Source organism: Saccharopolyspora soli (genome assembly GCF_022678645.1).
GTDB classification, from domain to species: Bacteria; Actinomycetota; Actinomycetes; order Mycobacteriales; family Pseudonocardiaceae; genus Saccharopolyspora; species Saccharopolyspora soli.
In genome coordinates, this window is the sequence record NZ_JALBWV010000062.1 from 1 (window position 1) to 50,961 (window position 50,961).

General features: G+C 67.9%; 50 protein-coding genes and 1 pseudogene. 30 read left to right on the forward strand and 21 right to left on the reverse strand.

Going from position 1 to position 50,961, the window contains the following annotated elements; translation table 11 throughout:
* The first annotated feature begins 295 nt into the window (after positions 1 to 295).
* The gene (locus MOQ72_RS34340) at positions 296 to 1,177 is read left to right on the forward strand and encodes a LysR family transcriptional regulator (protein ID WP_242189992.1); all 882 of its coding nucleotides are present in this window, start codon (positions 296 to 298) and stop codon (positions 1,175 to 1,177) included.
* 114 nt (positions 1,178 to 1,291) lie between these two features.
* Here the strand turns inward: MOQ72_RS34340 and MOQ72_RS34345 are convergent, their stop codons facing one another.
* Positions 1,292 to 1,699 (reverse strand): carboxymuconolactone decarboxylase family protein, encoded by a 408-nt coding sequence (locus MOQ72_RS34345; protein WP_242189993.1) that lies wholly within the window; start codon positions 1,697 to 1,699, stop codon positions 1,292 to 1,294.
* An 8-nt stretch (positions 1,700 to 1,707) separates the two neighbouring features.
* Entirely contained in the window at positions 1,708 to 2,766 is a 1,059-nt protein-coding gene (locus tag MOQ72_RS34350; protein ID WP_242189994.1) for an aldo/keto reductase, read from the reverse strand.
* 158 nt (positions 2,767 to 2,924) lie between these two features.
* On the opposite strand from MOQ72_RS34350, the gene MOQ72_RS34355 reads away from it, so the two are divergent.
* Entirely contained in the window at positions 2,925 to 3,587 is a 663-nt protein-coding gene (locus tag MOQ72_RS34355) for a TetR/AcrR family transcriptional regulator (protein ID WP_242189995.1), read from the forward strand.
* Between the two features lie 119 nt (positions 3,588 to 3,706).
* Here MOQ72_RS34355 and MOQ72_RS34360 read toward each other — a convergent pair whose 3' ends face one another.
* The 3 genes and pseudogenes from MOQ72_RS34360 to MOQ72_RS34370 form a co-directional block, all read right to left on the reverse strand.
* Positions 3,707 to 5,371 carry an MDR family MFS transporter gene (locus tag MOQ72_RS34360; protein WP_242189996.1) on the reverse strand — a complete coding sequence of 555 codons (1,665 nt, stop codon included), beginning with the start codon at positions 5,369 to 5,371 and terminating at the stop codon, positions 3,707 to 3,709.
* Positions 5,368 to 5,973, reverse strand: coding sequence for a TetR/AcrR family transcriptional regulator (locus tag MOQ72_RS34365; protein WP_242189997.1), 606 nt, complete (start codon positions 5,971 to 5,973; stop codon positions 5,368 to 5,370). The genes MOQ72_RS34360 and MOQ72_RS34365 overlap by 4 nt, the downstream gene beginning before the upstream one ends.
* A 950-nt stretch (positions 5,974 to 6,923) precedes the next feature.
* A pseudogene (locus MOQ72_RS34370) lies at positions 6,924 to 7,351 on the reverse strand (SDR family oxidoreductase).
* A 580-nt stretch (positions 7,352 to 7,931) separates the two neighbouring features.
* Here MOQ72_RS34370 and MOQ72_RS34375 point away from each other — a divergent pair.
* A complete protein-coding gene (locus MOQ72_RS34375; RefSeq protein ID WP_242189998.1) occupies positions 7,932 to 12,875 on the forward strand; it encodes an AAA family ATPase in 4,944 nt (1,647 codons plus the stop codon).
* Positions 12,876 to 12,934: 59 nt separating this feature from the next.
* Here the strand turns inward: MOQ72_RS34375 and MOQ72_RS34380 are convergent, their stop codons facing one another.
* Positions 12,935 to 13,324, reverse strand: coding sequence for a response regulator (locus tag MOQ72_RS34380; RefSeq protein WP_242189999.1), 390 nt, complete (start codon positions 13,322 to 13,324; stop codon positions 12,935 to 12,937).
* 226 nt (positions 13,325 to 13,550) lie between these two features.
* On the opposite strand from MOQ72_RS34380, the gene MOQ72_RS34385 reads away from it, so the two are divergent.
* The 4 genes from MOQ72_RS34385 to MOQ72_RS34400 all read left to right on the forward strand — a co-directional run bounded on the left by MOQ72_RS34385 (position 13,551) and on the right by MOQ72_RS34400 (position 16,791).
* On the forward strand, positions 13,551 to 14,210 hold the full coding sequence (locus MOQ72_RS34385; protein ID WP_242190000.1) for a response regulator: 660 nt from the start codon (positions 13,551 to 13,553) through the stop codon (positions 14,208 to 14,210).
* A 353-nt stretch (positions 14,211 to 14,563) separates the two neighbouring features.
* Positions 14,564 to 15,346 carry an SDR family oxidoreductase gene (locus MOQ72_RS34390; RefSeq protein WP_242190001.1) on the forward strand — a complete coding sequence of 261 codons (783 nt, stop codon included), beginning with the start codon at positions 14,564 to 14,566 and terminating at the stop codon, positions 15,344 to 15,346.
* Positions 15,347 to 15,364: 18 nt separating this feature from the next.
* Positions 15,365 to 16,270, forward strand: a complete 906-nt coding sequence (locus tag MOQ72_RS34395) for an SDR family NAD(P)-dependent oxidoreductase (RefSeq protein ID WP_242190002.1) — start codon at positions 15,365 to 15,367, stop codon at positions 16,268 to 16,270.
* A gap of 125 nt (positions 16,271 to 16,395) precedes the next feature.
* Positions 16,396 to 16,791, forward strand: a complete 396-nt coding sequence (locus MOQ72_RS34400; RefSeq protein ID WP_242190003.1) for a GYD domain-containing protein — start codon at positions 16,396 to 16,398, stop codon at positions 16,789 to 16,791.
* 32 nt (positions 16,792 to 16,823) lie between these two features.
* Here the strand turns inward: MOQ72_RS34400 and MOQ72_RS34405 are convergent, their stop codons facing one another.
* Positions 16,824 to 18,110 (reverse strand): glycoside hydrolase family 125 protein, encoded by a 1,287-nt coding sequence (locus tag MOQ72_RS34405; protein ID WP_242190004.1) that lies wholly within the window; start codon positions 18,108 to 18,110, stop codon positions 16,824 to 16,826.
* A 221-nt stretch (positions 18,111 to 18,331) separates the two neighbouring features.
* On the opposite strand from MOQ72_RS34405, the gene MOQ72_RS34410 reads away from it, so the two are divergent.
* Positions 18,332 to 18,802 carry a substrate-binding domain-containing protein gene (locus MOQ72_RS34410; RefSeq protein ID WP_308198033.1) on the forward strand — a complete coding sequence of 157 codons (471 nt, stop codon included), beginning with the start codon at positions 18,332 to 18,334 and terminating at the stop codon, positions 18,800 to 18,802.
* A 526-nt stretch (positions 18,803 to 19,328) separates the two neighbouring features.
* Positions 19,329 to 19,874, forward strand: coding sequence for a cupin domain-containing protein (locus MOQ72_RS34415; protein WP_242190006.1), 546 nt, complete (start codon positions 19,329 to 19,331; stop codon positions 19,872 to 19,874).
* A gap of 19 nt (positions 19,875 to 19,893) precedes the next feature.
* On the opposite strand, the gene MOQ72_RS34420 is transcribed toward MOQ72_RS34415, so the two are convergent.
* On the reverse strand, positions 19,894 to 20,562 hold the full coding sequence (locus MOQ72_RS34420) for a TetR/AcrR family transcriptional regulator (protein ID WP_242190007.1): 669 nt from the start codon (positions 20,560 to 20,562) through the stop codon (positions 19,894 to 19,896).
* Between the two features lie 178 nt (positions 20,563 to 20,740).
* Between MOQ72_RS34420 and MOQ72_RS34425 the strand changes: the two genes are divergently transcribed.
* Together MOQ72_RS34425 and MOQ72_RS34430 are read left to right on the forward strand one after the other, a co-directional pair.
* The gene (locus tag MOQ72_RS34425; RefSeq protein ID WP_242190008.1) at positions 20,741 to 21,250 is read left to right on the forward strand and encodes a DUF4863 family protein; all 510 of its coding nucleotides are present in this window, start codon (positions 20,741 to 20,743) and stop codon (positions 21,248 to 21,250) included.
* Between the two features lie 23 nt (positions 21,251 to 21,273).
* Positions 21,274 to 21,945, forward strand: a complete 672-nt coding sequence (locus tag MOQ72_RS34430) for a nitroreductase family protein (RefSeq protein ID WP_242190009.1) — start codon at positions 21,274 to 21,276, stop codon at positions 21,943 to 21,945.
* A gap of 192 nt (positions 21,946 to 22,137) precedes the next feature.
* Here the strand turns inward: MOQ72_RS34430 and MOQ72_RS34435 are convergent, their stop codons facing one another.
* Both MOQ72_RS34435 and MOQ72_RS34440 read right to left on the reverse strand, forming a co-directional pair.
* Positions 22,138 to 22,806 carry a nitroreductase family protein gene (locus tag MOQ72_RS34435; RefSeq protein ID WP_242190010.1) on the reverse strand — a complete coding sequence of 223 codons (669 nt, stop codon included), beginning with the start codon at positions 22,804 to 22,806 and terminating at the stop codon, positions 22,138 to 22,140.
* A 448-nt stretch (positions 22,807 to 23,254) separates the two neighbouring features.
* Positions 23,255 to 23,641 carry a DUF5997 family protein gene (locus MOQ72_RS34440; protein ID WP_242190011.1) on the reverse strand — a complete coding sequence of 129 codons (387 nt, stop codon included), beginning with the start codon at positions 23,639 to 23,641 and terminating at the stop codon, positions 23,255 to 23,257.
* A 60-nt stretch (positions 23,642 to 23,701) separates the two neighbouring features.
* Here MOQ72_RS34440 and MOQ72_RS34445 point away from each other — a divergent pair, with 60 nt between their 5' ends.
* Together MOQ72_RS34445 and MOQ72_RS34450 are read left to right on the forward strand one after the other, a co-directional pair.
* Entirely contained in the window at positions 23,702 to 24,445 is a 744-nt protein-coding gene (locus tag MOQ72_RS34445; RefSeq protein WP_242190012.1) for a LysR family transcriptional regulator substrate-binding protein, read from the forward strand.
* A 159-nt stretch (positions 24,446 to 24,604) separates the two neighbouring features.
* On the forward strand, positions 24,605 to 25,576 hold the full coding sequence (locus MOQ72_RS34450) for a hypothetical protein (protein WP_242190013.1): 972 nt from the start codon (positions 24,605 to 24,607) through the stop codon (positions 25,574 to 25,576).
* Positions 25,577 to 25,641: 65 nt separating this feature from the next.
* On the opposite strand, the gene MOQ72_RS34455 is transcribed toward MOQ72_RS34450, so the two are convergent.
* Complete coding sequence (locus MOQ72_RS34455; protein WP_242190014.1) at positions 25,642 to 27,156, reverse strand: serine hydrolase domain-containing protein; 1,515 nt, start codon at positions 27,154 to 27,156, stop codon at positions 25,642 to 25,644.
* A gap of 340 nt (positions 27,157 to 27,496) precedes the next feature.
* On the opposite strand from MOQ72_RS34455, the gene MOQ72_RS34460 reads away from it, so the two are divergent.
* From MOQ72_RS34460 to MOQ72_RS34480, 5 genes are all read left to right on the forward strand, one after another.
* A complete protein-coding gene (locus MOQ72_RS34460; protein WP_242190015.1) occupies positions 27,497 to 28,462 on the forward strand; it encodes an aldo/keto reductase in 966 nt (321 codons plus the stop codon).
* 99 nt (positions 28,463 to 28,561) lie between these two features.
* On the forward strand, positions 28,562 to 30,694 hold the full coding sequence (locus tag MOQ72_RS45390; protein ID WP_242190016.1) for a tetratricopeptide repeat protein: 2,133 nt from the start codon (positions 28,562 to 28,564) through the stop codon (positions 30,692 to 30,694).
* 85 nt (positions 30,695 to 30,779) lie between these two features.
* Positions 30,780 to 30,959 carry a ribbon-helix-helix domain-containing protein gene (locus MOQ72_RS34470; protein WP_242190017.1) on the forward strand — a complete coding sequence of 60 codons (180 nt, stop codon included), beginning with the start codon at positions 30,780 to 30,782 and terminating at the stop codon, positions 30,957 to 30,959.
* A 1-nt stretch (position 30,960) separates the two neighbouring features.
* Positions 30,961 to 31,305, forward strand: coding sequence for a VOC family protein (locus MOQ72_RS34475; RefSeq protein ID WP_242190018.1), 345 nt, complete (start codon positions 30,961 to 30,963; stop codon positions 31,303 to 31,305).
* A 17-nt stretch (positions 31,306 to 31,322) separates the two neighbouring features.
* A complete protein-coding gene (locus MOQ72_RS34480; RefSeq protein ID WP_242190019.1) occupies positions 31,323 to 32,180 on the forward strand; it encodes a class I SAM-dependent methyltransferase in 858 nt (285 codons plus the stop codon).
* Here the strand turns inward: MOQ72_RS34480 and MOQ72_RS34485 are convergent, their stop codons facing one another.
* From MOQ72_RS34485 to MOQ72_RS34495, 3 genes are all read right to left on the reverse strand, one after another.
* Positions 32,181 to 33,527 (reverse strand): sugar porter family MFS transporter, encoded by a 1,347-nt coding sequence (locus MOQ72_RS34485; protein WP_242190020.1) that lies wholly within the window; start codon positions 33,525 to 33,527, stop codon positions 32,181 to 32,183.
* A 195-nt stretch (positions 33,528 to 33,722) separates the two neighbouring features.
* Positions 33,723 to 34,739 (reverse strand): LacI family DNA-binding transcriptional regulator, encoded by a 1,017-nt coding sequence (locus tag MOQ72_RS34490; protein WP_242190021.1) that lies wholly within the window; start codon positions 34,737 to 34,739, stop codon positions 33,723 to 33,725.
* 221 nt (positions 34,740 to 34,960) lie between these two features.
* On the reverse strand, positions 34,961 to 35,968 hold the full coding sequence (locus MOQ72_RS34495) for a LacI family DNA-binding transcriptional regulator (RefSeq protein ID WP_242190022.1): 1,008 nt from the start codon (positions 35,966 to 35,968) through the stop codon (positions 34,961 to 34,963).
* Positions 35,969 to 36,414: 446 nt separating this feature from the next.
* Between MOQ72_RS34495 and MOQ72_RS34500 the strand changes: the two genes are divergently transcribed.
* From MOQ72_RS34500 to MOQ72_RS34515, 4 genes are all read left to right on the forward strand, one after another.
* Positions 36,415 to 36,630, forward strand: coding sequence for a hypothetical protein (locus tag MOQ72_RS34500; RefSeq protein WP_242190023.1), 216 nt, complete (start codon positions 36,415 to 36,417; stop codon positions 36,628 to 36,630).
* Between the two features lie 188 nt (positions 36,631 to 36,818).
* Positions 36,819 to 37,562, forward strand: a complete 744-nt coding sequence (locus MOQ72_RS34505) for a cupin domain-containing protein (protein ID WP_242190024.1) — start codon at positions 36,819 to 36,821, stop codon at positions 37,560 to 37,562.
* Complete coding sequence (locus MOQ72_RS34510) at positions 37,559 to 38,647, forward strand: Gfo/Idh/MocA family protein (protein WP_242190025.1); 1,089 nt, start codon at positions 37,559 to 37,561, stop codon at positions 38,645 to 38,647. The genes MOQ72_RS34505 and MOQ72_RS34510 overlap by 4 nt, the downstream gene beginning before the upstream one ends.
* 29 nt (positions 38,648 to 38,676) lie before the next feature.
* Positions 38,677 to 39,684 (forward strand): DUF6807 domain-containing protein, encoded by a 1,008-nt coding sequence (locus tag MOQ72_RS34515; RefSeq protein ID WP_242190026.1) that lies wholly within the window; start codon positions 38,677 to 38,679, stop codon positions 39,682 to 39,684.
* Positions 39,685 to 40,113: 429 nt separating this feature from the next.
* Here the strand turns inward: MOQ72_RS34515 and MOQ72_RS45395 are convergent, their stop codons facing one another.
* From MOQ72_RS45395 to MOQ72_RS34545, 6 genes are all read right to left on the reverse strand, one after another.
* Positions 40,114 to 40,779, reverse strand: a complete 666-nt coding sequence (locus MOQ72_RS45395; protein WP_242190027.1) for a helix-turn-helix transcriptional regulator — start codon at positions 40,777 to 40,779, stop codon at positions 40,114 to 40,116.
* Positions 40,780 to 41,208: 429 nt separating this feature from the next.
* A complete protein-coding gene (locus tag MOQ72_RS34525; RefSeq protein ID WP_242190028.1) occupies positions 41,209 to 41,787 on the reverse strand; it encodes a GNAT family N-acetyltransferase in 579 nt (192 codons plus the stop codon).
* Positions 41,788 to 41,916: 129 nt separating this feature from the next.
* Complete coding sequence (locus MOQ72_RS34530; protein ID WP_242190029.1) at positions 41,917 to 42,567, reverse strand: class I SAM-dependent methyltransferase; 651 nt, start codon at positions 42,565 to 42,567, stop codon at positions 41,917 to 41,919.
* 111 nt (positions 42,568 to 42,678) lie between these two features.
* Complete coding sequence (locus MOQ72_RS34535; protein ID WP_242190030.1) at positions 42,679 to 43,299, reverse strand: alpha/beta hydrolase; 621 nt, start codon at positions 43,297 to 43,299, stop codon at positions 42,679 to 42,681.
* The gene (locus MOQ72_RS34540; protein ID WP_242190031.1) at positions 43,296 to 44,273 is read right to left on the reverse strand and encodes a ring-cleaving dioxygenase; all 978 of its coding nucleotides are present in this window, start codon (positions 44,271 to 44,273) and stop codon (positions 43,296 to 43,298) included. The genes MOQ72_RS34535 and MOQ72_RS34540 overlap by 4 nt, the downstream gene beginning before the upstream one ends.
* 39 nt (positions 44,274 to 44,312) lie before the next feature.
* Positions 44,313 to 44,870, reverse strand: a complete 558-nt coding sequence (locus MOQ72_RS34545) for a YceI family protein (RefSeq protein WP_242190032.1) — start codon at positions 44,868 to 44,870, stop codon at positions 44,313 to 44,315.
* A gap of 144 nt (positions 44,871 to 45,014) precedes the next feature.
* On the opposite strand from MOQ72_RS34545, the gene MOQ72_RS34550 reads away from it, so the two are divergent.
* Together MOQ72_RS34550 and MOQ72_RS34555 are read left to right on the forward strand one after the other, a co-directional pair.
* Positions 45,015 to 45,419: a MarR family winged helix-turn-helix transcriptional regulator gene (locus MOQ72_RS34550; RefSeq protein ID WP_242190041.1), complete on the forward strand. Its 405-nt coding sequence runs from the start codon at positions 45,015 to 45,017 to the stop codon at positions 45,417 to 45,419.
* A 147-nt stretch (positions 45,420 to 45,566) separates the two neighbouring features.
* Complete coding sequence (locus MOQ72_RS34555) at positions 45,567 to 46,109, forward strand: VIT1/CCC1 transporter family protein (RefSeq protein ID WP_242190033.1); 543 nt, start codon at positions 45,567 to 45,569, stop codon at positions 46,107 to 46,109.
* A gap of 21 nt (positions 46,110 to 46,130) precedes the next feature.
* Here MOQ72_RS34555 and MOQ72_RS34560 read toward each other — a convergent pair whose 3' ends face one another.
* Positions 46,131 to 47,120: a MarR family winged helix-turn-helix transcriptional regulator gene (locus MOQ72_RS34560; protein WP_242190034.1), complete on the reverse strand. Its 990-nt coding sequence runs from the start codon at positions 47,118 to 47,120 to the stop codon at positions 46,131 to 46,133.
* 119 nt (positions 47,121 to 47,239) lie between these two features.
* Here MOQ72_RS34560 and MOQ72_RS34565 point away from each other — a divergent pair, with 119 nt between their 5' ends.
* The 6 genes from MOQ72_RS34565 to MOQ72_RS34590 all read left to right on the forward strand — a co-directional run bounded on the left by MOQ72_RS34565 (position 47,240) and on the right by MOQ72_RS34590 (position 50,884).
* Positions 47,240 to 47,455 (forward strand): hypothetical protein, encoded by a 216-nt coding sequence (locus MOQ72_RS34565; protein WP_242190035.1) that lies wholly within the window; start codon positions 47,240 to 47,242, stop codon positions 47,453 to 47,455.
* A 4-nt stretch (positions 47,456 to 47,459) separates the two neighbouring features.
* The gene (locus MOQ72_RS34570; RefSeq protein ID WP_242190036.1) at positions 47,460 to 48,647 is read left to right on the forward strand and encodes an FAD-dependent monooxygenase; all 1,188 of its coding nucleotides are present in this window, start codon (positions 47,460 to 47,462) and stop codon (positions 48,645 to 48,647) included.
* Between the two features lie 27 nt (positions 48,648 to 48,674).
* On the forward strand, positions 48,675 to 48,911 hold the full coding sequence (locus MOQ72_RS34575; protein WP_242190037.1) for a hypothetical protein: 237 nt from the start codon (positions 48,675 to 48,677) through the stop codon (positions 48,909 to 48,911).
* Between the two features lie 74 nt (positions 48,912 to 48,985).
* Positions 48,986 to 50,167, forward strand: a complete 1,182-nt coding sequence (locus MOQ72_RS34580; protein ID WP_242190038.1) for a cytochrome P450 — start codon at positions 48,986 to 48,988, stop codon at positions 50,165 to 50,167.
* Between the two features lie 10 nt (positions 50,168 to 50,177).
* A complete protein-coding gene (locus MOQ72_RS34585) occupies positions 50,178 to 50,381 on the forward strand; it encodes a ferredoxin (RefSeq protein ID WP_242190039.1) in 204 nt (67 codons plus the stop codon).
* Entirely contained in the window at positions 50,378 to 50,884 is a 507-nt protein-coding gene (locus tag MOQ72_RS34590) for an oxidoreductase C-terminal domain-containing protein (RefSeq protein ID WP_242190040.1), read from the forward strand. The genes MOQ72_RS34585 and MOQ72_RS34590 overlap by 4 nt, the downstream gene beginning before the upstream one ends.
* The last annotated feature ends 77 nt before the right edge of the window (positions 50,885 to 50,961 follow it).

Genomic DNA, 50,961 nt, shown 5'->3' on the forward strand with positions numbered 1-50,961 from the left:
TTCGTGTTGTTTTCGCTTTTTTTTTCTCTCTCCCCCGCGGGCCCCCCCTCCCCCCCCCCCCCCCCCCCCCCCCCCCCCCCCCCCCCCCACCGCGGTGACCGAATGGAACGACATCGTTGGAAGAATTGCCCTTCTGCGACCTGCATGCGACCACGCGCGCTTCTCGTCGATGGCGCAGCCGCGAAGATCAGCGTGCCTGAACTGGCTTTTGGCAAAGTCAACACCGGACGTGCCGCGCTGTCCAAGACATGTGTAGCATCACATCGATAGATAGGGGCTATTGGTTGGTGGGCTCGTGGAACGGCGTCAGCTGGAGTACTTCGTCGCGATCGTCGACCACGGGGGCTACAACAAGGCGGCGCAGGAATTGAACGTCGCCCAGCCGTCGATGTCCCGCGCCATCAGCAATCTGGAGCGCGAGCTCGGGGTCGCGCTGTTCCACCGCGTCGGACGCAACGTCACGCTCAGCAGCGCTGGTGCGCTGCTGGTGGAGGAAGCGAGGTTGGTGCTGCGCGGTTTCGGGGCGATGCAGGCGACCGCGCGATCGATAGCAAACGGCGCGACGGGTCAGGTCGACGTGGCCGTGACCTCGTCGTCCGCACTGGAACCCGTCACCAGCGTCGTGGCGACGCTGCGTGATCAGTATCCCGGAATCGTGGTGTCCACCACGCCAGCGGTGTCCGCCGCCGAGGTGGTGGCGATGGTCCGCAGTGGCGTCTGCGAAGTCGGTATCTGCGGGCACAACACGAATCCCGCGGGGAAGGGCATCGTGGCGCACCACCTCCGGGACGAAGAAATCCTGTTGGTGCTGCCGCCAGGCGAGCCGCTTCCCGCGGATCCGCGGGTCACCCATGATGCGCTGCGGGGCCGAGCATTCGTGGTGAGCAAACCGTCGACCGCCGTGCGGGCGCTGTTCGACCGGCTCGCCGCGACGGTCGGCGGGATGACGATCGCGGCCGAGGTCGGTGACCGCAGCGCGATACTCCCCTTGGTGCTGCGCGGTGTCGGAGCGGCGCTGATGCCGGACAGCTGGACCGACCTGGCACGTCGCTCGGGTGCCGATCTTCGCCTGCTGTCCCCGCCGGAATTGGTCCCGCAGTGGTTGGTCCACCGTGACGGGCCGACCACTCCGGCGGGCCGGGTCTTCATCGATCGGACCCTCGCCGACCACGAATGACCGATTGTTGTCCATGAGGGACAGCGGTGGTCGCCGGGGCTGTGGCGACCAGGAAGGGCCGCCCAGAAGATGACCCTTCCCCTGGGGGACAGTCAGGAAGAGTGCTTCACCTGCTCAGACGGGCCCGTGGGACTCCTGGAAGACCTGCCGGGCGATCTGGTAGCTGTCGAAGGCACGGGCGGCGCCCGCGTATGCCTCGATGTGGATGAACGCCTCGACGATCTCTTCCGGGGTGACTCCGTTGTTGAGCGCGATGCGGAGTTGCCCGCGCAGTGGTTCGAGCGTGCCGAGGGTGGCGGCGATCGTCACGGAGATTAGGGCGCGGGTACGCGTGTCTAAGACGTCGGTACGTGGCCAGGCGTCACCGAAGGTGTGCAGCGTGGCAAGGCGTTTGAAGTCCGCGCCGTTGGCGGGCTCACCCGGAGAGGGTTCCAGGATCTGTTCGAGGCTCGTGCCGAGCAGCCGTGCGGCGGTGTCGAGTGCGGCCGCGTAGCCCGATTCGTTGTTTTCGTTGTCATTCATGGGGTTCTCTAGTCGCTTGTCGTCTCGGTGTTGGCCGCAGGAGCTTGTTGCTGGGGGCGGACGTCGAGAGTGCCGTACTGCCCGCCGCGCACCAGCGCGGGATCGAACAGGTCCGCGAGGAAGGCGATGTCGTCCGCGCTGAGCGGAACGGCCGTGGCGGCGGCGTTCTGGCGTGCGTACGTCGCCCGCTTCGTGCCGGGGATGGGGGCGATGTCGTAGGGCTGGGCGAGCAGCCAGGCCAGGGCGATCTGCCCCGGAGTGTGGCCCCGCTCGTCGGCGAACGCCTTCAGCCGCTCGACGAGGCGGAGGTTCGCCGCGAAGTTCTCTGCCTGGAACTTGGGCAGCGTGGAGCGGAAGTCGTCGCTGGAGAACGAGGTGCCACCGGTGAAGCGACCGGCGAGCGCCGCTCGTCCCAAGGGGCTGTACGGGACGAAGGTTATGCCCAACTCGCGGCAGGTGGGCAGCACCTCCGGCTCCACCTCGCGGGCCCACAGCGAGTACTCGCTCTGCAAGGCCGAGATCGGCGCCACTGCGGCGGCCCGGTGAAGCAGGTCCGGGCCGACCGCGCTGAGCCCGATCGCGCCCACCTTGCCCGCGGTCACCAGGTCGGCCATCGCGCCGACGGTGTCCTCGATCGGCACGGTGGGGTCGAGGCGATGGGCGTAGTAGAGGTCGATGTGGTCGACGCCGAGGCGTCGCAGGCTGCCGTTGCAGGCTTCGGCTACGTACTCGGGGCGTCCGTCGACGACCACGCCGCCCTCCGGGGCGAGCCGCGTGCCGAACTTGGTGGCCAGGACCACCTGGTCGCGCACGTCGCGCACGGCGCGGCCTAGCAGTTCCTCGTTGTGCCCGAAGCTGTTCTGCGGCTGGCCGATAGCCGCGCCAGCCGCACCGTAGATGTCGGAGGTGTCGAAGAAGTCGATACCAGCGTCGATGGCGGCGTGGATCGTGGCGATGGACTCCGCCTCGTCGGCGTCGCCGTAGAACTGGGACATCCCCATGCAGCCCAGGCCGATCGGCCGGATGGAGATGTCGGTGCGTCCGAGGGTGATGCGGGCTTCCCGCATGGTGGTGCTCCTCTGGGGCTCAAGCGGAGATGGTCTTGTCCGGGACGCCGTCCAATACGTGTCCGGTGGACCGTTACAACGGTAGAGGTCCGCCGGACACTTATCAAGTGTCCGGCGGACCGTTAACCTGGAGCCGCTCACCGGCACGAGGAGGTTCGATGGACGACGTGGAGACGCCGACGTTCCAACGGGCCAGACGGCCCGAACAGCGAGAACTGCGCCGACAGGAGATCTTGGACGCCGCCGAGGCGCTGCTGGCCGAGATGTCGGCTGAGGAGATCAGTCTCCGTGAACTCGCGCGCCGACTGGATGTGTCCAAAACCCACGTGGTGCGCTACTTCGAAAGCCGTGAAGGAGTCTTCCTGGAGCTCCTCAACCGGATGCTGCTGTCCTGGCTCGAAGCCCTGCCAACCGAGTGGCCAACACCGCCCTGCGATCCCGACCAGGTCATGCGGGCATGGGCCGACTCCCTCGCCGCCCGGCCGGTCCTGTGCCAGCTGTGGAGTCTGCTGCCAAGCGTCCTGGAACGGAACGTCTCCGCAGACACCGTGCGCGCCTACAAACTCACCGACCTGGAACGCCGCACCACACTGGCGAATCTGATAATCGACCGGGTACCGGCCCTCGGCGCGGACGACGCGCTCACGCTGACGCGTTACGCCGTCGTGGCGCTGGTGGGGCTGTGGCCGTTCTGCAATCCGACCCCGACCGTCGTGGAGGCCACGGCCGACCCCAGGCTCGCGGCCTCCAGGGTGGATTTCGCCGCCATGTACGGCGAAATCCTCCAGACCGCGCTCGCGGGCCTACTCGCCCGCGCATAGCCGCGCCATCGCCTGCCGAGGCATACATCGTTGGCGGAACTGATCTCTCGCTGGGAGGCACGGCCGGTTCACCGTCGACAATGGACAGAGCTCCGTCGTGGCTCTGGCACCGGCGCGGTTCAGCTGGGCTGATCTTCGGGTTCTCCTCGCGGGGTTGCGGCGACACCTACCGAGTTGGTCTCTGGTGTCTTTCGCTTGCGTTGCTCGGCTTCCAGGCGCTCTGCTTCCGCACCGCCGATCGCTTCGCCTCGGGCGACAAGCCCGGCAACGTCCGAGAGCGGGATCTGCTTGAGGATCAGGGCGAGGACGAAGGCGATGCCGATGAACGGCAGGAGGTACCAGAAGACCGGCGCGAGGGCGTCGGCGTAGGCCGCGACCACGCCGTCGCGGAGTGGTTCGGGAAGTTGGTCCAGCGTCTTGGGATCGAGTGTCGCGGTGGCGGTCGAGGCGTCCGACGTCGAGGCACCAGCGTTGGTGAAGACGCCGGTGAGGTTCTCGGTGAGGCGGGTGGTGAAGATCGTGCCGAACACCGCCGTGCCGAGCGCGGCGCCGACCTCGCGGAAGTAGTTGTTGGTGCTCGTCGCGGTGCCGATCATGGCGGCGGGGACCGCGTTCTGCACGACCAGCACGACCACCTGCATGATGAGCCCGAGCCCGGCACCGAAGACGAAGAGGTAGACGCAGATCAGCCAGATCGGGGTGTCGGCGGCGAGCGTCGTCATCAAGACCATCGCGACGGCGGTGATGATCGTGCCGAGGATCGGGAAGATCCGGTACCGGCCGGTTTTGGTGATCGCGGTGCCCGAGGCGATCGACGTGCCTATCAGGCCCACCATCATCGGCAGGAGCAGCAGTCCGGAGACGGCGGCCGAAGTCCCCGACGACATCTGGAGGAACGTCGGCACGAACCCGATGGCGGCGAACATGCCGAGGCCCAGCGCGAGGCCGATCGCGGTGGCGTTCACGAAGATCGGGTTGCGGAACAGGCTCAGCGGGATGACCGGGTCTGCGGCGCGAGCCTCGGTGACGACGAATGCGACTGTCGCCGCGAGCAGGCCGAGGCCCCAGGACCACGTTTCGAGCGCGCCCCAGCCGTGCGCCTCGTCGCCGCCGAAATCGGTGAAGAAGATCAGGCACGTCGTGGCGATCGATAGGAACACGACGCCGAGGACGTCGATCGGCTGGGTCGCCTTCTTGTTCGGCAGGGTCAGCGCCACGAGCGCGATGATGAATGCGGCGACGCCGACTGGGATGTTGATGTAGAACGCCCACTGCCAGGTGAGGTGGTCGACGAAGAATCCGCCGAGCAGCGGACCGCCGACGGCCGACAGGCCGAAGATACCGCCGAGCGGGCCGAGGTACTTGCCGCGTTCCTTCGCTGGGACGATGTCGGCGATGATCGCCTGCGAGAGGATCATGAGCCCGCCGCCGCCGAGGCCCTGCATGGCCCGGAACACCACGAACACCCAGAAGTCGGTGGCGAACGCGCAGCCCACCGAGGCGAGTGTGAACAGCGTGATCGCGACGAGGAACAGCCGACGGCGGCCGAGGACGTCGCCGAACTTGCCGTAGATCGGCATGACGATCGTGGTCGCCAGGAGGTAGGCGGTCGTGATCCACACCTGGTGCTCGACGCCGCCGAGGTCGCCGACGATCGTCGGCATGGCGGTCGCGACGATCGTCTGATCGAGGCTGGACAGCAGCATGCCCGCGATGAGCGCGCTGAAGATGATCCAGATCCGCCGCTGCGTCAGCAGCAGCGGGGTGGGAGAGGTGGACGTCATGATTTCCGTTCGAGGTCGGGATTCGGCGCGAGGATTTCGCGGGCGGCGGCGAGCCGACGGGCGAGTACCTCCGCGAAGGTGTCGGTGTTCGTCAGGGTGAGGAATTCCCGCGCGGCCGCCCCGGTCAGCGCGCGGATGAGCTGCACAGCGGCGGCGGCGCGGAGATCGCCGGAGGCGAGGCCCTCGCGGTGCTCGACTAGTTCCACGTCGGATTGCTCGTCGCGCTGGAACTTCTCGATGATCCGGGTGAACAGCCGCGGCTCGCGTTCGAACGCGGTGAGGACTTCTCGGATGCTCTCGGCGGTGATGTCCGAGCGGTCCCAGCGCTGCACTGCCAGCTCGGCGAGGTCGTCGAGCAGGGTGGGGGAGAGCCCGGTGCTCGCGGGATCACCGCCCGCCAGGAACCGGGTCTTGAGCGTGTCGTCATCCTCTCGTGCGGGAATTCCCAGGACGGCGTCGTCCTTCGAAGCGAAGTAGTTGAAGAAGGTGCGGCGGGAGATGCCGACCTGTTCGCAGACCTCCTCGACGGTGAACCCGGACAGGCCGCGTTCCGCGGTCAGCCTGCGGGCGATCGAGGTCACCTGCGCAGCGGTCGCCGCCATACGTCGACTGCGGATGCTTGTTGCACGATTCATGTCAAAGTGCATTATTGCACCCTCGCTTGAAGAGTGCACCGAACCTGACCGCTCCGGCTCAACGCCCTCCCGGATGGTTGAGACCAGCTCCGCCGGTCGGTGAGGAGCGGTTGGAACGAACGAAGGGCGAGCTCAAGGCGCTGCTGGACCGGGCCGGACAGCGTTGCGACGGCGGCAATGTGCTCAGGCGTTGGGTGGGCGCTCGTCGACCGGCGCATTTCGGCCGCCAGTGCGGAGCGACGCAAATCACAATCATTGACCGAACTGTGATGACTGCCACTCGGAAAAGGTGACCCGGCCGCTTTTGTCGGCATTTGGACCCATTTCCGGGCAGTTGGTCCACGACATCCCGGGACTTTGTGCCCTACGGTGATAATTCAACCCGGAAAAAAATCAGTCGAGCGACCCGAGATTTCCGAATACCGGCAGGCCGATGTGGGAATGCCTTGCTCGTCCAACTGCGTTGGGCAAAGTGCGAGCTCCAATTTCCCCGCTGTCGTGGACGTTCAGAGCTCACATCGATAATTATCTCCACTCGGAGGACGGGGGACGCTGAAATGCGTATGAGTGCACGAGCAATGGTCGCAGGAGTCCTGGCCGCGTCGGTTGCGCTGGGGATCGGAGGAGTCGCGTCGACCGCCACGGCGGCCCCGGTGGGAGCGCCGACGGTACTGCTGGCGGACAACCACGGCAGCCACTCCCACGGACACAACCACGATGGCAAGACCGATAGCAGCGACAGTTCTGGCGGCCACAGCGGGGTGGATGGATAACTCGGCGCGACAGCGGACCTCCAACTACTCGGGACGCGGTTCACGCGAGTAGTCGGTCCGCGTTGGTTTCGTTTTCGCGCATCCCCACATCGAAGACGATGTGGGGATGTCTATTGGGCGGGTGACTGCTGCCGCATCGCGGTCCTACATGATTCCGGCCAAGGTGACGCCACCGTCGATGACCAGCGCCGAACCGGTGATCCAGCCCGATTCCTCGGACAGCAGGAAGGTCACGGCGCGGGCGATGTCCTCCGGTTCGCCCAGCCGCCCCAGGGGATACGATGCGGCGAGTTCGACCGCGAGCTGCGCGGTTTGCTGGATCAGCGCAGCCTTGCTCATTCCAGGGTCCGGGCGATGACGGGGTCCTGGTGTTCCGGGTCGTCGACCCGGCCCGCAACGATCTCGCCCCGCCCCGGCGCACCGAGATCGGCCGCGGCCTTCGCCAGCACTTCCGGGTCCCTCGCGGTGATGCGGACCTGCGCGCCGGGTTCGACGAGTGATCGGGCCACGGCGAATCCGATGCCCCGGCTGCCGCCTGTCTTGGGCGGCAGAGCTTTTTTCCAGCATGGCAGTCACCTTCGGTGATCCCTCGGTATGGGAATTGGTGACCTGACACCAACAAGTTTTCGGCGCCCGGCTATCGACCTCCTATCGTCGTGCTTCCTTGTTCTCATTCACGGGTTTGCGGCGTCTCCGCCGAGTTTTGGGGTGAAGGTTCCGCATCGACCGAATGGTCCGGCTCCGGAACTTCCGCGCCGCCCAACGGCAAAGTCGAGCGCGGTGGCCAGATCGCGGCTGAGAGTTCCGCTACACACTCGCCTGGATCAGCGAGCAACATCGAACAGATTGTTAAGCTGTCCCGCATGCGAGTCATGTTGTCCACCACGTCGCAGCATGGTCGCCTGGTGGCCCGTGGGTTGCGGGACCGAGGAAGCGAGATCCCCGCTCTGATGCCGGTCTTGGCCCGGGTGGACCCGCGATTCAGTTCGACGTCGACCGCAGTCGTGTGAATTTCGTGCCTTTCGTGCCGCTTTCAGCAGGAGTGCGTCGATGCGGGCCTGGCACGCAGTGGCTCGGGCGCCGCTTTCGCCGTGGTAGCCGGAGGAATCCCGCTCGCCGACCGCACTTGAGGTGGTTGCGTGGAGGTGTCGGATGAGGGCAGGCGAGGAGGCTGCCGGGCCGGAGTTCGTCGGCCGGGTACTGCACGAGAGCGAACGCGCGCGGATCACTCGGCTTTTCCTCGCCGGGCGCACTGTTGTCCGAAAGGAGTTGCGGGGACCGGACGCGCCGCAGCGGCGGCGGCATGAGCTGGCGATGCTGGAGCGGTTGCGCGGTGTTCCGGGCACCGCGCAACTGGTGGAGGCGCCGCAATATGCGGAGTCGATCGTGGTGGCGGACGTGGGCGGTACGACGCTGGCGGAGCTGGCGAAGCCGCTGTCGCCTGATGCCCTGATCGAGCTCGGGTTGGAGTTGGCCCAAGCGGTGGCGGAGATGCACCACCGGGGGGTCATGCACCGGAACATCACTCCGGGGAACATCATGCTCTCCCGCGACGGCGGACCATGCTTGATCAACTTCACGCTGGCCTCGTCGTTCGCCGAGATCCGTCCGGAATTCACCCATCACAGCAAGATCGTGGGGACGTTGGCGTACCTGGCGCCGGAGCAGACCGGGCGCATCGCCCGTGTCGTGGACCAGCGCGCGGACCTGTACGCGTTGGGCGCGACCCTGTACGAGCTGGCGACCGGCGCCCCGCCGTTCGGCTCCGGCGACCCGTTGCGCCTCACTCGTGATCACTTGACGCGGGTACCGGTGCCGCCAGCCGAGGTGACCCCGGCCGTCCCGGCGCCGCTGTCCGAAATCATCATGCATCTGCTGGAGAAGGAGCCGGACAACCGGTACCAGACCGCCAAGGGCGTGGTCCACGACCTGCGGCAGTTGCGGGACACCCGGACAGATCCGGAAGCGGGTCCGGTTCGCGTCGGTGAGCATGACGTTCCGCTGCGGCTGCTGCCGCCGTCGCGGCTGGTGGGACGCGATGCCGAGGTGGGGGAGCTGCGGGCGGCGTTCGAGGACGCGCTGGCGGGCCGACGCCGTGGGGTGCTGATCGGCGGCGCGCCGGGAGTGGGCAAGACGGCGTTGGTCGATGAGCTGCGGCCGGTGGTCACCGGCAGCGACGGCTGGTTCGTGGCGGGCAAGTTCGACCCGCACCAGCGGGATCTGGCGTTCGACGGTCTCTACCAGGCGATGCGCGCGTTGGGTCGGCTGTTGTTGGCCGAGCCGGAGGACGAGCTGGCCGTGGTCCGCGAGCGGATCCTGGGGGCGCTCGGCTCGAACGCGGGTCTGGCGACCGCGGTGGTGCCGGAGTTCGCCGCGCTGCTGGCGGTGCCGCCCGATCCAGGGGATGCGCTGACCGCCCAGGCGCGGGTGCAGCGCAGCGGTTTGGAGATCCTGCGGGCGGTCGCGTCGCGGAAGCGGCCGGTGGTGTTGTTCGTCGACGACCTGCAGTGGGCGGGGCGCACCCCACTCGGCGCGGTGGACCTCCTGCTGGGCGACGAGCCGGTCGAGGGTCTGTTGCTGGTCGGTGCGTACCGCGCAGGCGAGGTGGATGCGGGCCATCCGCTGGCCGAGCCGCTGTCCCGATGGCGCGAGCAGGGCCTGGTGCGGCACGTCTGGCTGGACAACTTGCCCGAGCCGGGCCTGGCAGCCGTGGTTGAGGAAATGCTGCACGTGGACCGGGCCGTGGCAGCAGGCTTGGTCGAGGTGATCAATCAGCACACGCTCGGGAATCCGTACGAGACGGTGGAGCTTCTCAACGCGCTGCGCCGGGACGGCCTGCTCAGCGTGACAACCGCCGGATGGAGTTGGGACCCGGCGGCCGTGCGCGCGCACCTGGGGGGGTCTGAGATCGCGGCGCTGCTGGCGGCGCGTGTCGAGGCCATGCCCGCGCCTTCTCGGCAGCTGCTGGAGGCGATGGCATGTCTGGGCGGTCGGGCCGAGCTGAGCGTGCTGCAAACCGCGACCGGTGAGTCGGCGGGCGAAGTGGAACAACGGCTGGCGCCCGTTGTCGATGAGGGCGTCCTGGTGGTGGAGCCCTGGGCGTATCAGGCGGTGCGGTTCCGCCACGACCGCATCCGCGAGGTGATCCTGCGCGGGCTGGATCCGCAGCGGCGAGGTGCGCTGCAGTTGGCCATGGCACGGCGATTGGCGTCCGTACCGGAACTGTTCGCGGTGGCAGCCGAGCAGTACCTGCCGGTAGCCAGCGCGGTCGACGATGCCGCGGAGCGGCGCGTGGTGGTGGCGTTGCTGCGGCGCGCTGCAGATCAGGCCAGCTTGACCGGTGAGCACGTGCTGGTGGACGCGCTGCTGGCCGCCGCGCTGCGGCTGATCGACCCGAGCGACACCGACACGCTGATCCAGGTGCACGCCGATCGCCACACCGCGCTCTACAGCCTGGGGCGTCTGGAAGAGGCGGACGAGGAGTACCGCGTGATCGCCCGGCTGTGCACCAGCGCCGCGCAGCGGGTCGACGCGACCTGCGTGCAGGTGCGCAGCCTGACCCACCGGAACCGGAGCGCCGAGGCGATCGAGCTGGGCCTGGAGTCGTTGCGGGAGTGCGGCATCACCGTCCCGGCAGCGGACCGGCTTCCCGCCGAGCTCGACCGGCAGTTCGACCATCTGCACCGGTGGCTGGACCACACCGACGCCGCGGACGACCTGGCCCGACCAGACCTCACCGATCCCACGCTGCTCGCCACGAGCCGCCTGATCAACGTGGTGCTGTCGGCGGCCTACTTCGTCGCCGACTCCGCGATGGTCGGCTGGCTGAGCCTGGAAGCGATACAGATCTGGCTTGAGCACGGCCCGAGCCCGACCCTGGTCGGCCCGGTCAGCCACATCGGTCTGGCCAGCGTGGCGCTGCGCGACGACTACCTCGCCGGGTACCGGGCGATGCGGCGGGTCCTGCCACTGGGCGAAGCCCGCGGCTGGGAGCCCGAAATCTCGCACGCGCGCTTCGTCTTCGCCCTCGGCGCCTGGGCCTCCGCACCGCTCGAAGACGCCATCCAGGCATTTCGCCGAGCTCGCCGGGGGCTGATCGCAGGCGCCGACCCGGCCAACGCCAGCTACACCTACATCACCTCCATGCCGTTGCTGGTGGACTGCGCACCGTCGCTGGAGAGCTTGCTCGCCGAGGTCGAGGCGGGACTGGCCTTCGCGCGGCACATCGGCAACGAGCAGACCGTCCAGCGGCTCGACGGCTACCGATGGCTGGCGCATGCGCTCCGCGGTGACACCCCGGCCGGGGCGGGGGATGTGTTCCCCTTCGACCGATACGCCGACAATCCGGCGGCGCGTCTCTACGCGCACATCTCCTGGGCGATCGCCGCGGTCGTCTTCGACGACCCGGTCTCCCTGGCACGGCACAGTTCGGCGGCGATGCCGCTGCTGCCGACTGCTGTTGGCCTCTACTCCACTGCGGTGGCCCGCTTGCTGCGCGGCCTGGCCGTGGCTGGACAGGCCCGCACTGCGGTCGGCGACGAACGCGCTGCTGCGTTGTCCGAACTGGACGAATTGATACGGTGGCTGGCCGCCCGCGCCGCGGAGGCCCCCGACAACTTCCTGTACCTGCTGCGGTTGCTGGAGGCCGAACGAGCCTGGGCGGTCGGCAAGTTCCGCGCCGCGGTGGTCGCCTTCGACGCCGCCCGCCGTGCCGCGGCTGCCTGCCAGCGACCCTGGCACCGCGCCGTGATCGCGGAACGCGCAGCCCGCTTCTACCTTGCCCACGGCGTCGAACACGCCGGTCACCACCTGCTCGCCCAAGCCCGTGCGGAGTACGCCGCATGGGGTGCGACCGCGAAGGTCGACCAGCTGGATTGGGCGCACCCGACGCTGCGACCAGAGGCCGTTGCGGCAGCCGGACCCGGCGGCGACCAACCAGCTGATCAACGCGACGCAGTCACGACGGGCACGCTCGACCTGCTCGGCATCCTGTCCGCGTCGCAGGCGCTGAGTTCCGAGACCAGCGTCGAACGTCTGCAAGCGCGCCTCGTGGAAGTGCTCAGCGCGATCGCTGGTGCCACTGGCGTGCAGCTGCTGCTGTGGAGCAGCGACCAGCACGGCTGGCTGCTGCCCGGATCCGCCGACAGCGGCAACGCGCAGATCGCGGGTCCCGGCCACGAACACGCCGTCCCGATATCGGTGCTGCGGTACGTGCAGCGGACGGGTGGACCGCTGGTCGTGGACGACGCCACCCGCGATGACCGCTTCGCCCGCGACCCGTACTTCGCGGACCTCGACTGCTGCTCGCTGCTGGCCCTGTCCATCCTCGGCCGCGGCAGCCCGCGCGCGGTGCTGCTGTTGGAGAACCGTCTCATCCGCGGCGCGTTCAGCTCCGAGCGGCTCGACGCCGTCAAGCTCATCGCAGGCCAACTCGCCGTCTCCCTCGACAACGCCCAGCTGTACGACGAGCTCACCGCGTCGCGCGCGCGGATCGTCGCCGCCGCCGACCAGACGCGCCGACGCATCGAGCGGGATCTGCACGACGGCGCCCAGCAGCGGCTGATCTCCCTCGCGATGCAGGCGCGCGCGATGCAGGCAACGTTGCCGCCCGAGGCGCGCGAGCTGACCGAGGGCCTGGCCAGCCTGGCGGCCGAGGCGACCAAGGCACAGGGTGAGCTGCGCGAGCTCGCGCGCGGGATCCACCCAGCGGTCCTCGCCGAAAGTGGCCTCCGCCCGGCCATCAAGGCGCTGGCCCGCCGCTGCAGCGTCCCGGTGCAACTGGCCGCGCTGACCGACCAGCGCCTGCCCGAGCAGATCGAGATCGCCGCCTACTACCTGGTGGCCGAGGCGCTGGCCAACGCGGTCAAACACGCCCACGCCTCGACCATCACCATCGCCAGCGAAGTCGCCGACGACGTCCTGCGGGTCTGCGTGCGCGACGACGGCCGTGGCGGTGCTGACCCCGGTGGATCCGGCCTGGTCGGCCTCAAGGACCGGGTCGAGGCGCTCGGCGGCTGGTTTTCCGTGCGGAGCGCCCCCGGCGCGGGTACCGCGCTGCGAGCCGAGTTCCCCTTGAACCGCGTGAATCCCGGTTGACCGAAGCGACGTCGTGGCCCGGATCGCCGCAGGTGCCCGAGCACGCCGTTCACATCGACTCACGAGGGTTGGCCGAGGCCGCCACGCGCCTCGCGGACCAGTCCCTCGATCGTCACGGCGGACAGCGCCAGTTTGCCCAGGAACCCGATGGCCGGGCTCATCTCGATCAGATCGATGAGGTCATCCTCGGCCTGCGCGGAGATCAGGATCAGATGGCCCGGATCGAGGCACGGGTCGTTGGCCAGGCGCCGCACCAGCTCGAATCCGCTGTCCCCGCCCAGGTCCACATCGACGAGCGTGACGTCGGGACGCAGCTCGGCAGCGCATCGGAGCGCTTCGGTGCCCGTCGAGGCGACGCCGACGACCCGAAGACCCTCTCGTTCCAGCACGACGCGCGCGATCCGGAGGAAGTCCAAGCTGTCGTCGACGATCAAACACCGCAGGGCCACGAGGACACACTAGGAGCGGCGACGGCGGCCTGACATTGCGGCTAGCCGCAATTTTCGGCGTGACGCCGTGTCAGCGCGCCCCTACCCGTTGCGCGTGCCGGGCGTTCGCGTGGCCGTTTCAGCAGCCAGCTCGCGCCTAGGTCCGCGCGGCGCTGCTCCGAGAGCACGGCAGACCTCGCGCGCCCCGGTATGGGCGCGGCGGACGCGGCGGCAGATAATCATGTGCGTGGCTGAGAACCGTGGTCGAGTAATCCTGGCCGACGACGACGTGCTGCTGCGCGAGGGTCTGGCCAGTCTGCTGGCCAGTTCCGGCTTCGACGTCGTCGGGCGTGCCGGGACCCCCACCGAACTGCTGGCGCAGGTCCAACAGCACCGACCCGACGCCGTGATCGTCGACATCCGGATGCCGCCCACGCACACCACCGAAGGGCTGGACGCGGCTTGGTCGATCCGCCAGGAACTGCCTGAGACCGCGATCCTGGTGCTGTCCGCGCACGTCGAGGTCGAGCAGGCCACCAAGTTGCTCAGGAGCGGGCAGCGCACTGGCTACCTGCTCAAAGAGCGCATCAGCAACGTCGACGACTTCCTGTCCACCCTGGACCGGATCGTCGAGGGGGCTTCCGTCGTCGATCCCGAACTCGTGCAGGAACTGCTCGCCGTACGCCGGGTCGAGGATCCGCTGGAGATCCTCTCGCCACGGGAGCGCGAGGTGCTCGCGCTGATGGCCGAGGGCCATTCCAATTCGGGCATCGCCCAACGGTTGTGGGTGACCGGCGGGACGGTCGAGAAGCACGTCCGCAGCATCTTCACGAAGCTGTGCATCCCGGAGACCGGCGAGACGAACCGCCGCGTACTGGCCGTGCTCGCCTTCCTCGACAACCGCTGACCGCAGTCGACGCGGATGATGCCGCACTGCTGGCTCGTTTCGTTAAGTCGGCCCGCACTTTTCGACATTCGGCGGGAACTGCTAGCGGAGTAGCGGTCCGATTCGGTTGGCCTGCTCCGGCTTACCAGCGTTCTGGTCAGCCGGTATTCGACGCTTCCGGTTGACCGGTACCCGGAATTGCCGCTCGCAGGAACGACTTGCCGCGCTGCGACGAGCAGGCTTGAGCGCAGCTGCCCGGCCGATCATGCCAGGCCGACCACATCACTCAGGGACCTGGGGGACACCCGCGCGCCCGTTCGGGGGGCGGGCGCGCGGGCCAACTACGAAGACACCGACTCGGAGGGAATCGGATCATGGGCGACAGCGAACGAGTAGCGATCGTGACCGGCGGATCGCGGCGCATCGGTAGGAAGACCGCACTGCGCCTGGTGCACAAGGGCTACGCGGTAGTCGTGAACTGCGCCGTCGACAAGGTCGAGGTGGACGCCGCCGTGGCGGCGTTGCGGCAGGCCGGTGGCCAGGCCATCGGCCTGCAGGCCGACGTGGCTGATGAGACGGCGGTGACGGGCCTGTTCGACCAAGCCGAGGCGGAGTTCGGCGGTGTGGACGTGGTCGTGCACGCCGCTGGCATCCTGCCGGAGGGCCCCTCAGCGGACCTGGATGTCGCAGATCTGGATCTGGCGGTGCTGGATCGATTGACGCACACCAACCTGCGCGACACGTCCGTAGTCGACCGGCAGGCCGAACGGCGGCTGCGGCCGGGCGGGGCAATCATCAACGTCTCCAGTTCGATCACGCGGTCCGCCCACACCAGCCGCAGCGCCCACACCGCCACGAAGGGCGGAGTCGTGGCCAACACCCTGATCCTCGCCCGCGAGCTGAGGGGCAGCGACATCACGGTGGTCCTCGCCCGCGAGCTGAGGGGTGGCGACACGACCGTGCACGCGGTCCCGACCGGACCGACGGCGACCACCGTGCTCCTCGACCGCAAGACCGAGGTGGCCAACGTGATCGCGGAGTCACCGCTGGAGCGGCTGGATCAGCCAGCCGACATCGCGGAGATCGTGTCCTTCCTCGCCGGACCCGACCGCTGGACCAACTTCCAGGCGGCCGACACCAACGGCGGCAACAGCTAACCCGAGGGGAGTACGACCATGCCCAAGACGATTCTGATCAGCGGCGCCTCCAGCGGATTCGGCGCGCTCACCGCCCGTGCGCTCGCCGACGCGGGGCACACGGTGTACGCCGGTATGCGCGACATCGACCGGCGCAACGCGACGCAGGCCGAAAAGGCGCAGCGCTACGCCAAGGACAATCAGGTCGAGCTGCGGCCGGTGGAGCTCGACGTGACTTCTGAGTCCTCAGTGGACGATACATTGTGGACTGTACTCAGTGAGCAGAACAGGCTCGACGTCTTGGTGCACAACGCCGAGCACGTGGTGACTGGACCGGCGGAGGCGTTCACGCCGGAGCAGCTCGCCGCGCTGTACGACACCAGCGTGCTCGGCGCCCAGCGGATCAACCGCGCCGCGCTTCCGCACATGCGACACGTCGGCGACGGGCTCCTGGTGTGGATCGGTGGGTTGAGCACGTGCGGTGGGGCCCCGCCGTACCTGGCGCCGTTCTCCGCGACGAAGGCCGCGCTGGCCGCGCTGGCCGCGAGCTACGCGCCGGAACTGGCCAGGTGGGGGATCGAAACCACGATCGTCGTGCCCGGCTCGCTGCCCCACGACACGAGCCACTACGCGCACGTCGTCAGTCCGGACGACGACTCAGTCGTGGCCGACTACGAGGAACATCACGCGGGTCTGCAGGCGGCGCTCGGCTGGGGGCTGACCAAGATCGAACCGCCCGACGCCGACGTGGCCGAGGCCATCGCCACGGTGGTCGACACGCCCAAGGGCGAGCGGCCGTTGCGGGTTCACGTCGACTCGGCCGACGACAGGGTCACGGTCGCCGATGCCGTCGCCGACCGCATACGTGCCAAGTTGCTCGTCCGCACCGGCCGGGACGACCTCGTGCACCCCCGCCAACCGACGCCGCGCATTGGACATACATAAGTCGGGGATCCCGCAGTCGAGAAAGCCTCTGAGGTTCCGCTACCCCGCCGCCACGCAAACCAACCCGCGCACTCGCTATGGGCCAGAAGGCCGTTGGACTCTTTCAGAGTGCGACGTCGGGGTCGATGCTGCATGCATCGCCATGCAAGCCGGTCAGCATTCGTGCTGCTTGCGGACAAGCGATCGAGGGTGTGATCGAAGTGCCCAAGTACCTGGTGCGGGCAACCTATACCGCCGAGGGCGTCAGGGGGTTGCGCGGGGAAGGCGGCACGGCCCGTGTCACTGCCGTGCGGAACGTGGTCAACAAGCTCGGCGGCGAGGTGGAAGCGTTCTACTTCGCTTTCGGCGAGTACGACGCCTACGTCGTGGTCGATCTGCCGGACAACGCCTCGGCGGCGTCGCTCGGACTAGCAGTCAGCGGTTCCGGTGCCGCTCGCACCGGGACCGTTGTCCTGCTGACCCCCGCCGAGGTTGATGAAGCCGTGTCGAAGGAGTTCGATTACCGGCCGCCGGGCCAATGACGCCGACGAGCAACGTCACCGGGACTCCGTGCTCACGAGGCGGAGCTGGTCACCGGGTGCTCGCCTCGACCAGGTCCAAGGCCAGCTCGCAGAACATCGAGTCGGCTCAGGAGAACCACGGGCGCGAATAGCGTTGCGGGTCGTCCTCGTGGAAGTTCTCGTGCATGGCCGATGTTCCGGCGTCGGTCGCCAGCATGCGGCGCAGCACGGTTTTCTCGTGCTCCACGTCCTCGCTGGTCAGCCCGTCCAGGCCAGGGCGATCGGCCAGATGTGCCCAATCGCGGTGTGCGGGCTGCCCACTCCGAGGCAGCGGTTCCCGAGAAGTAGTACGGGTTGGACGGGCTCAGCACGAACCGCCGCGTGGCCTGGTACACCGGGTCGGCCGCGAACGCCGGGTCGTGCAGCGGAAGTGACAGCAGGCTCGGGGTGTTGGCGTCGTCCATCAACAACTGGCGGCCCAGCCCGTCGACCTCGTAGGCGAAGATCGCGCCGAACTCCGGGTGCTCGACGACGCCGTGCCGATGCACTCCCGCCTCGATCTGCCGGGCGAGCCGGGCTGCGTCCGCGGCGAGGGCTGAGTCGCAGTAGACCTTCGTCGCGATCTCCGCGATGTGGCCGAGCACGCGGCGCGCGAAGAGGTTGGCCGGAATGTTGTAGCCGTAGGTGCGGGCGTCGCTGGGGTGGAAGCCGCACCACGTCATGCCGGTCCAGGCCACCGGGCTGCCGAGACCGCCACGGGCCAGCGTCTCGGTGTCCTTGGCACCGAGACGTTCGAACCGGTACGGCGAACACCGCTCGTGGTCCTGCTCGCGGACCCACTGGTCGACGACGGTGCGCAGCACCGACCGGGCCCGGCCGTCGAAGATGTCGTCCCGCCCGGTCTCGGCCCACAGCCGGTGCGCCAGCTGCACGGGGTAGGCCAGCGAGTCGACCTCGTACTTGCGTTCCCAAAGCCACGGGTTGTCGTCCAGATCGTCCGGGTCGTAGCAGCGCCCGTTGGGTTCTTCGTTGAACGCGTTGGCGTAGGAGTCCGTCTCGATGCAGCGCAGCTGTCGGCGCACCACTCCCGCGACGAGGTCGGCGATCTCCGGGTGCTCGCCGACGAACCGGAGGTAGGGGGTGAGCTGGGTCGTCGAATCGCGCAACCACATGGCGGGGATGTCGCCGGTGATCACGAAGACCGAGCCGTCGGCATCGCGGTGCATCGCGTCGCGCAACGTGCGGCGCATGGCCGCGGCGAACACAACGGCCGCGCGCGGGTCGCCCGCCACCTCGGCGATCCTGGCGGCGTGCTCGTCGATGGCCTGCTGGAACGTCATGCCGTCACCTCGACCCAGGTGCTGCCGTCCGCAGGTGGCCCGGCCGATTCGGTACACCACAACTGCACCGTCGCTGGCACCGGTTCGATGGTCATGGCACTGGTCCACGAACCGAGCTGGTCGATTCCGAGCGAGAAGACGTGGCTGTCCGAGGCCAGTGCCGGTACGGCCAGCAGGCAGGCCCAGCACCGCCCGCCTGCTCAAGGTAGCTGTCCAGGGCCATCTCCCGAGCCAACGACCTCGGCATCCGCGTCCCCGGTGACGTCTCGATCGTGGCCTGGGAGGACTCGTGGATCAGCGAACTGGTCCGCCCGCGGCTGACCGCCCTCCAGGCGCCCATCGAGGAGAGCGCCCGCACCGCAGTCCGGATGATCGAGCAACTCGTGCGCGGGGAGGCCGTCGCGTCGGTCGTCCTGCCCGGCCGCCGACTGGTGGTCCGCGACTCAACCGGACCGGCCGCCCGATCATCCAACCGCTTTCCCGTCACTAGGACGACTGTGCCCAACCCGCCCCGCTTCGGCGTCAACTACACCCCGTCCGAGGACTGGATGTTCCAGTGGATGAACCTGGACGCCGACGTTGCGCGCGCCGACTTCGAAGCGATCGCCGGTCTTGGCGTCGACCACGTCCGCGTTTTCCCGCTGTGGCCGGTGCTGCAACCCAACCGAACGTTGATCCGCGCGAAGCGCTGAACGTCGAAAACCAGGTCAAACCGATCGGCCAGCGCTTCGCCCGCGTCATCGCGGAGGCCCGTGCCGGTGCGATGTCCCCGCCGCCGCGCCGGACCGCCGTGGTGATCGACGTCGACGAGCACGACGTCCCGCGTTCGCGGGCGTCGCTCGCACCCGGCGGGCGGTGTTCGACGCCTGGCACGCCAACGCCGCTGCGGGCACTCCCGCCGTGCTCGTCACGAGCAGGGCAGCCGCGAGTTCTGGCGCTCTCGCCCTGCGCGGAATCGCCGACGTTCGCAGCAGCTAGGAGATCCGTGGCGGGACCCGCGGGTTTGTCCTGCGGTTCCGCCATTTTCGGAGATAAATGTCTCTTGTGGACCCTACTGGTGTCCTGTCGTCCCGACGGTCTGAAGAGTCCGCGTCGGCCGAGTGGGCGGTCAACCGCGACGATTACGATCAAATTCTGTAATTTAACTCTCCGACCGGCACCGTCGTCGCCAGGCTCGGAGCTACCGGGTCCGGGTGGGCATACGAGGAGGAATGTCAGGTGGTCGATGTGACGCGCACCGAGGTCACGGTGGTGCTACCAGGGGAGGGGGACAGCGTCGCCCTCCCCGGTTTCGGGGCCGTTTTCAAGCTGCTCAGCCAGCACAACGGAGGCGAGGTGGCGATCGTCGAGCATCCGTTCGCGGTCGGCACGATCACCGCGCCGCACCTGCACACCCGCGAAGACGAGCACTCGATCGTGCTTGCGGGCCAGATCGGGTTCCGCTCCGACGACAGCGAGGTCGTCCTCGGTCCCGGTGGCTACATCACCAAACCACGCGGGCAGATGCACGCGATGTGGAACGCTGGCAGCGAACCTGGCCGCATCATCGAGGTCATCACGCCGGGCGGGTTCGAGAACTACTTCCGCGATTTGGGTGAACTGCTCGTCTCGCACGCCAGCGAGCCGGTCGGCCAGGGGGTGCGGACCCTCCACGAGTTGCCCGAGTTCGCCGAACTCGCCGATAAGTACGGCCTGAGCTACGGAACGCCGGACTGGCTGGACGACGTCATGGACAGGTACGGGCTGAAGCCGCCTACGCACTGACACCGAGGGAGCCGGGCGGTCACCGCGTGCGCTTGGCCCCACCGGTGGTGCGTCGCTTGGCGCTCGTCTTCTTCTCGATCGTCGGCCACAGCACGTCGACGACCGCCTCGGGGATCTCCTTCTTGCTCTCGCCGCGGTAGAAGGCGGCGAAGTAGCTGCCGAAGCACATGGTCGCGATGGTGTGCTTGTCGATCTCGTCGTGCACGGCGCCGCGTTCCTGGAGTTGCGACAGGACGTTCTCGACCAGGGTGACGCGTGGTTCGACCGCGTGCTTGCGGAGGATTTCGAGTAGTTCCGGGGTGCGGATCGCCTCGCCCGCGAAGTTGCCCATCAACACCATGGCGTCCGGATTGAAGTACGCGGGATCCAGGCGGCGGACGGCTTCGACGAGCGCTTCCCGCGCCGTCATCCGGCTCAAGTCCAGGGTGTACATGTCGTGCTGCTTGCGGAAGCCGTAGTCCAGCGCGTCTACGACCAGCTCGAACTTGGTGCTCCACCGCCGGTAGAGCGTGGGGCGGCTGACCTTCGCGTCGGCCGCGATGTCGCCGATGGTCATGCGCGAGTAGCCGTCCCGGACCAGGCGGTCCCGAGTGGCCAGGATGATCGCCTCGTCGAGCGCGGCGTCGCGTGGCCTGCCACCGGGACGCGGGCCGGGGTCAGCGTTCGTCGCTTCGCGTGCTCGGACCATGAACCCACCTCGTGTGTCAGTCAGCGCATCATATCCGATTCGTTACAACGAGTGGTCGTTACTTGTTGGAGTATCTCCTAGTTGCGTTACATGCCTTGACTGTAACTGAATGCTGACGTAACGTCGGATCATCTCACGCGCAGTGGCGAATCCACTTGGCACGAAAGGGGAGTCGATGATGGCAACCGCTCAGGAGCTGATCGACCGGAGCATCCCGTTCCTCAACGAGGTGAAGAACCGGACCGCTGGCGGGGAGCTGGAGACCTGGCTGAACGAGAACTACGGACCCGGTAGCGAGCTGTACGACGACCTGGCCCGCATGATCGAGGAAGGAGTCCGCGACGGCTGGGCGGCGAACATCGAGGTGGCGGGGCGCAAGTACCGGCGCAGCCGCATCGCCGAGCCGCGCGAGGTCCTGAACTACTTCAGCATCACGGCCGTCTACATGGACAGCGTCGAGCCGTTTCGCGGGCAGTACCACCAGCACCCGTACGGCGAGCTCAACCTCGTGGTGCCGCTGGACGCCGACGCCAAGCTGATGGGGCCGCGTGGTTGGAGCGGGCCGGGCTGGACGGCGCCGGGGCCGGGCAGCCACCACTACCCGGAGGTCAAGGACGGTGCCCTGATCGCGCTGTTCTACCTGCCCGCGGGGCGGATCTCCTACGACATCAAGCCGCCCACCGACTGACACCCGCCAGGGATGGATGCGTCATGAATCCCGTGACGACGATCGAGGACGCGCTGCTCACGCGGCGCAGTTGCAGGGCGTTCCTTCCGACGCCGGTGCCGCGTGCGGAGGTCGAGCGGCTGCTCGACCTGGCGGCCCGGTCGGCCAGCAACTCCAACTGCCAGCCGTGGCAGGTGCATGTGCTGACCGGCGCCGCGAAGCGGGCTCTCACCGAGGACCTGTTGCGCGCGCACGACCCACGTTCTACGACGCCGACGTGGCGCGGCGGGCGGACCCGGCATGACAGGCGGATGGGGGGACCTGATGAGGAGAGCGGGATGTCCGTCGTTTCCGGGACTGTGACGGCTGAGCACTGGTTCGACTTCATCTGTCCCTTCTGCTACGTCGCCCAGGACCGCAACCAGGTCCTCCGCGAGCACGGAATCCACGTCGTCGAGCACGCGCTGCAGATCCATCCCGAGATCGGACCTGGCGGCACTCAGGTCGGACCGCGCTCGGGCCCGACCTATGAATTCCTCGCTCGCGAGGCCGAAGCCGCTGGCCTCCCGTTGCGGTGGACGGACCGCATCTGCTGTCTTCGGCGATCTTGCGGTCGTCACGGCAATTCCCTTCATTGTCAACGAAATCTCCGTTGGCTTCCGGTGGGCGTGGTGGTACTGCGGTCGTATGGATCGCTTCGCTCGGCCGCGCTGTGAAATCCACCCAGGTCATGCTGAACGGCCGGACACGTGGTGCGGGGTTGCTGAGGAAGGCCCGCCTACTGCCCCGAAAGGTGCGACGAATCGACGCATTTCTTCCGGGGTGGGGGAGCGTCCGGTTGTGATCCGGAATTGGATTGGGGGAGATTCACCAGTCACCGCAATGCAAGCAATGCGGTGCGAGTGCGTTCAGTTCTCGGGCACGCCGTTCCACAGCGGTTCATCAACCGTGACTCCGAAATCCTGGCCCCACCGGTTCCGGCTGCTCACCTCTTGCACGGGGCGCCGGTTCGCTGCCACGCCCCATCGGCCACGGGGGTAACCGAGAGCGAGCATCGCGGTCATGTTCCAGCCCGCTTCGACCGGAACCTCCAGCAGTTCCATAACCTGTTCTGCCTCGTACCGCAGAACCGTGGTGATCACACCGCCGATCCCTTCCGCGCGGGCAGCGAGCAGGGCGCTCCAGATGGCGGGGTAGATGTTCGCGCCGCCGTGGTCATCGATCGCGAACACGAAGAGCAGCAACGGAATGTCGGTGAAGTGTTCGGTGAAGTAGTCCCCGGAGTCCTTGATCTTGCGCATCGTTTCCGCGTGGGCCACGGGGTCGTGCGCTGGCTTGGCGAGCCCGCCCGCCGCGATGTCCGCGTACTCCCGCGCACGGCACAGCCGGTAGACCTCGGCGAGCTGGGCCTTCGTCTTCGGGTCGTCGACGGCCAGGAAGTGCCAGCGCTGGGTGTTGCCACCGTTCGGGGCCCGGATCGCGGCGTCCAGGATGCGGGCCTGCGCTTCAAGCGGGATCGGGTCCTCGTGCATGCGGCGCATCATCCGCGTGGTGTACAGGGCCTCGTGTACATCCATTGTCGATCCTCCTCGGAATCTTCGGCGGAAGACGAAGTGATGACGTGCGGCTCGGTTGCTCGGCCACCGGGGCCCGGCAGCGCTCGTTCGCGATTCCGAGGATGACGCCGATCATGTGCCGCCGCCCGGCCTGAGCCGTCCGGCTGAGCGCTTCCGACGCAGCTGAAATCACTTCTGCTCCCGAAGCGGGCGATCCGGACGGTGTGGTGGTGCGCCGCAGCCTATGCGCATAGTTACGTTACAGTCAATACTTGAAACTTAAGGTCGCGCTGGCTCTGGCGGATCCGGTGGCCGAGAGCTGCCTATTCCGGGCTGTGGCCTCGGTGGAGCGACGGAAGGAGCGCAGCAGCATTCAACCGCTTGGACCGCGGCCGGTCTGGAGGGCTCGCTGGCTTCGCTTGAAAGCGCAGGTCAGCAGGCTTTTCGGAGTCGAAAGTGGATCTTGCGCCTATCGGGAACGGCGTGCCGCGATCTTCTCCTTGACGCGCGCCGCTTCTTTCCGGACTTCGGCCTGGGTGGCGCGTTCCCGCTGAAGCCACTCGGGACTGTCCGCCTTCAAGGCGTTGATCTGCTCAGTGGTGAGGGGGTCGGTGATTCCGCTGCGCGTGAGTCCGCCGATGGAGACGCCCAGCCGCGCCGCGACGACCTGTCGCGGATGGGGGCCGTTGCGGCGCAGTTCCCGCAGCCACTCGGGCGGGTTGGCCTGCAGATCGTTCAACTCGTCGCGCGAGACGACCCCCTCCCGGAACTCCGCGGGGGTGGCTTCGAGGTACACGTTCAGCTTCTTCGCCGCGGTCGCGGGCTTCATCGTCTGCGGGGTCTTGTGCGACGTCATGCCGTGCAGGGTATCGACCGCGCGTGCGCTACCCGCGGTCACGCCCGGTAATCTAGCCGCGTGACCGGTCCGGGCGAGCATCCGTCTTTCACACTCGGGTACGTCCCGGGTGTGACGCCCGGCAAGTGGGTGCGGAAGTGGAACGAGCGGTCGCCCGAGGTTCCGCTGAGCCTCGTCCAGGTGCCCGCCGCCGAGGCCGCCGACATGGTGCGACGCCGTGACGCCGACGCGGTTCTCCTCCGGTTGCCGACAGAGCGGACCGGCCTGCATGCGATCCCGCTGTACACCGAGACGACGGTGGTCGTGGTCCCGAAGGACCATCTGATCACCACGATCGAAGAGGTGTCCGGCGAAGACTTGGCCGACGACGTCGTGCTGCACCCACTCGACGACACCCTCGACTGGGAACAGCCGCCCGGTCGGCCCGCGATCGAGCGCCCGGCCACCACAGCTGCCGCGATCGAATTGGTGGCGGCCGGAGTGGGACTGCTCGTCGTCCCGCAGTCGCTCGCCCGGCTGCACCACCGCCGGGACCTCACCTACCGGCCGGTGACCGACGCCCCGCAGTCGCGCGTCGCGCTTTCGTGGCTGGAGGACGAGACCACCGACTTGATGGAGCAGTTCATCGGGATCGTCCGCGGGCGAACCGTCAACAGCACGCGCGGGCGCCAACCTGCACCGGCGAAGCGCGAGCGTCCCGATGCCGCTGGGAAGAAGGCCGAGGTGCGGAAGTCGACCGGCGGGAACCGGCGTTCCAGCGCCGCCAGAGGCGGTAAACGCGGAAAACCCCGACGCCGCTCCTAGCCGCGTGCCTGGCCTACATCGAGGAGAACCGGACGGACCTCCGTCCGAAAAGCCTCATCGCGGCGATGGGCCGTTGCTACCGTAACCGCATGTTGATCAAGCAATGCCGCGGTCGCGGGTGCGAACCCGATTATGCGCAGGACCACCGGAGGTGAGCGCATGAGCTCGGACGGATGCCCCACCCTCGACAACCTCGACGAGGCGTCCATCGGATTCCTCTTCGACGCGGTAGACCTCGGGATGGAGTACGCGAAGCTGGAGGCGAACGGCTTCGTCCCCCTCGCGACGGTGCTGGGTGAAGACGGTTCGAAGAACATCTGGAAGCTCTTCGAGAACAACCAGAACGACTGGACGGTCGAGGGCGGGGTGGCCCTGGGGCGGCAGAAGCTCCAGGAGGTCGATGACGCCACCCACTGCGTCACGCTGATCTACGACGGCTACTTCACCGGCGACGGCGAACGGACCGAGGCGGTGTTCGTCGAAGCCTACGAACTGGGTCGCCCGGCAGGCGTGCTCATGGCCCAGCGGTACGAGAGGCGCGGCGGCGGCCTGAACCTCATCGGGAATCCGATGCTGCTCGAAGACGAGCAGGAGCCGCTGGTACCGCCGGATCGGCCCGCGGCGGAGTTCCCCAACCTCGGCCCGGAGGCCACCAAGTTCACCCGCGATGCGATCGAACTCGGGCTGCAGCAAGTGGAGACGGGGCAGTCCATCTTCATGCCGTTCGCGACCGTCCTGGCCGCCGACGGCTCGCGCGACCTGTGGCGCTTCGTCGACGACGAGGCCGACCCCACGGTGGGGGGCGCGCTGGACCTGGCTCACCAGAGGCTCCAGTCGGTCGACCAGACCTCCCGTTGCGTCGCGCTGGTCTGGGGCGGCGACCTGCCGGACGAGGACGGCGAGGGGGCGGTGTTCGTCGAGGGCTACGAGCTGGGATGCCCGATCGGCGTCGTGATGGTCCAGCCGTACCAACGGCTTTTCGGCGACGACGATGACGATCACCGCGTCATCCGGATGGGCGACCCGTTCGTGCTGGAGGAGCGGGAGCCGCTGGTGCCACCGAGACCGACGGGTCGAGCCGCGGCAATCGCCAGGATCCAGGAACTCGCCGACCGGCAAAGGCACCGCTGACAGCGCGGCCCGTGAGTGCCCGCCGCGCGGAGGGCGAACGGCGCTCGCCCGCCGCGCGGGTTTGCTCAGGTGATCGGGAGGGCCAGGCGCTCGTTGATGGGTTCGACCAAGACCCGTCGGTTGGTGAGGACCACCCAGGGCTGGCCGCCGCCCGGACTGGCGAGTCCCGGTCTGATGATCAGGGACGCTGAGGAGCCGGGGCCTGCGCCGGGGTGTCCGGCGATGTCCTTGGGCAGCACGAGCATCCAGCCGAGGCCCGCCTGGCCACCTGGGCCGTCGTTCCGCTCGGCCTGCGGCCGAAGCGCCTCGCGGGCGAGCGCGTCGGGCAGCAGCGAGGACCAGGCGAGGCCGAAGCGGACGAGATCAGCCGCAGTGGTCCACAGCCCGCCTGCAGCGGGCACGATGGAAACCTGCGTCGGTTCGCGCTCGAACACGCCCTCGTCGGTGAGGCGGTGGCCGGTGACCACTTCGGTGGCCGGACAGCTGTGCGGGAACCACGAATTGGTCATCCCGAGGGGTTCGAGGACCATGCGAGTGGCCGCCTGCTCGTAGCGCGATGCGGTGACGTCCGCGATGAGCTGCCCGAGCAGCGCGTACTCGCCGTGGCCGTAGGCGAACGTGCCGCGCGTGCCGCTGCACGCCGCGACCGGCCCGGTGACCGAGACCAGGTCGGGGACGTGGTCGGCGAACATCGACGCGGGATTGTCGACGCCGCCGGTATGGGACAGGAGCTCCCGTACGGTGACGGCGTCGTCTGCGAGCCGGACGGTGCGCAGGTAGGCGTTCGCGGGCTCGTCGAGCCGTACGCGCCCGTCCGCGACCAGTCGCAAGACGGTTGTCGCGGTGATCAGCTTGGTGATCGAATGTGCCGGAAACCGGTGTTCGGGCCGCAGCACCTCATGCTGATCGAGGTTCGCCCAGCCCCGTGCCGTCACCCATACCGAGCCGTCACCGGTCGCGCCAGCCACGATGAGGCCGACCAGGCCCAGCTCGGCGAACGACGCTGCGGCCACCGAGGTCGCCTCCTCCGGCACGACGCCGGAGGTACTTGTCGGCGGTGCCGCCACACGCGGATCGTTGACCTTCTTTTCCAGTGGATAGAACTGCAGCTGGTGCAGCCGGTACGGCGGGTCGGCCTCGGTCGCCGCCTCGACCCGCAGGTCGGCGAGGCGCGCGCGCAGGCGCAGCGGCTCGGCCCGCACGTCGGCGAGGTCCTCGCGCAGTCGCTCGGCCAGCGTGCTGAACATACGGATCAGCCAGTCCGGCGGCACGAGGCTCAGGTAGCGGTCATCGAAGTGTTGGCGCAGTTCTTCCTCGTCGGGGGGTGACCATTGCGGTGTTTCGGCCGCGGCGAAGCGGGACATGATCCACCGCACCTGCGTGAGGGCGTGGCTCACCGGGCCCGCGGCCTCGATGTGTTCCTTGAGCGCGGTCCAGCTCGACAGCCCGTGCTCGCGGGCGATGGCCAGCTGGGCCTGGTGAAGCGTGGCGAACTCCCCAGCGGAGAGGCGGCGTTTCGCCTCAAGCTTCAGGTACCGGAGACTCGGCCGGTCGGGGAGCGCACGCGACTGATCGGACAAGGCAGTCCTTCCCTCATCGCCCGTGGGTCCGCGACATCGGGCAGGAAAGACATGCCGTCGATTTGTTTGACGAACCGGTGAGCTTGCAGCTCTGCCCGCGGACCCAGAGGCGGCCGGGAAACCACCGCGCACGACCATACCGTGCCACCCCGGTGACCGGTAACCCGTTTTCTTCGGGCTGGCACTCCAGTGGTTGGCCGTCCGGGACTGGCCCTGGCAGGGCCTTTCTCCGGTTGCTGGCCTGCGGCAGTCTTGCGGGTATGACTGCTTTCGTCCCGATCGACCACTTGATCCCACTTCTCAGCCGTCCTGCGGCCGTCGTGGTGGGGGTGGCGTCGCATTGAGGTACCGGTTGTTCGGTCGGACCGGGCTGCGCGTCTCAGAACTCGTCCTGGGCACCATGGGTTTCGACGACGCGCGCGACGCCCGGCGGATCATCGACGCGTATGCCGACGCGGGCGGCAACGTCCTCGACACCGCCTCGGCCTACGGTGCGAGCGAAACCATCCTGGGTACCGTCGTCGACCGGCGCGACCGGTTCGTCATCGGCACGAAGTACACCTTGTCCCGCGACGTCGCCGATCCCAACGCGGCGGGCAACCACCGCAAGAACCTGGTGCTGTCGCTGGAGCAGAGCCTGCGTCGGCTGCGGACCGATTACATCGACATCTACTGGGTGCACGTCTGGGACCGCCGCACCCCGCTTGAGGAGACCATGCGAGCCCTGGACGATGCTGTCCGCGCGGGGAAGATCCTCCACGTCGGTGTGTCCGACGCGCCTGCGTGGGTTGTCAGCCGGGCGAACACGCTCGCGCAGTGGCGGGACTGGACGCCGTTCGCTGGCTTGCAGGTGCCCTACAACCTGCTGATGCGCGACATCGAGCGCGAACTCCTGCCGATGGCGGAGGCGTTCGGGATGAGCGTGACGACGTGGGCACCGCTCGCGGGCGGCAAGTTGTCCGGCGGCCGCTCCAGGCGGGTCGACCCCGACAAGCTCACCGATCGCGATCGCGCCGCAGCCCAGGCGGTCCGGGAGGTCGCCGACGAGTTGCGCGTCCGCCCAGCACAGGTCGCGATCGCCTGGAGCCGTCGGAAATCCGCCGCTGTGCTGCCCATCATCGGAGCCAGCAGCGTCGAGCAGCTCACCGAGAACGTGGCAGCGGTGGACGTCGTCCTACCCGATGATGCGGTCGAGCGGCTGGACTCCGCGGTGGAGTTCGAGCTCGGCTTCCCGAGCGATTTCATCGCTGAGTGCGAGGCCAGCCCGTTCGTCTTCGGCGATGCGGCGGCGAACCTCGGCGCCTGATCTGCTCACCCACGACCGGCGACCTCGTCGGCGAGACCGACCCCGTGGATCCGCACGCGAGCAAGCGGTCCACGGTGCAGACTTCAGCCAGGACAGGGTGTGCAGCCGAAGTGGGGGCAGTTCGCGATGCCAGCGTCGAACAATGGAGACGTGCCGGGCAACCTGGTCCAAGCCGAGAACCTCAACGGGGGCGTTTACTTCTTCGTGAACAACACAGGCATCCGGCAACCGGGCACAGCTTCGATCGCCGTGCCGTGGGGCCTGGCCGTTCAGGAGCTCCGCGGTCGCGAAGGAATCCTGCGAGAGCTTGTTCCGTTGCTGAGAAATCCCGGTCACATGGTGGTTTTGCACGCAGCAGGTGGCTACGGGAAAACCCGGCTCGCGCTGGAGTCGCTCCGGAGGTCTCCATCGAGCGCCTTGCTGTGGTGGGTCGATGCGACCACGCGGGCCAGCTTGTTTGGCGGACTGCGCGAGGTCGCGATCGCCGCTGGGGCGAGGTGGAAGGACGTCCAGCGAGCCTGGTCCGGTGGGCGGTCGGCTCCCGAGGTGCTGTGGACCGCGTTGGCCAATTGCCGACGCCGTTGGATCCTGGTGCTGGACAACGCGGATGATCCGGATGTGTTCGCTGTGGACGGACAACCGACCCCGGCGGGCACGGGCGTTCTTCGCGCGCCTGGTGGCCGGGGAACAGTCCTCGTGATCAGTCGGGAGGGGGACGCCCGGCGCTGGGGATCTTCGGCGCGGCTGATCGGGCTCGGTCGGCTGTCCGACGCGGACGGCGCGGCCATGCTGCTGGACGCCGCGCCGGATGCGGGCCCAAAAGCCGATGCATGCTCATTGGCGACACGGCTAGGTGGACTTCCGCTGGCACTGCACCTCGCGGGTGCTTACTTGGCCGAGACGAACGCCTGTCAGGCACTGCCAGGAATGGACGCCCACGCCCGGACCTTCGCCGACTACGGTCGCGCGTGGGAACAACGGCTGAGTCAGGCCAGCGATTCGCGGGCGTTGGGCATCCCGCAGCGCGACCGCGAAGTCCTCGCGCAGACCTGGGAGCTCTCGCTGGACTTGCTGATGCGGCGTGATCGGCGCCTCGCCCGGCCCCTGCTGCGGCTGCTGTCGTACCTAGCTCCGGCCCCGATTCCCCATGTGTTGATCGACGCCGAGGTTCTTGCCGAATCCCCCTTGTTTCCGGACGATTCCAAAGCAATGGAGATCGCCACCGACCTGCGCGCGCTCCGAAACGTGGGACTCGTTGAGCTGACGGAGGGCTCGATAGTTCTGCACCCGGTCATCCGCAATGCGACCCGCGGCCATATCGCCGCCGACCTTGCCGGGCACCGGGATGTTTGCCTAGCGCTGCTCCGCCGCGCCACGAGTGGTCGAGGCGTCCTGCATCCTGCGCAGTGGCCGACGTGGCGAGCGCTCCTACCGCACTGCCCGCAGCTGCACGACGAAGTCGATGAGTCGGATCTCACCAACCAAGACGGCAGCCTCCTCTCGCGATTCGGGCTGTTCTGCCACGAAATTGGTCTGCTGCCCAGCGCCTGTGCGCTGCACAGCACCGCGCTCTCGATCAGGAAACGCCTGTTGGGCCAGCACCACCCGGACACCCTTGAGGCGTGGCAGGACCTAACCCGCGTACTGCTGGACAAGGGCTGCGACGCGGACGACCACCTCGAAGCGGCGGAAGCCGAACTTCGGAACATCGTGGAAGTCGCGGAACGGGAGCTCGGATCCGATCATCCTCAGACGCTCACAGCACGTTCTTCTCTGGCCGGGGTTCTCCACGACCTCTGGCACCTCGACGAGGCGGAGGCCACGTACCGCAGTGTTCTCGCCGCGTTCAAGAGAGTGCTCGGAGCCGAGCACGAGATGACGCTCGCGACCCGGCACAACCTCGCTCTTCTTCACAGCGACCAGGATCGTTCGCCGCAAGCCGAAGCCGAACTCCGAGGAATCCTCGCGATCGAGGAGGGCCTCTTCGGCAGCGAGCATCCGCGCACTCTTGCGACCCGCGACAGCCTTGCCCTCGTGCGCAGCGATCAAGGCGAGAAGACCGCCGCGGAAGTGGAGTTCCGTGCGGTGCTCGAAGCTCGCAAGAACGTCCTCGGACCTGAACATCCCGATACGCGCCACAGCGAATGGCGATCCAAGAAATTGGAGATCAGAGCCGTATCGGATCACTCCTGGGTGCCCGACGAGCCAGCCACGTGCGGATGCTTCACCTGAAATGTCCCGACACAGCGCAGGTTCGAATCTGTCGTACCGGTCGAGTCCCCGTTGATCGGGGTTGCTAGCATGCTAGCATTGGGTTGTGGGTGATGAGGACGTCAAGCAGTTCAACGTGTACCTGCCGGTCGGGTTGATCAAGCAGGTCAAGCACCACGCCATCGAGTCGGGTTCGTCCCTCTCGGCTTTGGTTGCCGACGCGCTTCGCGCCTACCTGGACGACACCCACGATCAACGGCAGCAACCGCCTGCGAAGGAGACCTGACATGTCCGCCGAAGGGATCGAGGCCGTTTTCCTGGAAACCCACAACTGGGGCAAGGCCGCGAAGTTCTTCCAGGCACTGGGTTTCAAGCTGGAATTCGAGACCGACCACAACTCCGGCCAACTCCGCAACGGCGACGGCCCGTACGTGTTCATCGCCGAGGTTCCCGAGGACCGCGATCCCCAGATCCAGCTCGTGCTGAAGGTTCCCGACGCTGACACGTTCCGTCCTGATCCTGCCGTCGAGGTCGTCACCCCGTTCGAGGCCACTCACTACGGCACTCGGGAAATGACCGTTCGCGATCCCGACGGGCGTCTCTGGAGTCTCCAAGCGCCGGGCAAGAACTGAACTACAGGGGGACCGTCATGGTTGACGGCCAAGCCGAGGCTCCGGACAGCACGGCGGTGCGAGTCGCGCTCTGGAGGGCTATGCACATCGACTTCGACGCGCCGCCACACGTGTTCGAAGATGAAATCGGCCTGCTACTCGTTGCCCCCGACGAGGGCTGGCGTCAGCGTCCGGACATGGATCCGGACGCCACCAGGGGCTTCCGGGCGGCCATCGTGGCCCGTGCGCGGTTCATCGAGGATCTGGTCACCGAGCAGGTCGCACGCGGCGTCGACCAGTACGTCATCCTGGGGGCGGGTCTGGACACCTTCGCCCAGCGCAGGCCGGAGATCGCCGCCCGGCTCCGGGTGTTCGAAATCGACCAGCCCGGCACCCAAGCCTGGAAGCGCCAGCGTCTGCTCGAACTCGGCTACCCCATTCCCGAGTGGCTGCGGCTGGTTCCGGTCGATTTCGAGGCGGGCCAGTCCTGGTGGGAACAGTTGACCGCCGCTGGCTTCGACCCGGACCGGCGCGCGGTCGTCGTCTCGACCGGCGTCACCATGTACCTCACGAAAGACGCCAATGCGGCAACGCTGTGCCAGATCGCCGGACTTGCCACCGGCTCGACGCTGGCCATGACGTTTCTGCTGCCCACCGAACTGCTCGACGACGCCGACCGCGTGGGACTCCAGGCAAGCGAAAAAGGCGCAAAGGCTTCCGGAACACCGTTCATCACCTTCTACACCCCGCAGGAGATGCTGGCGCTGGCACGCGACACCGGCTTCGCGGAAGCCCAGCACGTGCCGGGAACTTCACTGGCCGAACGCTACTTCGCCAACCGAACCGACGGACTCCGCCCATCAACCGGCGAAGACTTCCTGCTGGCCACCAGTTGATCAGCGACTCATTTGCAGGTCGGCTTCGATCTGTTCGAGCGTGCGCTGTTTGGTCTCCGGCACGAGGAAGTAGGTGAACAGCCACGCCGCAACACAAACTCCGGCGTAGATCCAGAACGTGGCTGTGCCGCCGAGCGCGGCGAACATGGAGAGGAACGTCAACGCGACGAGCACATTGGTCAACCACAACGCGATGGTGGACACGCTCATCGCCGAACCACGAATCCGCAACGGATAGATCTCCGAGATCATCAACCACACCACGGGACCGAGGCTGACCGCGTAGCACGCGACATACGCGGCGATCGCGATCAACGCCGCATAACCGGCCGCGCCGCTGAGGTCCGGCAGCAGGTACACGGCGCCGAGCAGCGCCGCGGAAAGCGCCATCCCAGCAAGGCCGATCAGTACCAGCGGACGTCGTCCGAGCCGGTCGACGAGCCCGATCGCCACCACGGTCAGTGCGACGTTCACCACGCCAACGCCCACTGTGGACAGTATTGCGCCGGACGTGCCGAATCCCGTGGCGCGCAGAATGGACGGCGCGAAGTAGATGATCGTGTTGATCCCGGTGATCTGCTGGATGATCGCGAGACCGACGCCGACCACGAGCATCGGGCGCACTCGACGCTCGGTGAGCGCGGACCGCCCCGATGCCACGTGTCGTTCCTGCGCGAGCACCTGTGTGATCTCGGTGAGCTCGGCCTCCACCACATGCGCGGGTCTGCTGCGCCGCAGCACGGCTTTCGCCTGGGCATGATGCCCGTTGCTGAGGAACCACCGCGGTGTGTCCGGCAACAGCAGCATGCCGATGCCCAGCAGGATGGCGGGAAGGACAGCGAGACCGAGCATCCACCGCCACGCGTGCGCCTCGGCGAAAGCCGAATTGACCAGGTAGGAAAGGAGAATTCCCACGGTGACCATCAGCTGGTTCACCGACACCAACGCGCCGCGGTTGGCGGCGGGTGTCATCTCCGCGATGTAGAGCGGCACCACTAGGGAGGCCGCACCCACCGCGAGCCCGAGCACGAACCGGCTCCCGATCAGCGTCCACGTGTCGGGTGCGAACGCCGAACCGAGCGCACCCAGCATGAACACGGTGGCCGCGGCGACGAGCACTGCCCTTCGTCCGAACCGGTCGGCCAGCCTGCCGCCGACCAGGGCACCGACCGCGGCGCCGACGAGTAGCGAACTGGTCACCACGCCCTGCAGGAACGGGCCAAGCCCGAAGTCATCGGCGAGGAAGAGCAGCGCCCCGGAAATGACGCCGATGTCGTAGCCGAACAGCATGCCGCCGAGCGCGGAGATCGCCGAAACGGCGAGCACGAACAGCCGTTGCCGGGTCATCGGTTCGCTCCATCCATCAGGTTTGACCACTCGTCCGAAGCCCTCATGGATCTTGCGGCGCGCGACGCGGACCCGTCAACATTTTTTCCTAATTAATGTTCAGAACGTAGTGGGCCGGATCGGCAGCGCCGTGCGGTGCAAGAGCGGATGGAAAGCGTCTTTCGACGGTGCCCCCGTGGAGCAGCGAGACTCCGATCAGCGCGGGGGAGTGCTTTCCCGGACGATGACCTCGCCGCGGACCTTGCGGCGGCGTGGCTTGGCGGCGACGTCGTTGAGCACCAGGTCCAGCGCCATGCGCCCCATCTCGATCAGCGGGAGCCGGACAGTGGTCAGCGCGGGCGTCACGTCGCGCAGCGTCGAGATGTCGTCGAACCCGGCCACCGCCAGGTCTTGAGGTACGTCAACGCCGCGTTCCCGGCAGGCGGCCATCGCGCCCATCGCCATCAGGTCGTTGATCGCGAACACGCAGTCGATCTCGGCGCCGGAGTCCAGAAGCCGGTGCATCGCCCGGAATCCGCCGTCGCGGCTGAATTCGTCAGCCACGCACACCGGCTCACCCGAGGCCGACTCCCGCCAGCCCGCGGTGAACCCGTCCCGCCGGTCGCGCGAAACCTGCAACCGCTCCGGCCCGGTCAGGATCGCTGGCCGCCGGTAGCCGAGGCGCCTGATCTCCACAGCCAGATCGCGCGCGCCGCGCCGGTTCTCCACCACCACGGTGTCCACCGGCAGCTTCGGCTCGCCGATCGCAGCGACCCGACCGCCAGCCGCCGCGAACGGATCCACCTGCGTCGACAGTTCCCGGAGATGGGCTCGGTCGTTGGTGCGACTACCGGCCAGCACGATGGCGCGGCCGCGCTGCCGCCGCAGCTCGGCGAGCAGTTCCAGCTCCCGCGCCGGTCGGCCACCGGTGCTGCCCAGCATCACCAACAACCCGTGCTCCTCGGCTGCGTCGGCCAGGCCAGCGGCGATGGTGGAGAAGTACGGGTCGGAGATGTCGTTGACCAGCAGCCCGACGAGGTCGGTGGAGCCGCGGGCCATCGACTGCGCCTGCGCGTTGGGGGTGTAGCCGAGCCGGGCGGCCGCTTCCAGCACGCGGGCGTGCAACTCGGCGCGGACCACGCGGTCGCTGCCGTTGAGCGCCCGCGAAGCCGTCGCGAGGGAGACGCCCGCCTCCCTGGCGACGTCGGTGAGGGTCGCTGCTCGTGCTGGCACACCGCTCCTTCTCGGGAATTCTCATTCCGAGGATAGCGCCCGGCGCGTGTGATCCGGACACGAGCGGTCCACTGTGGTGGCTTGGAACTCGCCGGACTCGAGACACCGGCGCGCGCCTTCTCAGCGGGACTCGGCGCGCAACCGGTCGAACTCCTCCCGCGGCAGCGGCACGGCGTTCTCGGTCCCGAGCTGCCGCTGTGGAAGCTGCGCCGGTGCGGCGGTCAGCGTGGTGCGGGACCGCTCGACTCGCGAGGAACGATCTTGAACCGGCCAGCCACCGGGCCACTCGGCGGTTGTTCCTCGCCGAGGAGGGCGAGCAGGGACAGCATCGCCTGGCGGCCCAAGGTGTCCCGGTCGAGGTCCACTGTGGATATCGTCGGCATGAAGTACCGGGTGAACTGCTCGTTGTCCCAGCCGAAGACGCTCACCTCGTCGGGCACGCGCACACCTCGGTCCTGGAAGCCGCGGATGACCCCCATGGCGACGAAGTCGTTGGCCGCGAGGACGGCGGTCACCCCGGAGTCCTCGGGCAGGTCTCTGGCGGCCTCGTAACCGGAACGAACCGACCAGTCGCCGTCGACGACGCCGTAGGACTCAAGGCCGAGTTTCGCGATCGCTTCGAGGTAAACCGCGCGGCGGTTGCGGGCCGAGGTCCAGTCCTGGGATCCGGAGACGTGCAGGAAGCGGCGGTGACCGAGTTCGGCGAGATGGCGGATGATCTCCTCGGCCGGATCGCCGTTGGCCAGCTCTCCGTGGGAGCGCATGTCGTCGTCGTACTCGTCGAGCACGACGATCGGCTTGCGGGTGGACTCGGTGAATTCCGGGGACAGCGGCGCGAACGACAGGATGCCGTCGACCTGCCCGCTTTCCAGCAGTGCGACCGCGCTTTCCGTGCGGTGGTGCTCATCGCCCTCGATGCCGATCACGTCGGTCATGTAGCCCGCCGCCCGCGCGATCGAGGAGGCTCCGTGCAGGATCGGAATGGGGCCGAAGTTCGCCAGTTCCGGAAGGACGACCGCGATTCGGTTGGACCGCTTCGTCCGCATGGACCGGGCCGCCAGGTTCGGCCGGTAGCCGAGCTCGTCGATCGCCTGGCCGATCTTCGTGCGGGTGGTCGCCCGCATGCCCGAGTCGTTCTTCAAGTACCGGGACACCGTCTGGTGGGAAACGCCAGCCAGCCGGGCCACCTCCCAGATGGTGGCCCGCTTCTTCCCGATTTCGCGAGTCATGGCGTCGGCCCTCCCAGGCGGTGCTGCCCAGAGCATAGACCGGTGCCGGTTGGCGTCCGGACTCCCGACCGCGTGGCGAGCAGGGGTCCTTGACTTCAGAGTGATCGATCACTATTTTCTGGATCATCATCTCGCGGGCGTCGGGTCGGGCACGGTGATCCGGCACCTTCGGGCTCTGGTTGCCGACTTTTCCGTTGTGGGGAAACGGTGATCGCAACGCTATAGCTGCTTCGACCTCGAAGGGGAGACTCGGGGCGCGGAATTCGCTTACGTGCCAGGGCTTGCAGAACGCACACCCATGCAGAGCGGTTCTTCCGAAGGGCGCACGTCGCCGCCGCTTCGGACGTTCGCGGTATTCATCGACCATTTGGCGGCGCGGCTTTCCGGCCAATAGGAAAGCGCTTTCCAAAGTTCCGGATTCGCTTCGACGAGGAGGCGGTTGGTCCATGGTGAGACGAAGGCTCGGCGTCGGTGCGGTGCTGGCGCTGACTGGCGCGTGCACCGCCCCGACGGTCAACCGCGGCGGGGACACCGCGGGCCCGGAGAAGCCCGCGCAGCCGATCACGTTGACGATTCTCGACGGTGGTGGCGATCTGGCGACGAACAAGCTGCTGATCGGACTGCGCTACGTCAATCCCGCGGACACCGTCCGCCCGTTCTGACCACCTCCCGGAAGAGGAGAAGACATGAGACCTCCGGTGCCAACCTCAGTCCTCCCGAACCGCACCTCAGGGGACCGTGACGCAAACCAGCCACAAGAAACCACGCAACGGGAGATTCGGCTGGACGTAACCACCACTGTAAACCGCGGAGAGGCGGTACTGGAGGCGGAACTGGAGGCGGACCAGTCATGACCAGCCAACCGATGTTGCCCGGCGGGATCGGAATCTCGCGGCTGCGGGTGTATCCCTGGGAAACCGACGACGGCCTGCACGGAGGTTCGCCCCACGTGCACCTGACCTGCACCGAGTGCTACCTGGTGCAGGGCGGCACGGGGGAGTTGCACACGCTCACCCAGGACGGGATGCGCACGGTCGCCCTCGCCGCGGGGGACGCGGTCTGGTTCACGCCGGGGACGATCCACCGGGCGGTCAACACCGGCGGACTGCGGGTCCAGGTGCTGATGCAGAACGACGGCCTCCCCGAGGCCGGTGACGCGGTGATGACCTTCCCACCGGAGCACCTGGAAAGCCCGGAGGCGTACGCGGCGGCGGCTTCGCTCGGCGATGGCGACGCGGCTGAGCGGGAGGCGCGAGCTCGGCGCCGCCGCGATCTGGCGATAGTCGGCTTCCGCGACCTGGTGGCGGGCGGTGCCGCGGCGCTCGAAAAGTTCTACGCCGCCGCGACGGCGCTGGTGGCCGACCGGTTGGACGCGTGGGAGCGGGTCTGGCGGGACAGGGCGCTGGCGGCTGCCGAGCGCACCGGCGCGCAGATCGAGGCTCTGAAGCGCGGCGACGGCACGCACTTGCGTGACGCGACGGTCGCACGGATCGCCGCGCCAGCCGAGAGCGCGTTCGGCATGTGCGGCTATCTCGCGCCGTATCCGCGCGACTCGGCGCACACCCCGAAAACCTCGGAGCAGGAGCAGGAATGACGCCCTTGCGCGCCGCCATCGTCGGTACCGGGAACATCGCCCGCGCACACGCGCAGGCACTGCACCACCTCGCCAGCGAAACCGGTGAAGTGGCCCTGGTCGCGGCGGCCGACACCGACCCCGGTCGCCTGTCGACCTTCGCCGCGGAGTTCGGTGTCAGTGCCGCGTACCCCGACGCGGCCGCACTTCTCGCGGGCACCGAGGTCGACCTCGTGCACATCTGCACGCCACCGGGTGGGCACGTGCCGGTGGCACTGGCCGCCCTGCACGCGGACAGCGACGTGGTCGTCGAAAAGCCAGCGACGCTCACGCTCGCCGAGTTCGACCAGCTCATCGAGGCGGAGAAGCAAGTCGGCAGGTTCGTGGCCACCGTCTCGCAGCACCGGTTCGGCTCCGGCGCCCAGCGGCTGCGCGACCTGGTGCGGTCGGGGGTGGTCGGCCGACCGCTGTTCGCCCTGTGCAGCACGACCTGGTTCCGCGATCAGGCGTACTTCGACGTCGAGTGGCGGGGCCGCTGGGACACCGAGGGCGGCGGGCCGACGATGGGGCACGGCATCCACCAGATCGACCTGTTGCTGTCAGTGCTCGGCGAGTGGACGGCCGTGAACGGGTTGGCGCGCAAGCAGGCGAGGGTGACCGAGACCGAGGACCTGTCGGCGGCGCACGTCGAGTTCGCCAGCGGCGCGGTGGCCTCGGTGGTCAACAGCGTCATTTCGCCGCGCGAGGAGAGCTACCTGCGCTTCGACTTCGAGCACGCGACCATCGAGCTGACCCACCTCTACGGCTACGACGACGATGACTGGCGGGTGACACCGGCGCCAGGGCATGAGTCGGAGGTCAAGGCAGCGTGGGAGTCCGGGCCCACCAGGATCCACAGTGGACATCTGGCGCAGTTCCGGGAAATCGTGCGCGGACTTCGCGGGGGAAGCCCGTTGCCCGTCTCCACTGCCGACGCGCGGCCGACCTTGCAACTGGTCGCCGGAATCTACGCATCGGCGTTCGGGCGCAGGGTGATCGGTCCGGCGGATCTGGGGCCGGAGTCACCGTTCTACTGGCAGATGCAAGGCGACGGCCCAGTGTGGTGAGTCGCGTGGACCCAGCGGGAGGACGAGCAATGGCTGCTGAGATCGACCTGGGCCGGGTCGCCGGGCCGGGTGGCGAAGAACCGGCGGACACCGGGCTGGCACTGCTGCACGAGCAGAACAGAGCGCTGACCGTGCGCTGGCGCGGGACCGAGCTGTTCCGGTACGTGTACCGGCCGTGGGAGCCGCAGTTGGAGTCGCCCAAGCCGTACTTCCATCCGCTGCGCACCCTCGGCGGCGAGCTGGTGAGCCTCTACCGGCCGCACGACCACGTGTGGCACAAGGGGATTTCCTGGTCGCTGTGCAACGTGGGCGACCAGAACTTCTGGGGCGGACCCACCTACGTGCGCGGGAAGGGCTATCAGCAACTGGACAACAACGGCACGCAGCAGCACATCAGCTTCGTCGTGCTGGAGTCCACTTCGGACCAGGTCGACGTGGTCGAGGAGTTGCACTGGACCGCCCAGGACGGTCGGCTGATGTTCACCGAACGCCGCGGTTTCGCCGTGCGGTCCCATCCGGACCTCGGCGCGTGGCAGCTGGCCTACTCGTCGGAGATGCGCAATGTCGGCGACGAGACCGTGGCCTTCGGCAGCCCGACCACCAACGGGCGGGAGGCGGCTGGCTACAGCGGTCTCTTCTGGCGCGGGCCGCGCTCGTTCTCCGGCGGTGTCGTGGTGACTCCCGACGGTCCCGGCGGTGACGAGCTGATGGGGTCGCGGGGTCCGTGGCTCGGTTTCGTGGGCAGGCACGACGGCGCGGGTGTCGCATCCACGCTCGTCTTCGCCGACCACGAGTCGAACTTCTGCCATCCCACGCAGTGGTTCGTGCGCTCCGGGGTCTTCGCGACCATCTGCCCCGCGCCGTTCTACGACACCGAACACGAAGTGCCGCCGGGTGCAACGCTAGCGCTGCGGTACGACGTGATGGTCGCCGACGGTGCCCGAGACGTGGCCGAATGCGGCTCGCTGGTCAAACGCTGCGGTGCCGAGAACCTTCTCGCCGCCGCTCTCCATTCCCCGACGAAGGGGATCGCATGAGTAGCCCTGTGTCAACCTCAGTCCTCCTCAACCGCACCTCAGGGGACCGTGAAGCAAGCCAGCCACAAGGCCCCCGTCCAACCGTTGACCACGAGCCCGACCATCCGCTACGAGAACAACCACTAGGGCCGGGTGTCCCCGTCCCAGCCGAGGACGCCTGACCCTGGCCAACGCCAAGCATCATCGGGCGGGCCGTTCGCAGCAACGGCCCGCCCAGCCGGGCAGGCCGAAAACGTGGTCACAGCGCCAACCCAACTACCCAGCCGTACCCCGAGGAAATCTCCCGATTCATTTGGAAGCCCACCAGTTTGGCATCCTCGATCTGCCTGACTGGTGAGCGGAGAACCGCCGCAATCCACCGAAGGAATCGCGGATCTCCGCGTCGTGTGGGTCGGAAAGTCCAGGAGCCGGTGGTGGCCCGCTCGTCTTTCAGATCAGTCCTTGCCGTACTGCCCAGGCCACGGCGTGGGTGCGGTTGCGCAGGTGAAAACGTTCGGTCACGTGCTTCAGGACGTTCTTCACGGTGCGCGTCGAGTACGACATCTTCTGTGCGATTTCCTCGGTGTTGAAGCCCTCCGCCGCCAGCTGCAGGAGGCTGACCTCCCTCGGGGTGAGCGGGGCCCCGTACAGCGCTGCGGGTTTGCCGGACGGCACGGCGGTGGGTGTGGAGGGAAGTGGCTGGGCGCCGCTGATCTGCCGCTCACCACGTGCGATAGCCGTGACCATGTGCGTGAGTTGCTCCTGGCTGGCCCCCGCGCGGGGCAGCATCGCCACTACGCCGTACCCGAGCAGACTCGGCAACATCACAGTGCCGACGACGCCCAGGACTAGCCCGACTCGTGTTCGGCCGTGCCGAAACGGGTGCAGCAGTGTCAGGAGACGTTGGTCCACCTGGTGCGCGACGACCAGCGAGACGTGGGCGCGGGTGGCATCGACCGCTGGAAGCAGTTCGATGTCCGTGCTGTACTGCAGTGCCGTGAGAATCCCCGCCTTCAACGTCTCGTCGTGCGCGTGGACGACCACGGATATGCGGGCGGACGTTTTCCTCGCATCGTGGTCGTGCGGCCTGACCTCGCGGACCAGTTGATTTGGCACCGTCGCCAGATTCATCTTTTCCCGCCGAGCTAGTTCACGCCCTGACAATTCGGGCATATGAGGTCTCCATGAATCCGATCTCCAGATGGTTTTCCTGTGGACAAGCGCCTCAACTGAACTGGCGAAATGCCCTACTGGCTGAGCGCGATTGGTGAGATCGGCCGCTACTGGGTTGCGGATTCCCATGTCGGCGGTTTGGCCTGCCGTCGGCGGTGGTGAGTAGTCGCACGCAATCAACACGAAGTTGCCCGGCAGGCGGTTCAGCCCTCGTCGTGATCCGTTCGCAGCAGGTCTCGCCGTCCGCTTCGAGCGGATCGGCGTCGATGACCGAGAACCCGGCAATTGTCGGGAGGAACGGCCTGGTCAGATGCGTCGACACCCGCAGCCGTTGAAGAACGTCATCCAGCAGATCGACCGTCCGGGTCCTGATCAGGTGCCGGTGGGCCGCCGAATCGAGCATGTCGCGGCCTCAGCGTCCCTTCCTGAACTCGATCTCGGCTCGGTTTGATCTTTCGGTGTGTTTTTCCGCGCCAGCCGGGTGAGGTGGATGATCCGCTCGCCGGTGCCCAGGACTCCGGTACGACCGCTGGGCTGGAAACCAGCCCGGTCATAAAGGCGTAGGGCACGCTGGTTGCCTTCCCCGGTCCACAGTTGCAGGAGCGTGTGGCCCTGGCGGACGGCCTGCTCGCTCACTGCGTCGAGCAGGAGTTGTCCGACCCGGTTTCCCCAGTGGTCGGGACAGACGAAGACCATGGAGATGTGACACAACCCCGGTAGGACTTCGCCCGCCCCATCTCGGTCCCGGCCCGGCTCTGCCAGCGCCATGCCCACCAGTTTCCCTGCGCGTTCAGCGACGACTACGAGGGCGGCCGGGGCAGCCAGCTTGGCCTGGACACGCGCGATGCGTTCCGGACCGGGCGTCTTGTCCCTGGCGGTGTTGGCGCGCCGCCAAACGTCCAGGGCGGCGGTGTGATCCTCGGGCCGGGCGAGACGGGTCGCGGTGGTCACCAAGTAATCGTGTCGCCAGAAGACAGGCACCCGCAAGCCACTTACCGAGTCCGGAAGAACCATCGTGCGACCGCTGTTGCCCGTCCAGCAGCGCCCCACGCCGAACAAGATCAATTCAGGAACCCAGCGTCAGTCGTGTGCTCGGGTTCCTGCTCCCCAGAAGAACGGTCCGGCTGTCGGGTGGACCTCGATGCACCAGCCGATCTGCTTCAGTGCCCGTTCGAGATCCGCGGGCCGATGTGGGACTTTGACGATCCGGTAGGCGGTTCCGTCCGCGAGTTGGCGTTGGATGGTCGAGGATCGCTCGCCTTCGATGAGTTCCTCAGCGGTGCGGTACCAATCGTCGACGAAGAACACCCGCCCGTCCGGTTCCAAGCAGTCGGCCACGAGCGACCAGAAGGACGCGAAGCATTCGGCCGGGATGTGCGACAGCCAGAAACCGAAGAAGACGACGTCGTAACGACGGTCCGGCTGCCAGTGGAACAGGTCCGCGGATATGAAGCGCACCCGCTTCTCGCCCAGCCGGGCCGAGGCGATGGCGAGCATCTCCGGAGACACGTCCACGGCGGTGACGTCCGTGGCGTGACGGAGGATTTGCCGAGTCCATGTGCCAGGGCCGCAGGCGAGTTCGAGCACACTGCCGGTGGGCCGGAACGCATCGAGCGCCGCGGACAGCTCAGCGCCGCCGGGAAAGGGCAGAGCGTGCGTCTCGTACTCCGCTGATATCGCCCGGTAGTAGCGGATTTGCTCGTCGAGCAGGTCGTTGTGGTCAGCATCCATGGTCTGAGCATTTGCCTTTCCCCTGGGGGAAGGTCAAGACAAGCGTGGGCCGCCAGGAGCTGGGCCCGCCGGATGCGTACGTGACCGGCGAGCGCATGGGCTTCCATGCTTTTACCGGGCTTCGCGGAGGAACCGCTCGATCCGCGGCAGTGACCGCGGATCGACGGTGTGCCCACCGCGGTGTGCCAGGACGGTGACAGCCGCGCCGCGCTCGCGCAGCTGTCCCACCAGACGCTCGGTTTCGTTGCGGGTCGCCATCGGGTCGTGTTCGCCGTTGACCACGGCAACGCGCTTGCCCGTGAGGTCGACACCCTGCGGCGGGTCGTGGAAGGGCGCCATCGCCGCCATCAACACCGCGCCGGAGAACGCGTGCGGGCGCTGCAACAGCGTCGCCGAGGCGATGTTGGCGCCGTTGGAGAAACCGACTGCCAGCCAGCTTCCTGCTGCGACGCCGTAATGCTGTTCGGCGGACTGGAGGAACGTCGCGAGTTCGTCGACGCGGGCATGCAGGTCGTCCTCGTCGAACACCCCCTCCCGCAGGCGGCGGAAAAACCGGGGCATGCCGTTTTCCATGACCGTGCCGCGCACCGACAGCGTTGGGGCGTTCGGCGCGAGATGCTCGCGCAGCGGCAGCAGGTCGTGTTCGTCGCCGCCGGTGCCGTGCAGCAGCAACAGCGGTGGACCGTCGGCGCCGGGCAGCCACACGTGCGGGCGGTCCAGCGTTGCGGTCATGACGAACTCCGCTCGACCAGTTCGGGGTTGTTCTCGTCGGGCAGCTGCAACTTCGGCAGGGTGGCGGCGATCGCTTCGCGGTCGGGTTCCAGCCACGGCGGGAGCTTCAGCGCCCGACCCAGTTCCAGCAGCGGTTCGTCGACGGTGAAGCCGGGCTCGTCGGTAGCGATTTCCAGCAGTGTGCCGCCGGGTTCGCGGAAGTAGATCGACCGGAAGTACTGGCGGTCGAGGATCGCGGTGACCTGCACACCTCGGTCGACGAGTTCGGCGCGCCAGTCCTGCTGCGTGCGCTCGTCGGGCGCGCGCCACGCGACGTGGTGCACGGTGCCGCCTGCGACCAGCCCTCGCGGGGCATCGGGAGTGATGAGCACGTCGACCAGCGCGCCAGGCCCACCGGCTCCCGCGGCGAAGCGCAGCCTGTTGCCCTCGCCACCGACGTGGTGCAGCCCCATCTCTTCCAGCATTCCCACCGTCGCACCCTCGGCCGCCACCGACAGCGCCACCGAGTGCAGGCCCCGGATACCGTGCTCGGCGGGCACGATCCCATTGTCCCAGGGATCGCGCGGATCACCTTGGGGGTGGGCGACCAGCGAAAGACCCAGCCCGTCCGGATCGCGGAAGGTCAGCGCCTCCTCGCTGTCCCGGCTGACGACCTTGCTGGCTTCGACCCCCGCGTCCCGGAGGTGCTGCTGCCACCAGCCGATCGACCCGGACGGCACCGAGAACGCCGTCGTCGTGGCTTGGCCGGTGCCACGGCGTCCGCCGGGTACGCCCTTCCACGGGAAGAAGGTCATCAGCGTCCCCGGCCTACCGTCTTCGTCGCCGTAGTAGAGGTGGTAGGTATCCGGGGAGTCGAAGTTCACCGTCGTCTTGACCAACCGCAATCCGAGTGTGCGCAGGTAGAAATCCGCGTTGCGCTGCGGGTCCCCGGCGATCGCCGTGACGTGGTGCAGCCCGCTCGTGGCCAAAGTCATGACTCCTCCAAAAGTCGTGCCACCGGGTGGCGAACCTGATCAGGCCTGCTTGATCGCCGAGATCTCGAACTCCAGCAAGATCTTGTCGCTCACCAGGACTCCGCCGGTCTCCAGCGCGGCGTTCCAGGTGACACCGAAATCCTTGCGGTTGATCGTGGTCTGGCCCTCGAAGCCGACCCGGACGTTGCCGAACGGATCGGTGGCCTGCCCTTCGAACGTGAACGGCACCGTGACCGACCGGGTCTCGCCCTTGATCGTGAGATCCCCGGTGACGTCGAAGGCGTTCTCGTCGGTCCAGGTGATCTCCGTGGATTGGAAGACGATCTCCGGGTGCTCGTCCATCTGCAGGAAGTCGTTGCTGCGCAGGTGGGTGTCGCGGTCGGCGTTGCGCGTGTCGATGCTCGCGACCTGGATCAGCACCCGCACCGACGAGCGGGCCGGGTTTTCCCCGTCGAGGCGCGCATCGCCGCTGAACTCGTTGAACGCACCGCGCACCTTGGTCACCATCGCGTGCCGCGCCACGAACCCGATCCGGCTGTGCGCCGGGTCCAGGACGTACTCGCCGGTCAGGTGGCGGTAGTCGGTCGTCGTGGGCATTGCAGCTCCTTCATTTGGTTGACGTGTCATCTATATCTTCGCCAAGTATGGATGACATGTCAACCAATTCGCTAGGATCGGGGTGTGACGCAACCACGCTGGCTCGATGAGCAGGAACAACGCGCCTGGCGCAGCTACCTCGCCATGCAGGCGAAACTCGCCGCGCGGTTGAACCGGCAGTTGCAGGCGGACTCCGGTCTGTCCCTGCCTGACTTCGACGTGCTCGTCCAGCTCACCGACCACCCCGAACGCCGCGTGCGCGTGCTCGCGCTCGCCGAAGCGCTGCAGTGGGAGAAGAGCCGTCTGTCGCACCACCTGGCCCGCATGCAGCGCCGCGGCCTCGTCGTTCGTCAGGACTGTCCCGACGATGCCCGCGGCGCGTTCATCGCGCTCACCGACGAAGGCCAGCAAGCCATCGAACGCGCCGCACCCGAACACGTCAACACGGTCCGCGATCTCGTGTTCGACCAACTGGCACCAGATCAGGTCGAAGCACTGCACGCCATCGCGATCCAAGTGCTCAACCGCCTCGACGAAGACGCCCGCTAACCGGAACACCGGCCATGCGCCAACGCGGACGCGCGATTTTGGTAAGCCTGTCTTGTGCTTGGTAAGGCTGCCCGAATATCGCCGTGGAATGCCTGAATTGGCGCGCTGGAAAAGAGGTTAGGCATTCCTTGTCTTCTTTGGACTTAGGTGGGACTTATTGGCACCAAAGAGATTTCCGTTGTTATCGTAGTGGTTATGGTTGCGCTTCTGGAGAGAATTCGTGCGGACGAGAAGGTCTTCGTGCTGCGTTATGTTCAGCCGGGGCTCGTCGGGCTGATCGACGGCACTCTTTCCACCCTGGCGCCGATCTTCGCAGCCGCGTTGCTGTCCGGTTCGCACGCGGCGCTGTTCGTGGGCTTGGCAACGGCGCTGGGCGCGGGCATCAGCATGGGCTTGTCGGAGGCGCTGTCGGATGACGGCAGTCAGACCGGCCGCGGTTCGGCGGTCGCTCGCGGCGTTGTGACCGGGGCGATGACCGCGCTGGGCGGGGTGTTCCACGCGCTGCCGTTCGTCATAGAACACCGGCCGACCGCGATTACCCTCGCGGTGATCGTGGTGGCCATCGAACTCGTCGCGATTGCGGTCATCCGCAAGCGTTATCTCGCGGTGACGCTGCGTTCGTCGGTGCTCCAAGTCGCCGTCGGTGGCGCGCTCATCGTCGCGGTCGGGATGCTGCTCGGCAGCGCCTGATGCGTAGGTGCCGACGATGGGTCACCGGTAGGCGACGCGGCGCAGGAGGCTGATCACCTTGTCCCGCTCCGCCGGGGACAGCGGCGCGACCAGGTCGCGCTGCACGGCCTGCACCGCGGGGGTCACCTCGGCGAGGGTGTCGCGCGCGAGATCGGTCAGCACCAGGAGTTTGCGCCGCCGATCGGTTTCGTCCCTGGTGTCCAGCACCCAGCCCCGGCGGCGCAGCCGCGCCAGGATGTCCGCGGCGCTGGACTTGTCGAGTGACGCCATCTCGCCAGCGGCGGTCTGGTCGATAGCCGGGCGCCAGGCGAGACTGCACAGCAGTGCGTACTGCGACGGTGTGAGCAGCGTGCCCACGTGGCGGCTCCACAGCATCCCGTGCACCTGCTCGGCCCGCCGGATCAGGTGTCCCGCCGCCGAACTGAGCGGCAGCACGTCGATGCCTTCGTCCGCGTCCTGGCCCGCCGTGGGCACCGGCCCCGCGTAGGCCACCCGCCCCAGCAGTTTTCGGAAGCTGCGCCGCAGGTTCGGGCCCAGCGGCTGCAACAGGCGGTCCTGCACCGCCTCGACCCGGGCGGTGAGATCGTGCAGCATCGCTTTGGCCGACGGCGTCAGCCACAGCTGGTTCCGCCTGCCATCGCCCGCGTCGCGATCCCGGCGGATCCAGTCTTTGCGCTCCAGCCGCTCGACGATGTTGGCCGTGGTGGACTTGTCCAGCGACGCCAGGCGACCCGCCGTCTGCTGATCGACGCCCGACTTCCGGCTCAACGCGCTCAGGATCGCGTACTGCGGGCTGGTGATGTCGTTTCCGACCTCGACCGACCAGATCGCGGTGTGCATCTGCTGGGCGCGCCGGATGAGATGGCCGACCGTCGTGTCGAGCGGCAGCGCGGTGGCGACCGGTTCCGACGCGTGTGGCGCTGGGCTGTTGCCGACCACGGTGTCCCGCACGAGTGCCTCCTCCTGCTCCCGGTCGCCCTGGCCGACCGCAATGGAACGTGTACGAACCATCTTAATGGCGTCCGGCGGCGCCTTCCGCGCGACAGCCCCTTGACTGCGCGGAGATCAGGACTTAGCGTATGGGCCATTAGTACGTATACGTACTAATTTCCGTGCGGAGGGAAACCCCCATGGCGACATCTCGATTCACCACCCCGGACGTTCGGCTGGCGGCAGCCGATCTCCAGCGGAAGCTCGCCGACCTGCTGCCGTTGCCGTTGCCCGGGACCGTGCCACATCGTCGGCGTGCCAACGGATTGCGCGAGCTCGCGGCCCGACGCGGCGACTTGGTCGGCAGTGCGAGCGATCTGGTAGCGCTGAGTCCCTACCGCGAACGGGAGTGCTGACGACATGACGACGACCGTGCCGACCCTGATCGTCGGCGGCGGCATCGGCGGGCTGGCCGCGGCGCTCGCGGTGGCCAGAGCGGGCCGTGCGGTGCACCTGCTGGAGCGGGCGGCCGAGTTCACCGAGATCGGTGCGGGCCTGCAGTTCGGGCCCAACGCGATCCGGATGCTCGACCGGCTGGGCCTGCTCAGCGAACTGCTTGAGGTCGCCGTGCTGCCCCGGCACGGCGTGATGCGGCACGCCATCACCGCCGAGCCGCTGACCACATTGGACCTCGGCGGCGCGTTCCGCGAGCGCTACGGCTATCCGTACGTGGTGGTGCACCGAAGCGACTTGCTGTCCATCCTCGTCGACGCGTGCCGCGCGGAACCCGGGATCCAGCTGGAGAACAACAAGGCGGTCGTCGAGGCGCGGGCCGATGGCGAGGCAGCCCAGGTGCGCTGTGCGGACGGCAGCGCCTACCGCGCGGAGCTGCTGGTGGGTGCCGACGGGCTGCGTTCCGTGGTGCGCACGCTCGTCTCCGACGACGAACCGGTGCCCAGCGGGTACGTCGCATACCGCGGCGCGCTGCCGATGCACGAGGTCCAGACCGAGGTCGACAACGACGATGTCGTGCTGTGGGTGGGTCCGGGGCTGCATCTCATCCAGTACCCGGTGCGGCGCGGCGAGCTCTACAACCAGGTCGCCGTGTTCCGCAGCGAGAGCTTCCGCCGTGGCGACGAGGTGGTCGGCCCGGTGGGGGAGCTGTTCGGCCGGTTCTCCGAGACCTGCGAAGAAGTCCAGCGGCACGTGTCGCGCATCGAGACCGCGCGCAGCTGGCCGATCTACGACCGCGACCCGATCCCGACGTGGGTGCACGGCCCAGCGGTGCTGCTCGGCGACGCGGCGCACCCGATGCTGCAGTACCTCGGCCAGGGCGCATGCCAGGCGCTGGAGGACGCGCTGGCGCTCGGCGACGCGGTCGGCGCGTACGGCGGCGACATCACCAAGGCTGTGCAGGCTTACGACTCCGTTCGCGTGCCTCGTGCCGGGCTTTGCCAGACCAGGGCGCGGATGTGGGGCGAGGTGTGGCACACCAACGATCCGGTGACGCTCGGGCTGCGCGACCGGTACATGCACTCCCGCGAGCCGGACGACTACAGCGAGCTGGACTGGTTGTACGCGGCGGATTCCGTCGCCGTCCCCGCCTGACCGGCGGCGCGAAACGAGGAGCCGACAATGAAGTTGCTCAGTTACCTGCGTGCTGACGGTGCGGCAGGGGTGGGCGCCGTCGTCGACGGCGCGGTGCGGCAGGTCCGGCCGGAGTTCGTCGCGACCGCACCGGCCGGGCTCAGCCCGATGCGACGGGTGATCCAGGCTGCCGACGGGGCCGGTGCGGACGTCCCGCTCGACCTGGGCGCGGGACCGGTGCCGCCCGCTGAGCTCACCCCGGTCCGCTCGCGTGCGGACCGCTGACCCGGCTTTTCGTTCGGCCGCTCTAGCCAAGTCGGAGGTGCGTCATCACTACCGCAGAGATTCCCGAGTACCCGTTGTCCCGACCGACCGGTTGCCCGTTCGACCCGCCCGCGGAGTTCACCGCCCTCCGCGCGGAGGAGCCGATCTCGCGCGTGCGGCTGTGGAACGGCAAGCTCGCCTGGCTGGTCACCCGCTACGACGACGTGCGCGCGGTGCTGTCCGATCCGCGGTTCAGCTCCGACATGTCCAAGCCGGGCTTCCCGAGCCACAGCGAGGGCGTCGCCGTGACCCGCACGAAGCACCCGACGTTCCTGAACATGGACGACCCCGAGCACGCCGTGCACCGCCGGATGCTCACCAGGGACTTCATGATCAAACGGGTCGAGGCGCTGCGCCCGCGCATCCAGCAGCACGTCGACGAACTGCTGGACCAGTTCACCGCCGGGCCGCAGCCCGCCGACCTGGTCACGGGCTTCGCCCTGCCGGTGACGTCGTCGGTGATCTCCGAGCTGCTCGGCGTTCCGTACGAGGACCACGAGTTCTTCCAGCGCCAGAGCGGGTTGCTCATCTCCGGGACGGTCGGGCCGGAGGAGGCGATGGTCGCCTTCGACAGCGTCCGCGAGTACCTGCGCGGCCTGGTCGAGCGCAAGGCGGTGGAACCCGCGCAGGACGTGATCAGCCACCTGATCGAGATCGAGCGCGCGGGCAGCATCACGCGGGACGAACTGCTCAACATGCTGAGCCTGCTGCTGCGGGCCGGGCACGAGACGACCGCGAACATGATCGCGCTCGGCACGCTCGCGCTGCTCGAACATCCCGCCCAGCTCGCCGCGCTCAAGGCCGACCCCTCGCCGACGGCGGTCGCCAACGCCGTCGAAGAGTTGTTGCGCTACCTCACGATCACGCACTACGGCAGGCGGCGCGTGGCGACCGAGGACGTCGAGATCGGCGGCACGCTGATCCGCGCTGGCGAAGGTGTGGTCGCGGCCAACGATTCGGCCAACCGCGACCCCGACGCGTTCCCCGGCAACCCCGACGAGCTGGACCTGGGGCGGGCCGCCCGCCACCACCTGACCTTCGGGTACGGCGTGCACCAGTGCCTCGGCCAGCCGCTGGCCAGGGTCGAGCTGCAAGTGGTGTACCCGACGCTGCTGCGGCGTCTGCCGGAGTTGCGGGTCGCGGTGCCGGTGAGCGAGCTGCCGTTCAAGACGCACATGGTGTTCTACGGGCTGTTCTCGATGCCCGTCGAGTGGTAACGGAGCTGCGATGAAGGTCGAAGTGCAAGCCGACAAGTGCATCGCGTCCGGGCAGTGCGTGCTGCTGTCCGACGTGGTGTTCGACCAGGACGACGAGGAGGGCATCGTCGTGCTCCGCACGAGCGAGGTGCCCGAATCCGAGCAGAGCGCCGTGCGCGAAGCGGAGCGGATCTGCCCGGCACGCGCGATCCGGTTGGCCGGATCCGGCGGATGAGCGCGGCCATGCGCGAGGTGGACGTCGTGGTCGCCGCGGTGGGTGCCGTGCCCGCCACGGGCTGGCTCGCCGGATCGGGGCTCGACCTCAGCGATGGGGTCCGCTGCGACGAGCGGGGCCGTGCCGCTGACGGCGTGTACGTGGCCGGTGATGTGGCGAACGACCACCAGCCGGAAACCGGGACGCACCAGCGGTTCGAGCACCGGATGAACGCCACCGAGCAAGGCCGCCGCGCCGCGCTGAACCTACTCGGGTGCACTGAGCCGGTCCTGCCGTCGCGCTTCTTCTGGACCGACGTCGGCGACATCCGGATCCAGGCCGTGGGCACCTTCCCCGAGGGTGGCGAGCTCGCAGTGGTCGATGGCGAGCTCGCGGAGCGCAAGTTCGTCGCGACCCATTCGGCGGGTGGCCGGGTCACCGGAGTCCTCGGCTGGAACAACCCCCGCCAGTTCACCAGAGCAAGAGCCAGGCTCGGCACCCCGCGACGGAAGGCAAGGTGCTGACATGACGCTCCCTGTGTCAACTTCAGTCCTCGCGAACCGCACCTCAGGGGACCGTGACGCGAACCAGCCACGAGAAA

Coding starts and splice junctions, on each gene's coding strand:
- MOQ72_RS34355 (WP_242189995.1), top strand. CDS start 2,925: ATGGACGACGTGGAGACGCCGACGTTCCAACGGGCCAGACGGCCCGAA.
- MOQ72_RS34540 (WP_242190031.1), bottom strand. CDS start 44,273: ATGACTTTGGCCACGAGCGGGCTGCACCACGTCACGGCGATCGCCGGG.
- MOQ72_RS34435 (WP_242190010.1), bottom strand. CDS start 22,806: ATGGATGTACACGAGGCCCTGTACACCACGCGGATGATGCGCCGCATG.
- MOQ72_RS34575 (WP_242190037.1), top strand. CDS start 48,675: ATGAAGTTGCTCAGTTACCTGCGTGCTGACGGTGCGGCAGGGGTGGGC.
- MOQ72_RS34550 (WP_242190041.1), top strand. CDS start 45,015: ATGCAGGCGAAACTCGCCGCGCGGTTGAACCGGCAGTTGCAGGCGGAC.
- MOQ72_RS34590 (WP_242190040.1), top strand. CDS start 50,378: ATGAGCGCGGCCATGCGCGAGGTGGACGTCGTGGTCGCCGCGGTGGGT.
- MOQ72_RS34350 (WP_242189994.1), bottom strand. CDS start 2,766: ATGCGGGAAGCCCGCATCACCCTCGGACGCACCGACATCTCCATCCGG.
- MOQ72_RS34475 (WP_242190018.1), top strand. CDS start 30,961: ATGTCCGCCGAAGGGATCGAGGCCGTTTTCCTGGAAACCCACAACTGG.
- MOQ72_RS34560 (WP_242190034.1), bottom strand. CDS start 47,120: ATGGTTCGTACACGTTCCATTGCGGTCGGCCAGGGCGACCGGGAGCAG.
- MOQ72_RS34440 (WP_242190011.1), bottom strand. CDS start 23,641: ATGACGTCGCACAAGACCCCGCAGACGATGAAGCCCGCGACCGCGGCG.
- MOQ72_RS34510 (WP_242190025.1), top strand. CDS start 37,559: ATGACGCCCTTGCGCGCCGCCATCGTCGGTACCGGGAACATCGCCCGC.
- MOQ72_RS34375 (WP_242189998.1), top strand. CDS start 7,932: ATGAGGGCAGGCGAGGAGGCTGCCGGGCCGGAGTTCGTCGGCCGGGTA.
- MOQ72_RS34515 (WP_242190026.1), top strand. CDS start 38,677: ATGGCTGCTGAGATCGACCTGGGCCGGGTCGCCGGGCCGGGTGGCGAA.
- MOQ72_RS34450 (WP_242190013.1), top strand. CDS start 24,605: ATGAGCTCGGACGGATGCCCCACCCTCGACAACCTCGACGAGGCGTCC.
- MOQ72_RS34360 (WP_242189996.1), bottom strand. CDS start 5,371: ATGACGTCCACCTCTCCCACCCCGCTGCTGCTGACGCAGCGGCGGATC.
- MOQ72_RS34345 (WP_242189993.1), bottom strand. CDS start 1,699: ATGAATGACAACGAAAACAACGAATCGGGCTACGCGGCCGCACTCGAC.
- MOQ72_RS34530 (WP_242190029.1), bottom strand. CDS start 42,567: ATGGATGCTGACCACAACGACCTGCTCGACGAGCAAATCCGCTACTAC.
- MOQ72_RS34495 (WP_242190022.1), bottom strand. CDS start 35,968: ATGACTCGCGAAATCGGGAAGAAGCGGGCCACCATCTGGGAGGTGGCC.
- MOQ72_RS34570 (WP_242190036.1), top strand. CDS start 47,460: ATGACGACGACCGTGCCGACCCTGATCGTCGGCGGCGGCATCGGCGGG.
- MOQ72_RS34500 (WP_242190023.1), top strand. CDS start 36,415: ATGGTGAGACGAAGGCTCGGCGTCGGTGCGGTGCTGGCGCTGACTGGC.
- MOQ72_RS34390 (WP_242190001.1), top strand. CDS start 14,564: ATGGGCGACAGCGAACGAGTAGCGATCGTGACCGGCGGATCGCGGCGC.
- MOQ72_RS34400 (WP_242190003.1), top strand. CDS start 16,396: ATGCTGCATGCATCGCCATGCAAGCCGGTCAGCATTCGTGCTGCTTGC.
- MOQ72_RS34420 (WP_242190007.1), bottom strand. CDS start 20,562: ATGGTCCGAGCACGCGAAGCGACGAACGCTGACCCCGGCCCGCGTCCC.
- MOQ72_RS34585 (WP_242190039.1), top strand. CDS start 50,178: ATGAAGGTCGAAGTGCAAGCCGACAAGTGCATCGCGTCCGGGCAGTGC.
- MOQ72_RS34485 (WP_242190020.1), bottom strand. CDS start 33,527: ATGACCCGGCAACGGCTGTTCGTGCTCGCCGTTTCGGCGATCTCCGCG.
- MOQ72_RS34505 (WP_242190024.1), top strand. CDS start 36,819: ATGACCAGCCAACCGATGTTGCCCGGCGGGATCGGAATCTCGCGGCTG.
- MOQ72_RS34425 (WP_242190008.1), top strand. CDS start 20,741: ATGGCAACCGCTCAGGAGCTGATCGACCGGAGCATCCCGTTCCTCAAC.
- MOQ72_RS34405 (WP_242190004.1), bottom strand. CDS start 18,110: ATGACGTTCCAGCAGGCCATCGACGAGCACGCCGCCAGGATCGCCGAG.
- MOQ72_RS34565 (WP_242190035.1), top strand. CDS start 47,240: ATGGCGACATCTCGATTCACCACCCCGGACGTTCGGCTGGCGGCAGCC.
- MOQ72_RS34365 (WP_242189997.1), bottom strand. CDS start 5,973: ATGGCGGCGACCGCTGCGCAGGTGACCTCGATCGCCCGCAGGCTGACC.
- MOQ72_RS34395 (WP_242190002.1), top strand. CDS start 15,365: ATGCCCAAGACGATTCTGATCAGCGGCGCCTCCAGCGGATTCGGCGCG.
- MOQ72_RS34535 (WP_242190030.1), bottom strand. CDS start 43,299: ATGACCGCAACGCTGGACCGCCCGCACGTGTGGCTGCCCGGCGCCGAC.
- MOQ72_RS34480 (WP_242190019.1), top strand. CDS start 31,323: ATGGTTGACGGCCAAGCCGAGGCTCCGGACAGCACGGCGGTGCGAGTC.
- MOQ72_RS34545 (WP_242190032.1), bottom strand. CDS start 44,870: ATGCCCACGACGACCGACTACCGCCACCTGACCGGCGAGTACGTCCTG.
- MOQ72_RS34430 (WP_242190009.1), top strand. CDS start 21,274: ATGAATCCCGTGACGACGATCGAGGACGCGCTGCTCACGCGGCGCAGT.